The 56,521-nt window shown below is 72.9% G+C and carries 49 protein-coding genes and 1 pseudogene (1 of these 50 cut by a window edge); 26 read left to right on the top strand and 24 right to left on the bottom strand.

Annotated elements, in window-relative coordinates; translation table 11 throughout:
• Positions 1-1,476 carry the 3' portion of a glycerol kinase GlpK gene (gene glpK / locus OO62_RS30060; RefSeq protein WP_033270892.1) on the top strand. The gene continues 36 nt to the left of window position 1, outside the view, so only the last 1,476 of its 1,512 coding nucleotides appear in the window; its start codon lies beyond the left edge, outside the window; its stop codon occupies positions 1,474-1,476.
• 76 nt (positions 1,477-1,552) lie between these two features.
• On the opposite strand, the gene OO62_RS30055 is transcribed toward glpK, so the two are convergent.
• The gene (locus OO62_RS30055) at positions 1,553-1,954 is read right to left on the bottom strand and encodes a carboxymuconolactone decarboxylase family protein (RefSeq protein WP_033270793.1); all 402 of its coding nucleotides are present in this window, start codon (positions 1,952-1,954) and stop codon (positions 1,553-1,555) included.
• Between the two features lie 134 nt (positions 1,955-2,088).
• Between OO62_RS30055 and OO62_RS30050 the strand changes: the two genes are divergently transcribed.
• The gene (locus tag OO62_RS30050; protein ID WP_051733729.1) at positions 2,089-2,976 is read left to right on the top strand and encodes a LysR family transcriptional regulator; all 888 of its coding nucleotides are present in this window, start codon (positions 2,089-2,091) and stop codon (positions 2,974-2,976) included.
• Positions 2,977-2,997: 21 nt separating this feature from the next.
• Here OO62_RS30050 and OO62_RS30045 read toward each other — a convergent pair whose 3' ends face one another.
• The 3 genes from OO62_RS30045 to OO62_RS30035 all read right to left on the bottom strand — a co-directional run bounded on the left by OO62_RS30045 (position 2,998) and on the right by OO62_RS30035 (position 6,465).
• Complete coding sequence (locus OO62_RS30045) at positions 2,998-3,519, bottom strand: MarR family winged helix-turn-helix transcriptional regulator (protein WP_033270792.1); 522 nt, start codon at positions 3,517-3,519, stop codon at positions 2,998-3,000.
• A 38-nt stretch (positions 3,520-3,557) separates the two neighbouring features.
• Positions 3,558-5,420, bottom strand: coding sequence for a choline/carnitine O-acyltransferase (locus OO62_RS30040; protein ID WP_078617429.1), 1,863 nt, complete (start codon positions 5,418-5,420; stop codon positions 3,558-3,560).
• 175 nt (positions 5,421-5,595) lie between these two features.
• The gene (locus OO62_RS30035; RefSeq protein WP_033270791.1) at positions 5,596-6,465 is read right to left on the bottom strand and encodes a HalD/BesD family halogenase; all 870 of its coding nucleotides are present in this window, start codon (positions 6,463-6,465) and stop codon (positions 5,596-5,598) included.
• Between the two features lie 312 nt (positions 6,466-6,777).
• On the opposite strand from OO62_RS30035, the gene OO62_RS30030 reads away from it, so the two are divergent.
• Entirely contained in the window at positions 6,778-8,793 is a 2,016-nt protein-coding gene (locus OO62_RS30030) for an NADPH-dependent 2,4-dienoyl-CoA reductase (RefSeq protein ID WP_033270889.1), read from the top strand.
• Between the two features lie 47 nt (positions 8,794-8,840).
• Positions 8,841-9,254, top strand: a pseudogene (locus OO62_RS38395) (PadR family transcriptional regulator); the annotation flags it as partial.
• A 139-nt stretch (positions 9,255-9,393) separates the two neighbouring features.
• Here OO62_RS38395 and OO62_RS30020 read toward each other — a convergent pair.
• The 3 genes from OO62_RS30020 to OO62_RS30010 form a co-directional block, all read right to left on the bottom strand.
• Complete coding sequence (locus OO62_RS30020; RefSeq protein WP_033270789.1) at positions 9,394-9,666, bottom strand: hypothetical protein; 273 nt, start codon at positions 9,664-9,666, stop codon at positions 9,394-9,396.
• 185 nt (positions 9,667-9,851) lie between these two features.
• Complete coding sequence (locus OO62_RS30015; RefSeq protein WP_033270788.1) at positions 9,852-11,444, bottom strand: AMP-binding protein; 1,593 nt, start codon at positions 11,442-11,444, stop codon at positions 9,852-9,854.
• 107 nt (positions 11,445-11,551) lie between these two features.
• Positions 11,552-12,460 carry a Gfo/Idh/MocA family protein gene (locus OO62_RS30010; RefSeq protein WP_033270787.1) on the bottom strand — a complete coding sequence of 303 codons (909 nt, stop codon included), beginning with the start codon at positions 12,458-12,460 and terminating at the stop codon, positions 11,552-11,554.
• Between the two features lie 213 nt (positions 12,461-12,673).
• Here OO62_RS30010 and OO62_RS30005 point away from each other — a divergent pair, with 213 nt between their 5' ends.
• The 5 genes from OO62_RS30005 (at position 12,674) to OO62_RS29985 (ending at position 18,278) form a co-directional block, all read left to right on the top strand.
• A complete protein-coding gene (locus OO62_RS30005) occupies positions 12,674-14,155 on the top strand; it encodes a hypothetical protein (protein WP_033270786.1) in 1,482 nt (493 codons plus the stop codon).
• A complete protein-coding gene (locus OO62_RS30000) occupies positions 14,152-15,294 on the top strand; it encodes an ARPP-2 domain-containing protein (RefSeq protein ID WP_033270785.1) in 1,143 nt (380 codons plus the stop codon). Before OO62_RS30005 ends, OO62_RS30000 begins: the two co-directional genes overlap by 4 nt.
• Positions 15,295-15,511: 217 nt before the next feature.
• A complete protein-coding gene (gene glnII / locus OO62_RS29995; RefSeq protein WP_033270784.1) occupies positions 15,512-16,534 on the top strand; it encodes a glutamine synthetase in 1,023 nt (340 codons plus the stop codon).
• Between the two features lie 111 nt (positions 16,535-16,645).
• Positions 16,646-17,254 (top strand): rhomboid-like protein, encoded by a 609-nt coding sequence (locus OO62_RS29990; RefSeq protein WP_206738492.1) that lies wholly within the window; start codon positions 16,646-16,648, stop codon positions 17,252-17,254.
• A 403-nt stretch (positions 17,255-17,657) separates the two neighbouring features.
• Positions 17,658-18,278 (top strand): winged helix-turn-helix domain-containing protein, encoded by a 621-nt coding sequence (locus OO62_RS29985; protein WP_033270783.1) that lies wholly within the window; start codon positions 17,658-17,660, stop codon positions 18,276-18,278.
• A 12-nt stretch (positions 18,279-18,290) separates the two neighbouring features.
• Here OO62_RS29985 and OO62_RS29980 read toward each other — a convergent pair whose 3' ends face one another.
• The 3 genes from OO62_RS29980 to OO62_RS29970 are packed head-to-tail and all read right to left on the bottom strand — an operon-like array spanning position 18,291 to position 20,552.
• Complete coding sequence (locus tag OO62_RS29980) at positions 18,291-18,926, bottom strand: DedA family protein (protein ID WP_078617428.1); 636 nt, start codon at positions 18,924-18,926, stop codon at positions 18,291-18,293.
• Positions 18,919-19,785 (bottom strand): lysophospholipid acyltransferase family protein, encoded by an 867-nt coding sequence (locus tag OO62_RS29975; protein ID WP_063739071.1) that lies wholly within the window; start codon positions 19,783-19,785, stop codon positions 18,919-18,921. The genes OO62_RS29980 and OO62_RS29975 overlap by 8 nt, the downstream gene beginning before the upstream one ends.
• A complete protein-coding gene (locus OO62_RS29970; protein ID WP_033270782.1) occupies positions 19,782-20,552 on the bottom strand; it encodes a GNAT family N-acetyltransferase in 771 nt (256 codons plus the stop codon). Before OO62_RS29970 ends, OO62_RS29975 begins: the two co-directional genes overlap by 4 nt.
• A 471-nt stretch (positions 20,553-21,023) precedes the next feature.
• On the opposite strand from OO62_RS29970, the gene OO62_RS29965 reads away from it, so the two are divergent.
• The 6 genes from OO62_RS29965 (at position 21,024) to OO62_RS29940 (ending at position 29,418) form a co-directional block, all read left to right on the top strand.
• A complete protein-coding gene (locus tag OO62_RS29965; RefSeq protein WP_033270781.1) occupies positions 21,024-24,143 on the top strand; it encodes an alpha-N-acetylglucosaminidase in 3,120 nt (1,039 codons plus the stop codon).
• A gap of 64 nt (positions 24,144-24,207) precedes the next feature.
• A complete protein-coding gene (locus OO62_RS29960) occupies positions 24,208-24,438 on the top strand; it encodes a DUF397 domain-containing protein (protein ID WP_033270780.1) in 231 nt (76 codons plus the stop codon).
• Between the two features lie 143 nt (positions 24,439-24,581).
• Positions 24,582-26,549 carry a hypothetical protein gene (locus OO62_RS29955; protein ID WP_033270779.1) on the top strand — a complete coding sequence of 656 codons (1,968 nt, stop codon included), beginning with the start codon at positions 24,582-24,584 and terminating at the stop codon, positions 26,547-26,549.
• Positions 26,550-26,673: 124 nt separating this feature from the next.
• Entirely contained in the window at positions 26,674-27,588 is a 915-nt protein-coding gene (locus OO62_RS29950) for a metal-dependent hydrolase (protein ID WP_033270778.1), read from the top strand.
• Between the two features lies 1 nt (position 27,589).
• Positions 27,590-28,687: a PDR/VanB family oxidoreductase gene (locus OO62_RS29945; protein ID WP_033270777.1), complete on the top strand. Its 1,098-nt coding sequence runs from the start codon at positions 27,590-27,592 to the stop codon at positions 28,685-28,687.
• Between the two features lie 35 nt (positions 28,688-28,722).
• Positions 28,723-29,418 carry a TetR/AcrR family transcriptional regulator gene (locus OO62_RS29940; protein ID WP_078617427.1) on the top strand — a complete coding sequence of 232 codons (696 nt, stop codon included), beginning with the start codon at positions 28,723-28,725 and terminating at the stop codon, positions 29,416-29,418.
• Positions 29,419-29,449: 31 nt separating this feature from the next.
• On the opposite strand, the gene OO62_RS29935 is transcribed toward OO62_RS29940, so the two are convergent.
• A complete protein-coding gene (locus OO62_RS29935) occupies positions 29,450-30,127 on the bottom strand; it encodes a class F sortase (protein ID WP_051733728.1) in 678 nt (225 codons plus the stop codon).
• Entirely contained in the window at positions 30,124-30,957 is an 834-nt protein-coding gene (locus tag OO62_RS29930; protein ID WP_033270775.1) for a hypothetical protein, read from the bottom strand. Before OO62_RS29930 ends, OO62_RS29935 begins: the two co-directional genes overlap by 4 nt.
• 152 nt (positions 30,958-31,109) lie before the next feature.
• Here OO62_RS29930 and OO62_RS29925 point away from each other — a divergent pair, with 152 nt between their 5' ends.
• Positions 31,110-31,631, top strand: coding sequence for a GNAT family N-acetyltransferase (locus OO62_RS29925; protein WP_033270774.1), 522 nt, complete (start codon positions 31,110-31,112; stop codon positions 31,629-31,631).
• A 75-nt stretch (positions 31,632-31,706) separates the two neighbouring features.
• Here OO62_RS29925 and pulA read toward each other — a convergent pair whose 3' ends face one another.
• Positions 31,707-34,406 (bottom strand): pullulanase-type alpha-1,6-glucosidase, encoded by a 2,700-nt coding sequence (pulA, locus tag OO62_RS36640; protein WP_106974912.1) that lies wholly within the window; start codon positions 34,404-34,406, stop codon positions 31,707-31,709.
• Between the two features lie 495 nt (positions 34,407-34,901).
• Between pulA and OO62_RS29915 the strand changes: the two genes are divergently transcribed.
• Positions 34,902-35,702: a hypothetical protein gene (locus tag OO62_RS29915; RefSeq protein ID WP_129322968.1), complete on the top strand. Its 801-nt coding sequence runs from the start codon at positions 34,902-34,904 to the stop codon at positions 35,700-35,702.
• A 404-nt stretch (positions 35,703-36,106) separates the two neighbouring features.
• Here the strand turns inward: OO62_RS29915 and OO62_RS29910 are convergent, their stop codons facing one another.
• Positions 36,107-36,319, bottom strand: coding sequence for a DUF4287 domain-containing protein (locus OO62_RS29910; RefSeq protein ID WP_033270772.1), 213 nt, complete (start codon positions 36,317-36,319; stop codon positions 36,107-36,109).
• 75 nt (positions 36,320-36,394) lie between these two features.
• The gene (locus tag OO62_RS29905; protein WP_051733727.1) at positions 36,395-37,072 is read right to left on the bottom strand and encodes a DUF998 domain-containing protein; all 678 of its coding nucleotides are present in this window, start codon (positions 37,070-37,072) and stop codon (positions 36,395-36,397) included.
• A gap of 104 nt (positions 37,073-37,176) precedes the next feature.
• Here OO62_RS29905 and OO62_RS29900 point away from each other — a divergent pair, with 104 nt between their 5' ends.
• Entirely contained in the window at positions 37,177-37,797 is a 621-nt protein-coding gene (locus tag OO62_RS29900) for a TetR/AcrR family transcriptional regulator (RefSeq protein WP_033270771.1), read from the top strand.
• Between the two features lie 54 nt (positions 37,798-37,851).
• Here OO62_RS29900 and OO62_RS29895 read toward each other — a convergent pair whose 3' ends face one another.
• Positions 37,852-38,295: an ATP-binding protein gene (locus tag OO62_RS29895; protein ID WP_033270770.1), complete on the bottom strand. Its 444-nt coding sequence runs from the start codon at positions 38,293-38,295 to the stop codon at positions 37,852-37,854.
• A gap of 150 nt (positions 38,296-38,445) precedes the next feature.
• On the opposite strand from OO62_RS29895, the gene OO62_RS29890 reads away from it, so the two are divergent.
• Together OO62_RS29890 and OO62_RS29885 are read left to right on the top strand one after the other, a co-directional pair.
• The gene (locus OO62_RS29890; protein ID WP_033270769.1) at positions 38,446-39,288 is read left to right on the top strand and encodes a helix-turn-helix domain-containing protein; all 843 of its coding nucleotides are present in this window, start codon (positions 38,446-38,448) and stop codon (positions 39,286-39,288) included.
• Entirely contained in the window at positions 39,285-39,533 is a 249-nt protein-coding gene (locus tag OO62_RS29885; RefSeq protein ID WP_033270768.1) for a DUF397 domain-containing protein, read from the top strand. The genes OO62_RS29890 and OO62_RS29885 overlap by 4 nt, the downstream gene beginning before the upstream one ends.
• 10 nt (positions 39,534-39,543) lie before the next feature.
• Here OO62_RS29885 and OO62_RS29880 read toward each other — a convergent pair whose 3' ends face one another.
• The 6 genes from OO62_RS29880 to OO62_RS29855 form a co-directional block, all read right to left on the bottom strand.
• Positions 39,544-39,987: a DUF6224 family protein gene (locus OO62_RS29880; protein WP_033270767.1), complete on the bottom strand. Its 444-nt coding sequence runs from the start codon at positions 39,985-39,987 to the stop codon at positions 39,544-39,546.
• Between the two features lie 71 nt (positions 39,988-40,058).
• On the bottom strand, positions 40,059-41,114 hold the full coding sequence (locus tag OO62_RS29875; protein ID WP_033270766.1) for a LacI family DNA-binding transcriptional regulator: 1,056 nt from the start codon (positions 41,112-41,114) through the stop codon (positions 40,059-40,061).
• On the bottom strand, positions 41,111-42,559 hold the full coding sequence (locus tag OO62_RS29870) for a glycoside hydrolase family 13 protein (RefSeq protein WP_033270765.1): 1,449 nt from the start codon (positions 42,557-42,559) through the stop codon (positions 41,111-41,113). Before OO62_RS29870 ends, OO62_RS29875 begins: the two co-directional genes overlap by 4 nt.
• Position 42,560: 1 nt before the next feature.
• Positions 42,561-43,439 (bottom strand): sugar ABC transporter permease, encoded by an 879-nt coding sequence (locus OO62_RS29865; protein WP_051733726.1) that lies wholly within the window; start codon positions 43,437-43,439, stop codon positions 42,561-42,563.
• A gap of 2 nt (positions 43,440-43,441) precedes the next feature.
• Entirely contained in the window at positions 43,442-44,377 is a 936-nt protein-coding gene (locus OO62_RS29860; protein WP_033270764.1) for a carbohydrate ABC transporter permease, read from the bottom strand.
• Positions 44,374-45,651, bottom strand: a complete 1,278-nt coding sequence (locus OO62_RS29855) for an extracellular solute-binding protein (protein WP_033270763.1) — start codon at positions 45,649-45,651, stop codon at positions 44,374-44,376. Before OO62_RS29855 ends, OO62_RS29860 begins: the two co-directional genes overlap by 4 nt.
• A gap of 250 nt (positions 45,652-45,901) precedes the next feature.
• On the opposite strand from OO62_RS29855, the gene OO62_RS29850 reads away from it, so the two are divergent.
• From OO62_RS29850 to OO62_RS29840, 3 genes are all read left to right on the top strand, one after another.
• Positions 45,902-47,371 carry an alpha-amylase family glycosyl hydrolase gene (locus tag OO62_RS29850; RefSeq protein ID WP_033270762.1) on the top strand — a complete coding sequence of 490 codons (1,470 nt, stop codon included), beginning with the start codon at positions 45,902-45,904 and terminating at the stop codon, positions 47,369-47,371.
• A 10-nt stretch (positions 47,372-47,381) separates the two neighbouring features.
• A complete protein-coding gene (locus OO62_RS29845) occupies positions 47,382-48,431 on the top strand; it encodes a LacI family DNA-binding transcriptional regulator (protein ID WP_033270761.1) in 1,050 nt (349 codons plus the stop codon).
• A gap of 118 nt (positions 48,432-48,549) precedes the next feature.
• Entirely contained in the window at positions 48,550-49,389 is an 840-nt protein-coding gene (locus OO62_RS29840; protein WP_228332419.1) for a phosphatase PAP2 family protein, read from the top strand.
• Positions 49,390-49,646: 257 nt separating this feature from the next.
• On the opposite strand, the gene OO62_RS29835 is transcribed toward OO62_RS29840, so the two are convergent.
• Entirely contained in the window at positions 49,647-52,670 is a 3,024-nt protein-coding gene (locus tag OO62_RS29835) for a bifunctional [glutamine synthetase] adenylyltransferase/[glutamine synthetase]-adenylyl-L-tyrosine phosphorylase (protein ID WP_033270760.1), read from the bottom strand.
• Positions 52,671-52,697: 27 nt separating this feature from the next.
• Positions 52,698-54,059 carry a type I glutamate--ammonia ligase gene (gene glnA, locus OO62_RS29830; protein WP_033270759.1) on the bottom strand — a complete coding sequence of 454 codons (1,362 nt, stop codon included), beginning with the start codon at positions 54,057-54,059 and terminating at the stop codon, positions 52,698-52,700.
• A 327-nt stretch (positions 54,060-54,386) separates the two neighbouring features.
• Between glnA and OO62_RS29825 the strand changes: the two genes are divergently transcribed.
• The 3 genes from OO62_RS29825 to OO62_RS29815 are packed head-to-tail and all read left to right on the top strand — an operon-like array spanning position 54,387 to position 56,319.
• Positions 54,387-54,713: a hypothetical protein gene (locus OO62_RS29825; protein WP_033270758.1), complete on the top strand. Its 327-nt coding sequence runs from the start codon at positions 54,387-54,389 to the stop codon at positions 54,711-54,713.
• Complete coding sequence (locus tag OO62_RS29820; RefSeq protein ID WP_033270757.1) at positions 54,710-55,648, top strand: WXG100 family type VII secretion target; 939 nt, start codon at positions 54,710-54,712, stop codon at positions 55,646-55,648. Before OO62_RS29825 ends, OO62_RS29820 begins: the two co-directional genes overlap by 4 nt.
• Before the next feature lie 29 nt (positions 55,649-55,677).
• Positions 55,678-56,319, top strand: coding sequence for a hypothetical protein (locus OO62_RS29815; protein ID WP_033270756.1), 642 nt, complete (start codon positions 55,678-55,680; stop codon positions 56,317-56,319).
• The last annotated feature ends 202 nt before the right edge of the window (positions 56,320-56,521 follow it).

Raw genomic sequence — 56,521 nt, 5'->3', positions numbered from 1 at the left:
ACCACCTCCACCCGGTGCATCCTGTTCGACCACCAGGGGCGGCTGGTGTCGGTCGCCCAGCGGGAGCACCAGCAGCACTTCCCCCGGCCCGGGTGGGTCGAGCACGACGCCGTCGAGATCTGGCACACCCTCCAGCGCGTGGTGCCGCACGCACTCTCCGACGCCGATGTCCGCCCCGAGGAGATCGCCGCCATCGGGATCGCCAACCAGCGGGAGACGACCGTGCTGTGGGACCGGCGTACGGGCACCCCGCTGGGCAGGGCGATCGTCTGGCAGGACACCCGTACCGCCCCGCTGGTCGAGGAGCTCAGCAGCCGGCCCGGGGCCGAGTTCTTCGTCCGGCGCTGCGGCCTGTCCCCCTCCACGTACTTCTCCGCCCCCCGGATCCGCTGGCTGTTCGACCACGTCGACGGGGTGCGGCAGCGCGCCGAGGACGGCGAGGTGCTGTTCGGCACGATGGAGAGCTGGCTGATCTGGAACCTCACCGGCGGGCCGGCCGGCGGCATGCACCTCACCGACGTCACCAACGCCAGCCGCACCATGCTCATGAACATCAGCACCCTCGACTGGGACGAGGAGCTGCTGGAGTTCTTCGGGGTCCCCCGCCCGATGCTCCCGGAGATCCGCTCGTCGGCCGAGATCTACGGAACCGCCCGTACCGTCCTCCCGGGCGTCCGGATCGCCGCGGCACTCGGTGACCAGCAGGCGGCGCTGTTCGGGCAGACCTGCTTCGCCCCCGGGGAGGCGAAGTGCACCTACGGAACCGGCAGCTTCCTGCTGCTCAACACCGGCACCGACCTCGTACGGTCCCGGCACGGACTGCTCACCACGGTCGCCTACAAGATCGAGGACCAGCCCGCGGTCTACGCACTCGAAGGCCCGATCGCCGTCACCGGCTCGCTGGTCCAGTGGTTCCGCGACCGGCTGGGGCTGATCAGCACCGCCCCGGAGATCGAGACACTCGCGCGCACCGTCGAGGACAACGGCGGCTGCTACATCGTCCCGGCTTTCTCCGGCCTGTACGCGCCGCACTGGCGCAGCGACGCCCGCGGGGTCATCGTCGGCCTCACCTCGTACATCACCAAGGGGCATCTGGCCCGGGCCGGGCTGGAGGCCACCGGCTGGCAGACCCGGGAGGTGGTCGACGCCATGAACGCCGACTCCTCGCTCGCCCTGAAGGTGCTCAAGGTGGACGGCGGCATGACGTCCGACAACCTGCTCATGCAGTTCCTTGCCGACGTGCTCGACGTGCCCGTGGTGCGCCCCATGGCCGTCGAGACGGTCTCCCTGGGCGCCGCCTACGCCGCCGGACTCGCCGCCGGCTACTGGCCCGACCTGGAGGTCCTGCGCCGCAACTGGCACCGGGCCGCCGAGTGGTTGCCGGACATGGACCCCCAGCGGCGGCAGTCGGAGTACGAGAACTGGAAGCGGGCGGTCGAGCGCTCGCTCTGCTGGGTCCGGCCGCCGGGTGGCTGAGGTGAGGGCGGGAAACCACGCGAGGGCCGCTACCCGTGACGGGTGGCGGCCCTTGGCGGGTTCGGGGGCGGGCGGGTCAGCCGATGTTGGTGAGGGGGAGGAGGCCGCGGTCGGCGAAGACCTTCTTGGCTATCAGGGTGGCGTTGATGGAGCGGGGCATGCCGCAGTAGACGGCCGCGTGCAGCAGGGCCTCGGTGATCTCGGTGGGGGTCAGGCCGACGTTGAGGGCGGCGTTGATGTGCACGTCGAGTTCGATCTCGCAGCCGCCGAGGGCCGTCAGTACGCCGAGGGTGACCAACTGGCGGTCGCGCGGCGGGAGTTCGGGGCGGGCGTACATGTCGCCGAAGGCCCAGGCGACCACCTGGTGGCCCAGCTCCGGTGAGGTGTCGGCGAGGGAGTCGACGATGCGCTGCCCCGCTTCGCCGTCGACCTGCTCCAGGACCTTCATGCCGTACGCGTAGCGGTCTTCGCGGTTCATGGTGTTCTCCTCGGGAGGGGGAAGCGGGGGCTCCGGGTTGGCCCGGTGCGTTGTGCTTCAAGCCTGGTGGACGGGGCGGCCGGGGCTGCCTTGCAGGCATCGGTGGGTATGGTTGCCATGCCTGGGAGGTATGGATGGAGCTACGGCTACTCGGTTACGCGGTCGCGATCGCGGAGGAGGGCAGCATCAGCGGCGCGGCGCGGCGACTGCATCTGACGCAGCCCACGTTGAGCCGTCAACTGCGGGAGATGGAACGGCAGTTGGGGACGAAGCTGTTCGTCAGGGAGGGCCGGGGGCTGACGCCGACGGCGGCCGGTCAGGTGCTGGTCCGGCGGGCGGTCGGGGTGCTGGCCGAGGCGGAGGCCGCGCTGAGGGACGTCCGGCTGGCCGCGCAGGGCATGACCGGGCGGCTGACGGTGACGTTCGCCGGTTCGGGCATCAACGGGCCGCTCGGTGGCGCGCTGAGCCGGGTGCGGCGGGAGCTCCCCCGGGTGGACCTCCAGCTGGTGGAGAGTTTCAACGACGCCGAGATGTCGAGCGGCGTGCTGGAGGGCCGCTTCGACCTGGCGGTGCAGCGCCTGCCGATGCGCGACGCCCGGCTGGCCACCCGGGTCTGGTGGCAGGAGCCGCTGACGCTGTTCCTGCCCGCCGGGCATCCGCTGGCCTACTCCCCCGAACCCGCGCCGCTGACGGCCCTGGGGCAGATCCCCCTGGTCATCTGGCCGCGGGAGGTCTCCCCGCGGTCGTACGACGAGATCATCGCGCTCTGCCACCGTGCCGGCGTCGTGCCGAAGGTCAGCGCCGAGGGCCGCAGTGTGCAGACGCTCCTGGCGCTGGTCGCGGCCAAGTTCGGGGCGGCGGTGCTGGCCGACTCGCACCGCGCGCTGCGCCGCATCGGCGTGACGCCCCGGCCGCTGGCCGACACCTCGACCACGCTGCACCTGGTGTGGCGTGCCGAGGAGACCGACCCGCTCGTCGAGCGGCTGCGCGCGGTGCTGACCGATGTGGTGGGGAGTGGGTGACGGGCCCGGGGGCGGCGGCCGTCAGCGGGGTGGGTGGTCCGGCCAGCCCAGCGGGTAGGCGTGGTGGCCGGCCGGGGGGACGGCGGGCTCGCCCGCCGCTTCGGTGAAGGCGGTGAGGGCCTCGATGAGGGCCGCGCGGTGGGCGGGGTCCATGCGGCTGACGACGGCGGCGATCTCGGCGCGGCGGCGGGCGGTGACCTCGTCGACGACGCGGCGGCCGGCGTCCGTCAGCTGGATCAGCGTCTCGCGCCGGTTGTCCGGGCTGGCCTGCCGGCCCGCGAAGCCGACGCCGGTCAGCCGGTCGATCATGCGCATCGCGGTGGAGGGGTTGACCCCGAGGAGTTCGGCGACCGTGGACAGGTTGGCCGCGCCGTGCACGGAGAGGACCACCAGCAGCCGGAACTGGGGCAGCGTGATCTTGTCCTCGACCGCGGTCAGTGAGCGGGCGGAGACCCCGACCAGGACCCGCGAGGCGGTCAGTACCGCGCGGGTCACCGCGTCGACGTCGCCGGCGTCCGGCGACCTTCCCTTGCTCTCGGTCATGCTCCTTTCTACCGCGGGAGGGAGGTCGCCGGGCGGGCTCACCCCGTGGTCAGCAGTTCCCGCAGGTCGCGGACCGCGGTACGGAGGTGGTCGGCGAAGGCGTGCATCCGGTCGGCCACCGGGGCCGGGGTGCTCAGGTAGAGGTGGAAGCGGTCGGGGAGGAGGACGTAGGCGACGCCGATGCAGCGGCTGCTGGTGGAGCCGAAGCCGAAGTACTGGATGTGGGTGGAGGGGGCGGAGCTGGTGCTCAGGTAGTCGTCGCGCAGGGTGAGCCAGCCGGGGCTGCGGTAGAGGGCGGGCTGTTCGGTGAGGCCGAGTTCCGGGCCGCGGCGGCGCTGGATGAGTTCGAGTTCCCACAGGTGCTGTTCGGGGGCGTCGCCGGCCTGGCACTGCTGGGCGCGGGTGACGTGGGCCGCGGCGGCGGTACGGAGGGCGGCACGGCGGGTTTCGGGGTCGGTCGCCGGGTCCTCCATGGCGGCCACGAACGCCACGATCTCCGGGGTGACGACGCGCATCGCCTCGGTGCGGCCGCGCCGCCACTGCCGGGTGGCGATCGACTCGTAGGTGGCGCCCAGGTGTCCCTTGGCGCGCTGGTGGGCCAGCTGGTAGGCGAGCTGGACGAAGGCGTCCGGGGAGACGCCGAGGGACTTGGCGGTGGTGGCCCCGAAGTCGTCGAAGGCGACGGTGCGGGTGGCGGTGTCGGCGCCGTACTGCGCGAAGGCCGCGGCGGCGGAGTGCACCTGGTCGCGCAACGCGTCGTCGAGGTGGAAGGTGAGCGGGCTCAGGGCGGGCGGCCCCTGGGGGCGGGCGCCGGAGAGGCGGGAGTGTTCCTCGGCGGGGGTGGTGAGCAGGGCGTCGACGAAGCTGAGGATGGTGGTGCCGTCCAGCTCGCAGTGTTCGACGTTGATGCCGGCCCGGCCGTCGGCGAAGACGACGAAGGAGACGGCCTTGTCGAACCAGCGGTTGCCGCGGTCGCCGTAGAGCAGTTCGTCGCAGGTCTGCTGGGTGTCGACGGGGGCGAAGTCCTCCAGGCAGACGCAGAACAGGGCGGTCTCGACGTCGTCGAGGGCGGCGGCGTTGGCGGGGTGGTGGGCGAGCAGCGCGTCCCGGGCGGCCGCCCATTCGGCGCGGGCCATGGTCGTGAGGTGGCCGACCGGGGCGTCCGCGCCGGGCGGCGGCGCGCCGGTGCCGGCCTCGACGACGGCACGCAGCCCGGCCTCCAGCTCGTCCAGGCTGTGCGGTACGCCGTCCGGGCCCAGGACGTCCAGCTTGACCATCCCGCCGCGGAAGAAGACCACGATGTGCCGGGCGTCGGACGGGCCCGGCCAGTCCTCGGTGTACGGGGCGCGGACGGTGTCCTGTTGCGCGCCGGGGATCCGGGTGGTGGAGAAGAGGAACTTGTTCTGTTCCATGCTCTGGGGGCGGCCGCGCTGGACCACGGGAGGGATGAGTTCGCGGTCCAGTTGGTGCTTGTGGTTCAGGGCGGCGGCGATGAGGCCGGCCGCGCGTTCCAGCTGGGGCCGGCCGGTGTCCTGGAAGAGGAAGAAGAAGTTGGCGTTGAGGGCGATGCGGTCCCGGCGGCCGAGGTAGCGGTAGGGCCAGAAGGTGTCGAGCCAGCTGTGCACGCCCTTGGTGGCGTTGTACTCCTCCAGGGCCGACTGGAGCACCCGGCCGGGGCCGTCGGGCCGGAGGAAGGCGGCCACCTCCGCCTCCGTCGCGGCCAGTTCGCCGGCGGTCAGCAGCGGCCCGCACCAGGCGAGGAACCGCGCACAGCTCTCCTCCAGGGAGGGCAGCGGGACCCGCGGGAGGCTGTCCTCCAGCGCGAAGGTCGTGGTGGGCGCGGGAGGCGCGGGGGCGGTGGGGGTCGTCGGGGTGGCCGGTGCGCCCTGACTGTGGTTCACGTCCGGTCTCGATTCAAGTCGTCGGTGCGTGCGGGTGCCTTGGGACTACCAGAGCCTGCTCCCACGGGGTGGCGAACCGCCGCCGTTTGAACACCTTTTGGGTCGGGAGGGGTCTGGCGTACGGGTGGGGGCGGTGCGCCGCCGCGTCAGCCGGCCCGGGAGCCGGTCGCCGCGTTCAGTCCAGGAGCCGGTCGCCGCGTACGGCCCGCCCCTCGGCCGCCAGGTGTTCGGGCCGTACCCGGCCGAAGAGCTGACGGGTGCGGGCCACGCTCCCGATGACACCGGGGCGCTCGCTGTAGGCGAAGATCGCCGAGTGCCGTGCGGTGTCGCCCTCGACGGGGCTCACCCGGTGCAGCGAATAGCGGCCCTTGAACAGCTGGAGGTCGCCCGGGCGGAGGGTGAGGCGGCGGGTCAGCCGTTCGCCGCGGCCCTCCAGGACGTCCCGGACGTCGGGGAAGTGCTCGTCGTGCGCGGAGCGGATGTTCGGGCAGTACTCGAAGATCCCGCCGGAGTCCGCCGCCTGGGTGAGCATGCTCACCGTGAACTCGTTGGTGTCGAAGTGCCAGGGGTGTTCCTTGCCGGGCTCGACGACGTTGAGGACGAGCCCGGAGAGCGGGTCGGCCAGTTCGTGCAGCCGGGGCAGCCGGAAGCAGCGGGCGAGGAAGCGCTGGAAGGCAGCGTGCGTGTACAGCCGGCTGATGAGGGAGCCCTCGGGGATGCGGTCCCGGGCGACGAAGGCGTTGCCGCGCTCGAAGGACGTGCGCCCCGGGTGCCCGGCCGGCAGGGAGCGGTCGACGGCGATGTTGTACACGTTGACGGTCTCGACGTCGGCGTGCGCCCGGGGGGCGAGGGCGGCGCACTCGCGCCGCAGGACCTCTCGCTGCGCGGGGTGGATGAAGTCCGGCAGAACGGTGCAGCCGACGGTGTCCAGCTCGTGCCGGGCCCGGTCCACCACCGCCTGCGCGGCGGCGCTCTCCGGCTCCGACAGGGGGTAGCGGGCGGTGTCGACCACCCGATCCAGCGTCATGGCTTCCAGCGTGCTCATACGTTCCTCTCCACGTGCGTGAACACCTGCGTCAACTCCCCCGTGCAGAAGCGCACTTGAAGCTGCCACAGGGGCCGGGGCGTTGTCTGTGACCCGACACACGATGGCGGCGTGCGGCGGTTCAGGGGTAGACCACCGCCGCCACCTGGTAGGGGGCCCGTCACCTTCGCGTCCGGGATCGGCGGGCCCCGGGTCCGTACGAGCCGGTCGCGCGTCGGCTCGCTCACAGTTTTTGCAACTTGTTGCATAAGGGGCCGGGGCTGGTCTACAACGGTGCGTACGTCCACCGCGCAAGGAGGCCCGATGAGCCCCGTGACCCCGTACCCGCACCTGATGAGCCCGCTCGACCTCGGTTTCACCACGCTCCCCAACCGGGTGCTGATGGGGTCGATGCACATCGGCCTGGAGGAGGCGGAGAACGGGTTCGCGCGGATGGCCGCCTTCTACGCCGCCCGGGCGCGCGGCGGCGTCGGCCTGATGGTGACCGGCGGCATCGCGCCGAACGACGCGGGGCGGCCGTACGAGGGCGGGGCGAAGCTCACCACCGAGGCGGAGGCCGCGCAGCACCGGACGGTGACCGACGCGGTGCACGCCGAGGGTGGCCGGATCGCGATGCAGATCCTGCACTTCGGGCGGTACGCGTACCACGCCGACCTGGTTGCGCCGAGCGCGCTGCAGGCGCCGATCAGCCCGTTCGTCCCGCACGCGCTCACCGACGACGAGGTCGAGCAGACCGTCGAGGACTATGTGCGGGCGGCCGAGCTGGCCCGGTCCGCCGGGTACGACGGCGTCGAGATCATGGGCTCCGAGGGCTACTTGATCAACGAGTTCATCGCCGGGGCGACCAACCACCGCACGGACCGGTGGGGCGGCTCGTACGAGAACCGGGTGCGCTTCCCGCTGGAGATCGTCCGGCGGATCCGTGAGCGGGTGGGTGCGGACTTCATCCTGATCTACCGGCTGTCGATGCTGGATCTCGTACCGGGCGGCTCGACGCTGGAGGAGGTCGTCGCGCTCGCCAAGGAGATCGAGGCGGCCGGGGCGACGATCATCAACACCGGGATCGGCTGGCACGAGGCCCGCATCCCGACCATCGTGACGTCGGTGCCGCGCGGGGCGTACACCTGGGTGACCAAGCGGCTGATGGGCGCGGTGACCGTCCCGCTGGTGACCAGCAACCGCATCAACACCCCCGAGGTGGCCGAGGAGCTGCTCGCCGACGGGCGGGCGGACATGGTGTCGCTGGCCCGGCCGTTCCTCGCCGACCCGGACTTCGTGGTGAAGGCGGAGGAGGGGCGGGCCGCGGAGATCAACACCTGCATCGGGTGCAACCAGGCGTGCCTCGACCACACCTTCAGCGGGAAGCTCACCTCGTGCCTGGTCAACCCGCGGGCCTGCCACGAGACCGAGCTGGTGCTCGCGCCGACCCGGCTGCGCAAGCGGCTCGCGGTGGTCGGCGCCGGCCCGGCCGGGCTCGCCTGTGCCGTCTCGGCGGCCGAACGCGGCCATGACGTCACGCTGTTCGACGCCGCGGCGGAGATCGGTGGGCAGCTGAACCTCGCCCGGCGGGTGCCGGGCAAGGAGGAGTTCGACGAGACGCTGCGCTACTTCCGTACCCAGCTCGCCCTGCGCGGCGTGACGGTCCGGCTGAACACCCCGGTCGCGGCCGGGGACCTCGACGGGTACGACGAGATCGTGGTCGCCACGGGCGTCACTCCGCGGGTCCCGGAGATCGAGGGGGTCGACCACCCGAGCGTCGTCAGCTACCTCGACGTGCTGCGCGACGGCGCGGCGGTCGGCGAGCGGGTGGCGGTCCTCGGGGCGGGCGGGATCGGCTTCGACATCGCGGAGTTCCTCACCGACGCCGGGGACGCGGCGAGCCAGGACCCCGAGGCGTACTTCCGCGCCTGGGGCGTGGACACCACCTACGGCGAGCGCGGGGGGCTGCGCGCGCCCGAGCGGCCGAAGCCGCCGCGCCAGGTGCACCTGCTCCAGCGCAAGACGTCCAAGGTGGGCGCCGGGCTCGGCAAGACGACGGGGTGGATCCACCGCACCGAGCTGCGGCACCGCGGTGTGACCATGGTCGCCGGGGCGACGTACGAGCGGATCGACGATGCGGGGCTGCACCTGACGGTGGACGGTACGACCACCGTGCTGCCGGTCGACACCGTGGTGCTGTGCACCGGCCAGGAGCCGCGCCGCGACCTCTACGAGGAGCTGCGGGCCGCCGGGCGCGCGGTGCACCTGATCGGCGGGGCGGACGTCGCCGCCGAGCTGGACGCCAAGCGCGCGATCAAGCAGGGCACGGAGCTCGCGGCGGCCCTGTGAGCCGCGGACGCCGGGTGGCCCGCGGTCGCGGTGCCTAGGATTCCTCCATGTCACTCCCGCACGCGATCCTCACCGCCCTGCTGGAAAAGCCGTCGTCGGGGCTGGAGCTGACCCGCCGTTTCGACCGGTCGATCGGCTACTTCTGGTCGGCGACGCATCAGCAGATCTACCGGGAGCTGGGGAAGCTGGAGCGGGCCGGGTTCATCCGGGCACTGCCGTCCGAGCAGCCGGCCCGCGGGCAGAAGAAGGAGTTCGAGGTGCTGCCCGCGGGCCGCGCGGAGCTGACCGGCTGGGCGTCGGGCGAGCAGGAGCCCAAGCCCATCCGGGACGCGCTGCTGCTGCGGCTGCGGGCGGCCGCGGTGGTGGGGCAGGCCGGTCTCGACGAGGAGCTGCGGCGCCATCTCGGCCTGCACCGGCGGCAGTTGGCGGAGTACGAGGAGATCGAGGGACGCGACTTCGGGGCCGCGGGGGCCGGGGGGGGGGGGGCGCCGGGGGACGGGGGGGGGGGGGGGGGGGGCCGGGGGGAGTGCCCCCCGGCCCCCCCGCCCGCGCGCGCCGTGCGGGACCGGCGCCGGTCGCCCGGCGCCGGCCGTCGGGCCGTCAGCAGTTGTCGTAGAGGAGCGTGCGCACGAGTCGGCAGGTCGTGTCGGAGGGGGCGTGGACGCCTATCTGGGCGGCGGTGTGCCGGATCTTGCGGTTGTGGGCCTGCTCGGGGCGGTAGACGCCGGTGTCCATCAGGGCTATGGCGAGCCGCATGGCCTTCAGGCGGCGGTTGTGGGATTCGTACCGCTCGCGCGGCCAGCCCGCGGGCAGCGGCCTCTTGGGCAGCGGGTGGGCCGGGAGAGGCTTCGTCATGAGTGTGGCAGCGGCCATCAGCGACCTCCTGGAGCGTGGGAAAACCCTCACTGACTGGTTCCCATTCTACCGGCCACCACTGACAAAAGCCCCTGGCCAGAGGGGATTTGAGGCCCCCTGGCCCGACCTCCCGCCGCACCCCGGGCGCCCCCCTGACGGCCCCTTCCCGGCCCCCTTTCCCGGCCCCGGCGGGCGGACCTGTTTCAGGCCGTCGCGGCACCCGCCCGCAGCCGGTTCTTGTCGGGCTTGCCGGCGGGGGTCAGCGGGATCTCGTCGACGACGTGCACGGCGGCCGGGGTGTAGAGGGAACCCTTGTGCTCGGTGACGAAGGCGCGCAGCGCGTCGGCGTCGGCCCGCTGCCCCGGGGCGGGCACCACCGCGGCGTGCACCTCCTCGCTGTCGTCGGCCCGGCGGACGCCGAAGACCGCGCAGTGGGCGACCGCGGGGTGGGTGTGCAGCAGGTCCTCGACCTCCGCCGGGTGGACGTGGCCGCCGACCACGATGATCAGGTCCTTGACCCGGTCGACGAGGTAGAGCCGGCCCTCCTCGTCCAGGCATCCGGCGTCGCCGGTGCGCAGCCAGCCGTCGTCGGCCAGCACCCGCGCGGTCAGCTCGGGCTGCTTCCAGTAGCCGGTCATCACGCCGGCGGAGCGCACGCAGACCTCGCCCTGCTCCCCCGGCGGCAGGTCCCGCCCGTCCGCGTCGCGGACGGCGAGTTCGACGCCGGGCAGCGGGCGACCGACGGTGATCCGCCCGCCGGGGCCGGTCGGTACGTGGTCCTCCGGGAGGGCGATGGTGATCGACATCGCCTCCGACATGCCGTAGACGCCGTACAGCACCGGGCCGAAGACCTTGGCGGCCTCGGTCAGCCGCGACGGGGAGGCCACGCAGCCGCCGTAGGTGATGCTGGTCAGCGAGGTGAGGTCGGTGCCGGGCAGGGACGGGTCATCCAGGAGGCGGTAGAGGAGCGGGGGCAGCAGCCAGAGGTGGCTGACGCGGTCGCGGGCGACGGCGGCGAGCACGGCGGCGGGGTCGAAGGCCCGGTGCAGGACGACGGAGCCGCCGGACACGAGCGTCAGGTCGGTCAGCACCCCCGCCAGGTGGGCGAGCGAGGTGCAGGCGAGGAAGCGGGGCGGCTCCGCGTCGGCGAACGGCTGCTGGGCGAGCATCGCGGCGTACGCGGCGTGGCTCATCCGGACTCCCTTGGGGATGCCGGTCGTTCCTCCGGTGTGCCGGATGCACCAGTCGTCGTCGGGTCGGGCGGCGCTCGGCACGACGGGGGTGGCCGGCAGGGCCGCCGACTCGGCCAGCAGGTCGGGGCCGAGGGCGGGCGCGGGCGACGGGCCGAGGGTCATCACCTCGGGAGCCGGGCCGGGGGTGTGCCGGAGCAGCTCCCGTGCGGTGGCGTGCAGTTCGGGGTCGACGAGCAGCAGCGCGGTGTCGGCGCTCTCGGTGACCCGGGCCAGGGGCTCGGCGGCCATGCCGTCGTAGAGGAGCACGACGCGGGCGCCGACGAGGTTGGCGGCGTAGCGGGCGGCGATCACCTCGTGGCGGTTGCCGCTGAGGAGGGAGACGGTGCGGCCGCGGCCGATGCCGTGCGCGGCGAGCACCGCCGCCATGCGGTGGACGGTGGCGTGTAAGGCGCCGGCGGTGACCTCGGGGCGGACGCCGGGGTCCGTCGCGCCGCCGGCGCCGGGGTGCGCGGCCGGGCCGGTCAGCACCGTCCGGTCCGGGTCGTGGGCGAGGACGGCGAGGACGGAGTCGACGTAGCTGGTGAATCCGGTGGCGGACGTCATGGCGCGGGGGCTCCCTCGGTGCGTTGGCGGGCCGGCCGGCGGCCCGTTGACGACCTCGACGCTACGTCCCCCCGCTCATGGCCTCCATGACCAATTCCGCCATACGCTCATGACCCGAGAGGCATGAGGGAGTCCAGGGACGCCTCCGCGGCGGCGAGGATTTCGGTGACCCGCAGGCCGAAGTGGACGTCGCAGGCGTTCGGCAGGCCGGTGCCGGCCGCGGCGAGCAGGGCGTCGACCGCGCGGTGGTAGGCCGCCTCGGCGCCCTGCTGCCGGCGGGGCAGGGCGGTGACGCCGGCGGTGCCGCGCAGGGTGACCTCGACGCCGGCCGCGGCGGGCGGCGCGGTCAGGCCGACCGTCGCCGAGCTGGCCGCGCCGCTGCTGTGCCGCATCGTCAGCAGCACCGTGTCGGCCGGCCCGCGGGTGGCGGTCACCGCCTCGGCGTCGCCGAGCACCGCGAGGAGGACGGACAGCGCGTGCGGGCCGATGTCCCACAGGCCGCCCTTCTCCCGGCGCCAGGGCGAGTGGGCGTACGGGCTGCTGGTGCCCTCGACGAAGACCGGGGCGAGCCAGTCGGCGTGTGCGGTGAACCAGCCGCCGGCGGCGGCCTGCGCGGCGATCCACTCGCCCTCCTCCTTGCCGAAGCGGGCGGTGAAGAACACCACCGAGGCGACGCCGGCGCGGTCCGCGGCGTCGGCGACCGCGCGGGCCTCGGGCACGGAGGTGGCGACCGGCTTGTCCAGGAGGAGGTGGCAGCCGGCCGCGGCGGCCCGGACCGCCAACGGGCCCTGGACGGACGGCGGGAGGGCGAGCGCGACGGCGTCGCAGTCGGCGAACAGTTCCTCGGGGTCCGCGTACGGGCGGCTGTCGTGGGCCTGGGCGAGCGCGGCCGCGGCCTCCGCCCTGCGCCCCCAGACGCCGGTGAGGTCGACACCGGGGTGGGCGGCGAGGGCGGGGGCGTGGACGCTGCGCGCCCAGGGGCCGGTACCGAGGAGTCCGATGCGCATGGTCGTCATGCGGTCAGTGTCTCGCGGGGCGCGCCGCGCGCGGGGCAGCCGCCCGCCGCGGGCCGGGCGGGTAATCCGTATGCCCCGTCCGCCCGGCCGGTGTTACGTTTCCCCCGCCGGCCGCGGGACTCCGGCGCGACTTCCGGACCTGCTCTGCAAAGCAACGATTCGCTGTTCGCGCCCCCATTCCCCGGCCGGCACCGCGGCTACGGGGAGGACGGGGTGACGAGGCAGGATCTGGTGGCGGCCGAGGACGTGCTGCTGTTCGTCCATGCCGCGATCACCGCCACCGGGCAGCGCGAATTCCACTCCGACGCGGACGGGCAGCGGCTCTCGCTGGACTTCCTGCACGCGTACGTACGGGTCAACTACCGCCCCCTGTACGCCGCCGCGCTCGCACTGGACATCAACGACCACAACGCGGCGCTGATCGTGCGGCGGCTGCTGGAGACCGCGGGCGAGGCGACGGACGAGGAGCGGCGCACCGAGGGGCAGCTGATCGCGGCCCGGCTGGCGCGGCTGCCCGCACCCCGGGTCTACCGCCTGTTCCGCGCGCTGCGCGCGGCGAAGGTCAACAACCGCCGGACCCGCGCGATCATGCGTGACTGGTGCGCGGCGCGGCCGGACCCGGCGCTGGACGCGGTGAAGTACCGCGCCGGCCTCAAGTGCGCGGCGCGCCACGCCCATCTGCGGCTGGACGGGGAGCCGCAGCGCGCCGGCGAGCTGGGCGACTTCCTGTTCGCGCCGGGCCGCCGCAAGCACTTCACCACGCCGCTGCTGGACGCCTGGCGCCGGGCGCACTACGAGCAGAAGGCGGTCTACGAGCTGTCGTTCACCGTCGCCGAGGGCTTCGCGGCGGCGCACGGCATCGGCCGGCGGGCCTTCCTGGAGCGCATCGCCCCGCGGATGACGCGGCTGGAGCGGCTGCGGGTGCAGGAGTCGGCGCGTACGACACGGGCCGAGGTGGACCTCGATCCGGCGCGCCTGCCGCTGACCCGGCTCGCCGCGTACGTGCTGGGGCTGCCGCTCGACGACCGGGTGGCGCGGCGCGCGGAGCTGACCGGTGCGCTGCGGGCGGCGGCGCGGCGTACGGCGGGGGCGCGGGCCGGGACCTGGGGCCGGGTGGCGGCCGTGCTGGACGACAGCTTCTCCACCACCGGTTCCCGGCAGAAGCGGCGCCGTCCGCTGGCGACCGCGCTGGCCTGCCACTTCCTGCTGGCGGAGCTGGCCGGCTCGTACCGTCCGCTCTGGACGTCGGGGCGGCGGGATCCGCTGCTGGCCTACCCGTACGGGCCGACCCCGCTGGGCATGCGGCTGCTGGACGCGCTGGAGTACGCGCCCGAGCGGCTGGTGATCGTCTCGGACGGCTGGGACAACGCGCCGCCCGGCCTGGCCGGTGAGGTGCTCAGGGTGTGGCGGACCCGGCTCGACCGGGAGGGCCGCACCTCGGTGGTGCATCTGAACCCGGTGTACGACGCGGAGAACTTCGCGGTGCGCCGGCTGTCCGCCGAGGTGCCGACGGCCGGGGTGCGCGATGCGGAGGACCTGCCGGCGCTGGTGCAGCTGGCGCGGTTCGCGGAGGGGCGGACGGGGCTCGCGGAGCTGCGGGCCCATCTGGACGACCGGGTGCGGCAGTTCGTGCGCGGCGACCACGGGGCGTCCGGGGAGCACGGGGCGACGGTCCGGGAGGGGGGCGCGGGATGAGCGGGCTGGATCTGAGCGGGCTGCGGGCCTGCCCGGGGCAGGTGTGGGGCGCGGTCCGGCTGGTCCCCCTGGTGCGCGCGGAGCCGGTGACCGATCTGCGGCTGCACCGCGAGGTGTACCGGGACGAGCCGGCCGGGCCGGTGACGGTGCGGTCCGGCAAGGGCACGTACTGCAGCACGTACGTGCCCCACGGCTTCGTGGCGGACTGGACGGGTGACGGGTCGCCCGCCGCCGCGTACGGCTCGCAGCTCGGCGACGGGCGCGGCCCGGTGGTTTGTGCACCGCTGCACTTCCCCCGCAAGCCGGCCCAGCGGGCGCGCGACAAGGGACGGCCGTCCGGCGGCGCTTCGGGCACGCTGCGCTTCCTGCCGCTCCACCTCGCGCTCGACGGCTATCTGGCGCTGCACTTCGGCGGCCCGTCGACGGTGTGGGAGGAGTGGACCCGGCGTGCGGTGCGCGAGGGGCTCTCGCCGCGCGCGGAGCGGGCGTACCGGGGCGAGGCGGTGCCCGGACTCGACGACGCGCTGCGGGTCTTCGAGATCCATCCGGGGCAGTGCGGGGTGCTGGTGTACGTCGCCGACGCGCCGGCCGCCGCGTTCGTGGTGCCGCATCCGGACGACTACCGGGCGCTGCACCCCTCCCTGCTGCAGGACCTGTACGGGGAGCTGATGTACCAGTACGCCCTCTACGGCGGGCCGGTGCGCGAGGACCCGGTGCGGCTGCCCGACGCGTACATCGGCTCGCTCGCGGAGCTGCGGTCGGCCGCCGAGCGGCGGGCGGCGGAGTGGGCGGCGCAGCACGCCGGACTGATGGCGGACTCCTGGCTGGACGCGTCCTACGACGTGCGGCAGGTGTACCGGATGGGGCGGTTCCGGCTGTCGCGCTTCCTGCCGCCGTTCGCGCTGCACCGCCCGCAGCACATCGGGGAGATGATCACGGACGGCAAGGGGAGGGTGGTCTACCTCAAGACGTTCCGGCTGACCGACAAACAGGTCCGGCGCGGCCATGTGCTGCACCGGCTGGCCGCGCACGACTGGCAGGTGGGGCACGCGGCGGAGGCGATGGGAATCGGCCACCGGGAGCTGATGCGGCGGGTGGAGCACCTGGGGTTCGAGGGGCTGCTGAAGCTGCACGGGTGAGTCGTCCGCCACACAGCAAGGGGCGAAGCGGGGCATACCGCCCCGCACGCGAGGGGGCAATCCCGGGTAAACAGGACTGTTGACCTTCGAAATGGCGGGATGTCCGGCTGAGTAACCTGCGGTTCACAAAAGAGCAACGGACGGGAAATGGCCCCTTGCCAGAGTGCGAACGTACGCCCGCACGCGTACCCGCACCTACCCGTATAAGAGGACCCCCGTGAGCATCAAGGCCGAGTACATCTGGATCGACGGCACGCAGCCGACCGCCAAGCTCCGTTCCAAGACCAAGATCCTGACGGACGGCAGCAAGCTCCCCCGGTGGGGCTTCGACGGGTCCAGCACCAACCAGGCCGAAGGCCACTCCTCGGACCTCGTCCTCGAACCGGTCTTCAGCTGCCCCGACCCGATCCGCGGCGGCGACCACCTGCTGGTGCTGTGCGAGGTGCTCAACACCGACCTGACGCCGCACGCCTCCAACACCCGCGCGCTGCTGCGCCCGGTGGAGGAGAAGTTCGCCGGCCAGGAGCCGATCTTCGGCATCGAGCAGGAGTACACCTTCCTCAAGGGCGACCGCCCGCTCGGCTTCCCCGAGGGCGGCGGCTTCCCGGCACCGCAGGCCGACTACTACTGCGGCGTGGGCGCGGACGCGATCTTCGGCCGCGAGATCGTCGAGAAGCACCTCGACCTGTGCCTGGCCGCCGGCCTCGGCCTGTCCGGCATCAACGCCGAGGTCATGCCCGGCCAGTGGGAGTTCCAGGTGGGCGCGCTGCCGCCGCTGGAGGTCTCCGACCACATGTGGGTGGCGCGCTGGCTGCTGCACCGCACGGCCGAGGAGTACGGCGTCACCGCGTCGCTGGACGCCAAGCCGGCCAAGGGCGACTGGAACGGCGCGGGCGCGCACACCAACTTCTCCACCCGCGCGATGCGTGAGGGCTACGACGCGATCATCACCGCCTGCGAGGCGCTGGGCGCGGACGGCAAGCCGCTGGAGCACGTCCGCCAGTACGGCACCGGCATCGAGGACCGGCTGACCGGCGCGCACGAGACCGCGCCCTGGGACGCGTACAGCTACGGCGCCTCCGACCGCGGTGCCTCGGTGCGCATCCCCTGGCAGGTCGAGGTCGAGAAGAAGGGCTACATCGAGGACCGCCGGCCCAACGCCAACGTCGACCCGTACGTGGTCACCCGGCTGATCGTGGACACCTGCTGCACGGAGCTGGCGCGGCGCGAGCAGATCTGAGGCGGGCAGCAGCACGCCTGAGGGGCCGGACCGGCGGGTCCGGCCCCTTTCGCGTGCCCTGCGCGGGCCGGACCGGCGGCGGTTGCCCGTGCCGACCGGCACACTGGCGGCATGCCCCCGCACCGCCACCCGAGGAAACCCCGGCTGCCCTGGGTCGCGCCGCTGTACGTCGGCGCGGTGCAGCTCGGCGCGTACGCCACCGCGCGGCTGCCGGCCGGGCGCCGCACGGAACTGCTGCGCGCGCACTCCACCAACGTCGCCAATCTGCGGGCCGGCCGGTGGGCGACGCTCCTCACCAGCGCGGCGTTCGTCGAGCGCCCGCTGACGGTGCCGTACGGCGCCGCGCTGCTCGCCGCGCTCGGCTCGGCCGAGGCACGCTGGGGCGCGCCCCGCGCGGCCGGGGTGTTCGCGGCCGGCCACACCGGCGCCAGCCTGCTGGTGTACGCGGGCCTGCGCGGCCGGGTGCGCACGGCCCCGCCGGACGCCACCGCCCGGGCCGTCGATGTCGGGGCCAGCTACGGCCTCCACGCCACACTCGGCGCCCTCGCCGTGACGCTGCCCCGCCGCGGCGCGCGGGCCACCGCGACCGCCGGGCTGCTGGCCCTGAGCACGTATCCGGTGCTGCGCCGCGCACGGACCTTCACCGACGCCGGGCATCTGGCGGCGCTCGCGCTCGGGATGGCCATGGGCCGCGGGATGCCGGCGACAGGAGCGGGCTGACCACCGCACGATTCCGGCCACCGTCCACCCCTTGGACGGCCGGCCCCGCACCTCAACTCCGGTGCGCGCAAGCCGAGTCGGAGGCGGATCAGCCCTTGTCCCGCCGCCCGTCCGGGCATGGGAGGGCCGAATCGCGTCACACCGCCACCCGCACGAGGGACAGATCACCGACTGTCTGGTTCAATAGTGGCCATGGCCAGCCTTACCGACACCGCGACAGGTCGCAGCGACCTCGAGCCTTTCTGGCCGTCCCGGCAGGCGCACGCTTTCGACCGTCTGTGTTGCCGCGCGCACTGAGCGCGGGCCCGCACATGCCTCTCCGACGCCGCTGACCGGCGTCTCCAGCCCAGCCCGCGCGCACGACGTCCCCGACGCCCCTTCTGCGCGAAAGAGCTGACTCCCGATGACGAACGTCCGTACCCTCGCTGCCGGTTCCGCGACGGCTCCCGTTTCCCCCCTCACCACCCCGCCCCCGCACCGTCACCGGCTGCGTGCCGTGGCGCCCGACGAGGCCCCGCACTCCCCCGGCGCCGCGCCGGGTGGCGGCGCCGCACGCCACGGGGCCCCACCGGTCGCCGAACTGCTGGACTCCGGCGCGACATGGATCCCGGCGCCGCAGCACAGCCTGCCCGCGCTGCCCGGCCAGCCGCCGATGGTCGGCTACCTCGTGCTGGTGCCGGCCGAGCAGGCCGCCGTCCAGCCGGCCGCCGAGCCGGCGGTGCCCGCACCGACCGGCGACGCGATCGTCCGGATCGACCCCGAGCAGCGCACCGCACGGGTCCAGGACCGACCGCTCGACCTGACGTACCTGGAGTTCGAGCTGCTGGCCCATCTGGTCGCGCATCCGCACCGGGTGCACACCCGCGACCAGCTCGTGACCACGGTGTGGGGCTACGGGCACGTCGGCGACGGCCGCACCGTCGACGTCCATGTCGCCCGGCTGCGCCGCAAGTTGGGCGTGGAGCACCGCGGGTCGATCGTGACGGTGCGCCGGGTCGGCTACAAGTACGTGCCGAGCACCTGAGACCGGACGCCCTCAGGCGCCCTCCCGTTCCTCCCGGAGCGGGAGGGCGCCCGGCGCCCGCCGGTACAGCCAGCCCACCCCGCAGGCCACCAGCAGCCCCGTGCCGGAGGCCAGCAGCATCCCCGCGGCCGGGGAGTCGGTGAGCGCCGCGCCGCCCAGGCCGCCGAGGGCCGTGCTGCACAGCGCCCACAGCCCCGCGCCCACCGCGTCCAGCAGGACGAAGCGGCGCAGCGGAAAACGGACGCTCCCGGTGGACAGGGCGGAGACCACCCGGCCACCGGGCACGAAGCGGCCGGCGATGACGAGCAGCGCGGCGTGCCGCTCGACCGCGGCGCGGGCCCTGAGGTGCCGGGCCCGGCCCCGTTCACCGCGCAGCAGCCGGGCGGTCGCCCGCGGGCCCGCGTACCGGCCCACGGCGTAGCCCAGGCAGTCGCCGGCCAGTGCCCCGGCCGCGGCGACGCCCGCCAGCAGGGCGAGCAGCGGCAGGTCGGGGCCGATGAGCACGGCGACCAGCAGCACGGTGGTCTCGCTCGGCATGAACGGCAGCAGCGCGTCGAGGCCGGACACCAGCAGCACCACGAGCCACAACCAGGGCGAGCCGAGCAGTCCTTGCAGCGGGCCGGCGAGCTGGTCCAGCTCGTCAAACATGGGCCGGGGCATCCCGTACGGGTGCCGCCACCGGCCCCGCCGGCACGCCTCCCGCCGGCCGGCCGCCCAGCACCGCCCGAGCCGCCCGCGCCGCCAGCTCCCGCCGGTCCAGGCCCGGGTCCCGCCCCGCGGTGGTCAGCGCCGGATGCGCGGTGACGCGCACGCTCAGCGCGCGGGCGGCCAGCACCCGGCGCAGCGAGGCGAGGAAGGTGTCCTCGCCGCAGAAGGCCGCCACCGTGCTCGGCAGGCCCTGCTGGCTGTACGCGACGGTCACCGGCCGCACCGGCGCGCCCGCGTCGAGGGCGGCCTGGAAGGTGGCCCGACGGAAGGCGCCCCGGTCGGCGGTGCACCAGGTGGTGGCCTGCGGGAAGACCGCCACCGAACGCCCGGACCCCAGAAGCTCGGCCAACTCCCGGACGATACAAGGAAGTTGTCTCGGGTTCGTACGGTCGATGAAGTGCGTACCGGCTCTGCGGGCCAGCCCGCCGACGACCGGCCAGCCACCCACCTCACGCTTGGCGAGCAGGGTGACCGGTTCCACCGCGAGCAGGGCCGGGATGTCGAGCCAGGAGATGTGGTTGACGACGAGCAGGGTGCCGGGCCCGCCGGCCGGGCAGGTGAGCGCACCGGCCCCGGGCGCGGGACCGTCGAGGCGGATGCCCAACGCGTCGAGCAGCGCGCCCGCACGGTCCCGCAGCCGCGGCGGTTCGGCCAGCCGCGCGCCGTCCGTGAGCGCGCGGCGCACCCGGTACGCGAAGACGGCGGAGCGCCGGACGGCACCGGCCGCCGGCAGCGGCGGCAGCGCGTGCGCGGCGCAGCCCGGGGTGCAGTCGGACCGGACGTCCCAGGGGCCGTTCACCGCTCCCCCAGGAAATAGCGCCGGTAGCGGTCGCCGAGCCGTTCCATGTCCAGGACGACGAAGAAGTCGGCGACGTCGAACTCGGGGTCGTGGGCGGGCGCGCCGCAGATGACCGCGCCGATCCGCAGGTAGCCGCGCAGCAGCGGCGGCAGCTGGGCGGCGCTGGGCCGCTCGGGCACGGGGACGGTGCACTGCCAGGGGCGGTGCGGGGTGACCTTGAGCTCGGGCGGGGCGGCGTAACGGGTGCGGCCCAGTGCCCAGGCATGGGCGGCGGCGGTGCCCCCGTCGGCGAGCGGAACGGAGGCGCAGCCGGCCAGATAGCGGTGGCCGGAGAGCAGCGTGTAACGGGCCAGCGCGGCCCACATCTGCGTCATCACCGCGCCGCCGCGGTGGTCGGGGTGGACACACGACCGGCCGGCCTCGATGAGCGAGGGCCGCAGCGGCGCCAGCGCGCCGAGGTCGAACTCGCCGTCGGAGTAGAGCCGGGGACTGCGGCCGGGCGGCAGCAGCCGGTAGGTACCGACGACCTCGCCGGTCGCGGTACGGGTGACGACGAGGTGGTCGGCGAGCGCGTCGACGGCGTCGATGTCGTGGCCGGCCAGCGGGGTGTGCAGGGTCGCGCCCATCTCACCGGCGAAGACCTGGTGGCGCAGCCGCTGGGCGGCCCGGATCTGCTCGACGGTGTCGGCGATCCGCGCGGTGTAGCCGGAGTCGGCTGCGGCGGTGGGAGCGGGGACGGTGGCGGACGCGGTCGTTGCCATGCTCATGGGAGCGCTCCATGGGGAGTGGGGAGGGACTGCCGGGGGCTGACCTGGCCCTTCTCTACGCGCCAGACTGTTCCCGGGCGCCCCGGCCGACCGCGTGAAGCGGAGGGATCGATTGGATGAGCCTCGGCGGAATTCTGGGCTTCCCACGTTTTTGTCTGTCCCGCCGTGGGTGTTGCTCGCCGTTGCGCTTTGCGGCGCCCCGCACGTTGTCGGCTTTCCCGCCGTGTGTCGTCTCTCCGTTGCGCCTGCGGCGGGCTGGGTTGTTGTTGGGTGCGGTGCCGCTCCTCCGGACTTCGTCCTGCGGCGCGGCCCCTCCCGCGGGGGAGAAAGTTGAAGGCCGGTGGGGGCTAGCGTCAGTAAGACGCCCGCCCCCACCGGCCTTTTCCACCACCCGGCCCGCCGCAGGCGCAACGGCGAGAAACACCCACGGCGCCGCAGACAACAACGTGGGAGGCCGCAATACTGGCCCGCATGGGCCATCCGTCGCGACGGGCGTTGTTGGGCACAGCCGGGGCGATCGCGGGAGCAGCGTTCGGCGGGAACGCGTTCGCCGCGGGCCGGGCGGAGCGCGGGGCGTGGGACACCGCGCCCGCGCGAGCGGCCCTGGAGCGGCTGCTCCCGGGGCACGCCGAGCAGTTCGCGCTGGTGCCGCTGGCCGGGGAGGGCGGTACCGACCGCTTCCGGGTCTCGGGGGCGGAGGGGCGGATCACCGTGGCCGGCACCACCCCGGCGGTGCTGCTGACCGGCGTCAACTGGTACCTCAAATACACCTGCCGGGCGCATCTGTCCTGGGCCGGGGAGCAGCTCCGGCTGCCGGCGCGGCTACCCGCGCCGGACTCGCCCGTCGAGCGCGCCACCGCGCTGCCGCACCGCTTCGCCCTCAACGACACCCACGACGGGTACACCGCCCCGTACGCGAACTGGCCGCGCTGGGAGCGGCTGATCGACGTGCTGGCGCTGCACGGGGTGAACGAGGTGCTGGTCACCCCGGGTGCCGAGGCCGTCTACCACCGGCTGCTGACCGGTTTCGGGTACTCCGACGCCGAGGCCCGCGGCTGGCTCCCGGCGCCCTCGCACCAGCCGTGGTGGCTGCTCCAGAACATGAGCGGCTACGGCGGGCCGGTGAGCGCCGAACTGCTCGGCAAGCGCGCCGAGTTGGGGCGGAGGATCTGTGACCGGCTGCGGGCGCTGGGGATGCGGCCGGTGCTGCCCGGCTACTTCGGTACCGTCCCGGACGGGTTCGCCGCCCGGAATCCCGGGGCCAGGACCGTTCCGCAGGGCACCTGGTCGGGGCTGAAGCGGCCGGACTGGCTCGATCCGCGGACGGAGGCGTTCGGCCGGGTCGCCGCCGCCTTCTACCGCCATCAGGAGCAACTCCTGGGCACCGCACAGCACTTCAAGATGGATCTGCTGCACGAGGGCGGCGACCCGGGGGACGTTCCGGTGCCGGCGGCCGCGCGGGCGGTGGAACGGGCGCTGCGCACCGCCCGGCCGGGCGCCACCTGGGTGATCCTGGGCTGGCAGAACAATCCGCGGCGCGATCTGCTGGACGCCGTCGACCACGACCGGATGCTGATCGTGGACGGGCTCAGCGACCTGGACGCGGTCACCGACCGGGAGCGGGACTGGGGCGGGGTGCCGTACGCCTTCGGGTCGATCCCCAACTTCGGCGGGCGCACCACGATCGGCGCGAAGACGCACATCTGGGCCGAGCGCTTCACGGCCTGGCGTGACAAGCCGGGCAGCCGGCTCGTCGGCACCGCGTACATGCCGGAGGCCGCCGAACGCGACCCGGCGGCCTTCGAGCTGTTCAGCGAACTGGCCTGGCGGGAGCGCCCGGTGGACCGCGTGGCGTGGTTCGACGGGTACGCCGAGCTGCGGTACGGCGGCCGCGACGGGCGGGCCCGGGACGCGTTCGCCGCGCTCCGCACGAGTGCGTACGAGATCGCCAGCAAGGACGGCCGGCCGCACGACTCGGTGTTCGCCGCCCGGCCCGACCTGGCCGCCCGGTCGGGCACCGTCTACGCCACCCACACCCCGGCGTTCGACCCGGCGGCCTTCGACACCGCGTTCGCCGCGCTGCTCGCCGTCCGCCCGGCGCTGCGCGGCAGCGACGCCTACCGGCACGATCTGACCGACGCCGCGCGGCAGGCGCTGGCGAACCGTTCCTGGCAGCTGATCGGGCAGCTGCAGGACGCCTACCGGCGCAAGGACCGGGCCGCCTTCGGTGCGCTGTCCTCGCTGTGGCTGCGGCTGATGCGGCTGAGCGAGGAGGTCACCGGCGCGCACCGGCAGTTCCTGCTCGGGCCGTGGCTGGCCGACGCCAGGGCCATGGCGTCCGGGCCCGGGGAGGCGGCTCAGCTGGAGCACAGCGCCCGGGCGCTGGTCACCACCTGGGCCGACCGTCCCACCGCCGACGGTGGTGCGCTCGCCAACTACGCCAACCGCGACTGGCACGGCCTGATCGGCGACGTCCACCTCCCGCAGTGGCGGGCGTATCTGGACGAGCTGGCGGACGCGCTGGCGGCGGACCGGCCGCCCGGGGCCTTCGACTGGTACGCCAGGGAGGAGCCCTGGACCCGTGCGCGCAACGACTATCCGCTGCGGCCCACCGCCGAGGCGCACCGCACGGCGCAGCGGGTGCACGACGCCCTCGCCACCGCTCCCTACCAGGGCACGGTGACGGTCACCGCGTCCCCGGCCGGGCTGCCGCCGGGCGGCCGGGCCACCGTCGCCGCGGCGCTGCGCAACGTCAACGGGCTGCGCGCGACGGGCCGGGTCGACTTCGCGCTGCGCGGCGTGGACGCCACCGCCGCCGGCCCGGTGTCCCTGCCGTCCGTCCCGCCCGGCGGCACCGGCGAGGCCCGTTGGCGGGTCACCGCGCCGCCCGGCCCCCTCGACGCGCCGCTGCGCCCGCTGCCGTACGACCTCACCGTGGACTACGGGCCGAAGGGTGAGCCGCGGGTGCGGGCCGCGCGGTCCGGCACGCTCTTCGTGGCCGGGCCGCTGGCCCCGGGCCTGGCGACGGTGACGACGAACGCGGCGGTGTTCGGGCAGCTGGACGACCGGTTCGCGATCAACGGCGCGGGCGCCGACCTGTGGAAGGCCACCGCGGAGTTCGGGGCGGTCTACCGGCCGGGCGCGCTGGCCGCCGGCGGCTCGGTGACGGTCGAGGTGACCCGGCAGGACGCCACCGGCCCCTGGGCCCGGGCCGGCATCGTCGTCCGCAACCGCCTCGCCGGCGGGGGCGCGCCGGACCCCCTGGGCTTCGTCAACCTCTCGGTGACGCCCGCCAACGGCATCGTGCTGTCGTACGACGCCAACGGCGACGGCACGCTGGACACCTACCGGCGGATCACCGGCGGCACCGCGCCCGTACTGCTGCGTCTGACGCGCGGCCGGGACGGCACGAACGGCGGCACGTACACGGGATCCTGCTCCACCGACGGCGGTGACAGCTGGCGGGAGGTCGGCACCGTGAGCGTCCCGGGAGCCGCCGTCCGGCAGGACGCCGGGCTGCACCAGTCGGCCGCCAACTCGGGTACCGGGGACCGCGGTACGGCCGAGTTCGGCCGCTGGAAGCTCACCTGACCACCGCGTACGCTGACCGGCACGGCCCACGGCCGGAACGGACCACGAGCGAGGGGATCACGGTATGAGTGCCGCAGCTGAGAAGGAGTGGCTCTACGCCCTCGACATCTCCGACGCCACCTGGCAGCGCGCCCCCGGCGACACCGAGGAGGCCGTGGAGATCGCTTTCCTGGAGCGCGGCGCGGTGGCGATGCGCAACTCCACCGAACCCGATGTGGTACTGCGCTACACCGAGGCGGAGTGGCGCGCCTTCGTGCTCGGCGCGCGGGACGGCGAGTTCGACCTCAAGCAGTAGACGGGGCACCGAAGTTGGTCGTGCGGCCACCGCGGCAGGCGTACCGCGGTGGCCGCGGCCGTGTCCGGACGCCGTGCCGCCACCCGTCAGGGCACGCGGGTGAGGGCCGGTGACCATCACAGGATTCACTCGTTTCACCGAACGTGAAACAGCAGCAGGCGACCTCCACGCGTCCGGACCGCCCCTCCCCCGGCGGCCTCGACGACTTCGGTGATGTCATCGACGTCGAGCAGGCCGAGGCGGCGCTGGTCGAGCACTACCCCCGGCTGGTCCGGCTGGCCTACCTCGTCCTGCCGGCCGGGCGGAGCCGCAGCCGCCGGGTGCTGGCCGCACACGGCGTGGTGCAGCGCACCCTGCCGCGCCAGCGCGCCGCCGCCCACGGGCTCGGCCTGCCCTCGCAGCGGGCCGGCGCCGAGGCGGTCATCGACCCGGGCTACGCCTTCGTACGGCTGCGGGTCCTGCGCGCCGCGCTCGCCGCCGGCCGCGCCCGCCGGCTGCCCGCCCCGCCGCCGCTGCTGCCGCAGGTGTGGGGGCTGCGGCTGTTCCCGCGCGCCGGTGGCGCCGATGAACTCGCCCTGGACCAGGCGCTGTCGGCGCTGACCGCACCGGCCAGGGCGGCGTTCGTGCTACGCGATCTGGAGCGGCTGAGCGCGCCGGAGGCCCGGCGGGTGCTGGAGGCCGCGGGGGTGGCGCACCCCCGGGAGGCGCTGGAGGAGGCGGAGCAGGCCGAGACGCCGGCCGGCAGCCGGGACCGTTCGCTGCTGGAGTCGCCGGAGTTCGACCCGTGCGCGCTGCAGGCCCGGCCGACGGATCTGATCCGGCGGCGGCAGCACGGCCGGGCGGTGCTGGCGGCGGGCGTCGCGGTGCTGGTGTGCGGGGCGCTGCTGGGGCTGCCGGGCGACGGCTGGGGCCCGGACGGCGCCGCCGCCCCGCCCTACGCCCGGAACCCGGCGGCCGAAGCGGCCCTGGATCCGGGCAAATTGACGGTGACCTCGGCGACCGCCTGGAAGACCACCGCCCGGCAGGACTTCGCCGCCTGGCCGGCCCGCGGCGACCGGGTCCACGACCGGGCGCTGCTGCGCCGCGCGCTGGCCGTGTGGGCCAGGCCGGGCGCCGGTGTCCAGGTCTCGGCGACGCCCGGCACCCCGGCCGGCCCGGCCGCCGGGCCGGCCCAGCTGCTGTTCGCGGGCGTGGTGGACCACGCGGTCGTGGTGATCTTCCATGACGGCCTGCGGGTGGTGCGCTACGCGGAGGCGGCGGACGGCGAGGGCCAGGCCGACGGGACGGGCGCGGCGCTGGACTTCGCCCGGACCGACGGTGCGGCGGCGGACTCGGCGAGCGCCCTGGTGGCGGGCCGTACGCAGGGCAACGTCCGCTATCTGGCCGCGCCCTGGGTGACGTCGGCGCGCCAGGTCGACCTGTTGAAGCCGGACGCCGCGGGGCAGCCGGTGCCGATCGACGCGAGCGGGCTGACCGGGCCGGTGCCCATGCCGCAGGCCGCCGACACCTGCACCGGCTGGCCGGCGCTGCGCATGGGCGGCCGCCTCCTGACGGATCTGGGTGAGCTGACCCCGGCCCGGCTGACGTACGGCTCCCCGCGCAGGCCGGGTGAGGTGCGCTCCCGGCAGGCCAGGACGGCCTGGGCGCGTACCGCCTGCCAGCTCGCGACGGTCCGCGGGCAGGGCGTGCGGACGGTGAACTCCTGGAAGTTCGCCGAGCAGCCGCTGCCGGGGGCGGCGGGCAGCGCGGCGTGGCTGTGTACCCGCGCGGAGACCTGGCGCGGTGCGGGCAGCCGGACGACGGCGCAGATCCAGGCGCCGGCGCCGAGCGGGCAGCCGTACGCGACCGGGTCGGTGGTGGCCCGCGCCGACGGCGGTACGGCCTGCGGGCCGCGGTCGCCGAAGGCGCTGGCCGGCGTGTTGTGGAAGTCGCCGGCCGGCTCGTGGTGGCTGCTGGCGGCGGGCAGCGAGCAGGTCACGTCGATCACCGCGACGGGCGGGGTGCGGGGGCAGGCGCCCGGCCGGCTGCTGTCGCTCCCGGCGAAGGCGGGCGACCGCGCGGAGCTGGCGGGGCGGCTGGCGAACGGCCGGACGGTCGAGGCGCTGCGATAGCGGGGCGCCGTCAGGGGTGTCGTGCGGCCAGGCCCCTGACGGCGGGTCCGGCGGCGGGCCGGCGGCGGCAACTTTCGGCGCCCGAGGGGTACCGGCATTCCTTACCCGCCAGTACATTGACGCCATGTCTAATACGGCCTCGTTGCGGCCCCAGCCGGCCGCGTCCGAGCACACCCCGCTGAAGGCCCGCAACGTCGCCTTCGACTGGGCGGACACCCCGCTGCACTGGATTCCCGGCGACCCCGCCAGCACCCACACGATCAATGTGCTGCACCTGCTGCTGCCGGCCGGCGAGCGCTGGTTCGTGCACGTCTACAAGCAGGTGCTGCCCGCCATCCGCGATCCGCAACTGCGCGCGGACGTCCTCGGGTTCATCGGGCAGGAGGCGATGCACTCGCAGGCGCACGACGACGTGCTGCCGCACCTGGCGGCGCAGGGCCTCGACCCGACGCCGTACACCGCGCAGGTGGACTGGTTCTTCGAGAAGCTGCTCGGCGACCGCACCCTGCCGCCGGGCCGGGCGCGGGAGTGGTGGCTGCTGGAGCGGGTGGCGCTGATCGCCGCGATCGAGCACTACACCGCGTTCCTGGGCGACTGGGTGCTCAACGCCGAGGCGCTGGACGCCCGGGGCGCCGATCCGACGATGCTCGACCTGCTGCGCTGGCACGGCGCCGAGGAGGTCGAGCACCGCTCGGTCGCCTTCGACCTGTTCGTGCACCTCGACGGCGGCTACCGGCGACGGGTGCGGACCTGGGCCACCGCGTTCAGCGCGCTGGTGTTCCTGTGGCAGCGCGGCGTCCGCTTCTTCATGGAGCACGACCCCACGCTGCTCGACGGCCGGGCGCGGTTCCGGGAGTTCCTGCGCGGCGGACGGGAGGGCGTGCTGCCCACCGCGGGGGCCATGGCACGCTCCATCCCGCAGTACCTGAGCCAGGCGTACCACCCCTCGCGGCACGGCAGCACCGCGCAGGCCGCTGCCTACCTCGCCGGATCCCCCGCCGCGACCGCGGCCGAGGCCCGTACGACCGGAGGAGCCTGAGATGCCCCGGATTCGCACCGTGCTGGTGGTCGGCGCGGCGGCGCTGGTCGTCCGGAGGGCGCTGCGCCGCCGGGTGCAGGCGTCGCCGCTGTGGCCGATGCCGGCGCTGGCCGAACCCGTCTCCGGCCGGGGCCGGCGCGGCGCGGGCGGCACGGGAACCCGGCGGCTGACGGTCGTGGAGCGCACGGAGGAGGCCGAGGGCGTGGTGCGGCTGCGCCTGGAGGGGGCGGGGCTGCCGGGGTGGGAGCCCGGCGCGCACCTCGACCTGGTGCTGCCGTCGGGGACCGTGCGCCAGTACTCGCTGTGCGGTGACCCCGCGACGCCCGGAGCGTACACCGTCGCCGCCCGGCTGATCGAGGACGGCCGGGGCGGTTCGCGGGAGGTGCACGAGCAGCTGCACGAGGGCACCGAGGTGGAGGTCCGCGGGCCGCGCAACCGCTTCCCGCTCCGCGACAGCCCTGCGTACGTCTTCGTCGCGGGCGGCATCGGCATCACCCCGATCCTGCCGATGGTGCGGCAGGCCGAGCGGGAGGGGGTGCCGTGGCGGCTGCTGTACGGGGGGCGTTCGCGGGCCTCGATGCCGTTCCTGGCGGAGATCGAGAAGCTGGCGGGGGCCGGCGCGGACCGGGTGACGGTGGTCGCCGAGGACGAGGACGGCCGTCCTGACCTGGCCGCACTGCTCGCCGGGGCGCCGCCGCACGCGGCGGTGTACTGCTGCGGCCCGGAACCGCTGATGGACGCGGTGGCGGCCCTGCTGCCGGAGGGGCCCGAGGGCCTGACGCTGCACACCGAGCGCTTCGCGCCGGCCGCCCCCGCGGCCGCCGGTGAGGACGTGCCGTTCGAGGTGGAGTTGCGCCGCACCGGCCGGACGGTCGAGGTGGCCGCGGACACCAGCGTGCTGCGGGCGATCCGCGAGCAGGCGCTGCCGGATCTGCCGTACTCCTGTGAGCGGGGGTTCTGCGGCACCTGCCAGCAGCGGGTGCTGGCCGGCGAGGTGGAGCACCGCGACGAGCTGCTGACCGACGCCGAGCGCGCCGACTCCCTGCTGATCTGCGTCTCCCGGGCGCGGGGCGGCACCGGGCTCGTGCTGGACCTGTGATTCCGCGCCGCGCCCCGGGTGGTTATGGTGGCCGCATGACGACCGGGGCGCGCCGCAGGATGGGCGTCGAGGAACGACGCGATCAGCTGATCGCGGTCGCCCTCGACCTGTTCAGCCACCGCTCCCCCGAGGACGTGTCGATCGACGAGATCGCCGAGGCGGCCGGTATCTCGCGGCCGTTGGTCTACCACTACTTCCCGGGCAAGCAGCAGCTCTACGAGGCCGCGCTGCGGCGGGCCGCCGAGGAGCTGACCGCCCGGTTCGTCGAGCCGCACGAAGGCCCGCTCGGCGCCCGGCTGTTGCGGGTGATGGAACGGTTCTTCGACTTCGTCGACGAGCACGGCCCCGGCTTCTTCGCGCTGATGCGCGGCGGCCCGGCCATCGGCTCGACGCGGACCGGCGCGATGATCGACGGTGTCCGCCAGGCCGCGTACGAGCAGATCGTCGCCCACCTCGGCGTCCCCGCGCCCGCGCCGCGGCTGGAGATGGTGGTGCGCTCGTGGATCTCCCTGGCCGAGACCACCGCGCTGCTGTGGCTGGACGGGCGCCGCATTCCCCGAGGGGAGCTGGAGCGCCAGCTCGTGCACGACTTCGCGGCGCTGGCGGCGGTGAGCGCCGCGTACGACGACGAGATGGCCGCGGTGGTCCGGCGGATGCTGGCCGACGAGCCGGCGGACGGGATGTTCGCGGACCTGGTGGGCCGGCTGCTGACGCTGCCGCAGCCGGCCTGAGCCGCCCCCGCCGCTGTCTCGCGGCGACGGGCTAGGCACCGCCCGTGAGGCTGGCGAACACCACCACGTTGTCGGGGTAGTAGTGCTTGCCCTGGTCGTAGTCCCCGCCGCAGGTGATCAGGCGCAGCCCGGCGTGGTCGAGGTTCTTGTACACCTCCAGCGTGGGGAACTTGTTCTTCGGGTACGTGGCGATGCGGTCGACGGTGAACTTCGCGGTCCGGCCGTCCTGCCGGGCGACCTCGACGGTGTCCCCGCGCTTCATCGACGACAGCCGGCGGAACACCGACGGGGTGCCGTTCCAGGTGACGTGGCCCGCGATGACGGCCGGGCCCTTGGCCCCCGGTGTCGGCCCCGGCCCGTACCAGCCCGCCTTGGCCGGGTCGCGCGGGGTCTCCATGCTGCCGTCCTTGTGCTGGCCCAGCGTCTCCAGCGTGGAGGACACGTGCAGCGAGGGGATGGTGAGCCGCATCGGGACGGACGCCGGCATGCTCGCGGCGGCCGCACCGCCGGAGCCGTCCGCTGCGGACGCCTCGTCGTGGGCCGGGTGACCGCCCTGGCCCTGCTGCCCGCCGGGGAGCGACTGCGGCGCCGCCGGGGCCTGTTCCCCGCACCCGGCGAGGAGCACGGCCGCCGCGGCGACGCACACCCAGCCGGTGGCCCGGCGGGCCCGGCGGCGGGTGGTGACGCGGCCGGTGCCGCGGGCGCTCACGCGGCGGCCCCGCTGTTCCCGCCGCGTCCGGCGGCGGGCCGCTCCCGGCGGCGGCGCAGGACGACCAGCGCGCCGGTCGCGGCCGCGGCGAGACCGCCGGCGGCGAGCGCCGCGCCCGGCACTCCCGTGCTCCCGGCGGCACCGTCCACCGGCCCCGTCCCGGTCTCGACCCCGCCGACCGGGATGGACCCGACCGCGGCGCCCTGGACCTCGCCGCAGTTGGTCGGGGCGGTGGCCTCCTGGGGGAGGGTGGGGTCGAGTTCGCTCTTGCCGGCGCCGTCGAAGTCGTACTTGTTGTTGCCGTTGCGGTCGATGCCGTGCTGCACGATGTGCAGGTCCTTGATGTGGTCGACGACGGCCTGGGAGACGGTCAGGGTGCGCTCGTAGGAGACCTTGCCCTGTGCGTCCGCCACCGGCATCCGGTCCACCGCGAGACCGCTCTTGGCGTCGGTGGAGCCGCTGGTGGTCAGGGAGATGTTGATGTTGCCGTAGTGGACGGTGGCTTCGGTGTTGTCGATGACCCCGTCACCGTTGGTGTCGGCGCTGGCGTCCGGGCAGTGGAAGTCGTGCCCGTCCGTGGAGCCGTGCAGGTGCTGGGCGGAGGGCTGCCCCGGTACGTGCCCCTCGGACTCGATCTTCACCGTCAGCTGGTTGCCCTTCAGGCTGAGCATCGCGACGCCCTTCGAACCGGAGTTGTTCAGCGGCGCCAGGTTGATCTGGTAGGCGCCGTTTCCGTCGGCGGCGGCCGGGGACGCGAGGGCCACGGTGAGGGCGAGGGCGGCCGGGAGAGCGGCGAGTGCGGCGCGGCGGCTGGTGTGCTCGGGTATCACGTGCGGTCCTTTCCGGCGGCCTCGTGACGGGAGGGCCGCAGGTCATCCGGGTGCGAAGCGACACCTCGGCGAGATGTCGCCCCGTATTCGGAGCACCGGTGCCGCAGGGATGGGTGGTGCGGGAAATTTGTCACCACGGCACAATTCCGGGCATGAACACGATCACTTTCCGGCTCGCCGAGGACGGTCCCGACGTGGCGGTGCTGGTGGAGTTGTACGACGCCGCGGCGCGCTGGATGCAGGCGTCGGGTATCGCGCAATGGCGGCCCGGCGGGAAGAGCGAGGAGCACTTCCGGTTGCGGATGAAGGAGGGGGAGGTGTGGCTGGCCGAGGCGGGCGGGCGGACGGCGGGGGCCTGCGAGCTGTGGTGGAGCGATGAGCCGGCCTGGGGGCCGCAACCGCCGGTGGCGGGGTATGTGCACCGGCTGATGGTGGACCGGGGGCGGGCGCCGGCGGGCACCGGGCGGGCGATACTGGCGCACGCCGAGCGACGGATCGCCGAGGCGGACCGGGAGTGGGCGCGGCTGGATTGCCTCGCGAGCAACCCGCGGCTGCGCACGTACTACGAGGGCGCCGGGTACACGGTCGTCGGGGAGCAGCCCGGCAAGACGGACGAGGACAACGGCGGCAGCCCGTACGCCGTCACCCTCCTCGAAAAGCGACTGGACCGTTAGCCGGCGGGCACGGGACACACCGCCCCGCCGGCCTTCGGCGCGCACCCCCTCGGCGGGGCCGCCGAGGGGGCGGGCTCAGCCCCGGCGGAAGACCGCCACCGTGCGGGCCGGGACGGTGAAGGTGCCGGACGCGGCGGTGTACGACGCGGTGGCGGTGGTGCGGTCCGCGCCCCGGGCCTGGACGGGGTGCAGGGCGTAGGGCCGGCCGGCGAGGTCGCCGAGGGTCTGGTCCTGCCGGTGCGGGGTCGCGTTGAAGACGATCACCAGGTCGGCGAGGCGCATGGTGAGCACGCCGGGGGTCTCGTCCTTGCCGGACAGCGGGAAGGACAGCTGCGACTGGACCGCGGCGGCGGTGGGCAGGGCGAACGCCGGTTCGGTGGCGTGGATCCGCAGCAGGTCCCGGTAGGCGGCGGAGGCGTCCTGGATCGCGGCGCAGCCGGGGCGGAGCGCGGGGTCGGCCAGGAGGGGCTTGGCGTAGGGCCACTTGTCCTTGTTGTCGGCGGCCGGGGGCAGCCCGCGGCCGAAGCCGTTGCCGTCGGCGCAGTTCCAGTGCAGGGCGTTGAACCAGTCGCCGCTGTTGAAGGAGTTGCGGTCCAGGGACTTGGAGCGCAGCAGGTCGGTGCCGGCCTGGGAGAGCGCAGGTCCTTGCGACAGCGTTGCGGTGGCCAGTGCAAGGACTTGCATGCGGGCGCGGTCGGCGGCGCTGGTTCCTTGCGGCAGTTTGTAGGCCAGGGCGTCGTAGAGGGTTTCGTTGTCGTGGGCGTCGACGTAGGCGAGCGCGTCACCGGGGGCTGCGGCGTAGCCCGCGGGGGCGCCGTTGTAGTCGACCTGGGAACCCGTCACCCGGCGGCCGGCGGTGTCGGTGAAGGCGTAGTCGGCGAGGTTGCCGGTGAGGCCGACCTTGATGAGGTCCTGGTCGTGCAGGAGCCGGGCGCGCTGTTCGGCGGACGAGCCGTTCCCGGGCGCGGAGTTGGGGTCGGTGTACAGGCCCGAGGCGAAGCCCTGGAGGCGGCGGTCGGCGTCGAAGGGGCCGCCGCCGCGCACCGCGTCGCGGGCCCGGTCGCTGAAGGTGGCGATGCCGGTGCCGGCCATGTTCCGCTGGGTGGCCTGCACGAAGCGGGCGTCGTTCGCCGCCTCTCCGAAGTTCCAGCCCTCCCCGTAGAGAATGATCTTCTTGCCGTCGACGCCGTCCTTGCGCGGCGTCAGGGCGTCCAGTGCCTTGCGGACGGCGAGGATGTTGGCCTTGGGGTGGTGGCCCATGAGGTCGAAGCGGAAGCCGTCGACCTTGTACTCCTTGGCCCAGGTGACGACGGAGTCGACGACGAGCTTGCCCATCATGGTGTGTTCGGGCGCCGTCCCGGAGCAGCAGGTGGAGGTGGCCAGGCTGCCGTCGTCGAGCAGCCGCTGGTAGTAGCCGGGGACGATCCGGTCCAGGACGGAATGCGGGTCCTGGCCGCTCGCGGCGGTGTGGTTGTAGACGACGTCCATGACGGTGCGCAGGCCGGCACCGTTGAGACCCTGCACCATGCGGCGGAACTCCACGGTGCGCGCGGCACCCTCCGGATCGGAGGCGTACGAGCCCTCCGGGACGGTGTAGTGCAGGGGGTCGTAGCCCCAGTTGTAGGCGTCCCGGGCGGCGGCCTCGGTGACGCACTCCTGCTGGCTCTCGGAGTCGGGGGCGTAGGAGGCGAGGTCGCAGCGGGGGCGGCCCTGGTCGGCGCGGCGCTCGGGGACGGTGGCGCCGTCAAAGACCGGCAGCAAGTGAACGTAAGAAGTTCCGGCCGCTGCAAGGGATTTCAGATGCCGCATGCCGTCGGACCGGCTGTCGGTGAAGGCGAGGTACTGGCCGGGGTGGCGGGAGGTGCGGTCCTCGACCGAGAAGTCACGCAGGTGCAGCTCCTGGATACGGGCCCGGCGCAGTGGTACCGCGGCGGGCTTGCGCAGCGCCGCCCAGCCCTTGGGGGCGAGCCGCGGGTCGTCGAGGTCGACGACGAGGCTGCGGGCCGAATCGGCGGTCAGGGCCGTGGAGTACGGGTCGGTGACCTTGTTGGTGACCATCCGGCCGGCCGCGGGCGCCCAGACGGTGACGAGGTAGCGGTAGGGCTTCCCGACCCAGTCCCGCTGCCCCTGGACCCGCCAGACGCCGCTGCGGTCGTCGCGCCGCATCGGGACCGTACGGCCGCCGAGTTCCAGCGCGACGGTGCGGGCGGTGGGCGCCCAGACGGAGAGGGTGGGGCGGCCGTGGTCGAAGACCGGGCCGAGCGCGGCGTGCCGGGCCCGCGTGCCGTAGAGGTCGTCGAGTACGCCGGGTATCTGCACGCCGGTGGTGGTGCGCCGGCCGTCCGCGGTGCGCTGCGCGGCGACCAGGTGGCCGCGCAGCGCCGTACCGGCCAGGGCCCGGTCCCGGGGGTCGACGGTGAAGGCCGGGTAGCCCGTCAGGTGCGGGAAGGCGGCTCGTTCGGCGGGGGTGAGGGTGCCGGGCGTGAGCCGGAGCCGCTTGACGGCCCCGCCGGAGGCGGGCGCACCGGAGGCCGCGTCGGTGACGGCGGCCCTGCCGGCCGGCGCGTCGAACTCCAGCTGCGCGGCGCCGCGTTCGGCCCCCTTCCAGACCACGGTGTCGCGGTCGATCCACTGGGCCAGGGCCTGTTCCGGGCCGGGTGGCGGGGCGGCGTGTGCCGGCTGCTGCGGGGAGGAGACGAGCAGGGCGGCCGCGCCGACGGCCAGGGCGAGGGCGGCGGCCGGGCGCCGGGCGGGACGGCGAGGGGTGGAGGACATGGGTCATGGTTCTATCCGCGACGATTCGGCGTTGCAAGACCTTACGCAAGACATTGCAAGGGTGTTACGTTCCCTCCGCGGTAGGCGGTCCGGCCGGCCGGAGGCCCGTCAACGGGCCCCAGGCGCCCGGCCGTCCGGACCGATCCGCACCCCCGACCGGCAACGGACGCCCCCACCCCGGCGCCCCACCTCCACTCCCCCGCCCCAGACACCGACCGATACGGGCGTATACGACCCACCGCCCGAAACGCTGGAAGCACCCAAAGCAAAACGATTGCGCGAAGGGGGGCGCTGCGGTCGGCTCCTCGGGGCGCGCGCCCACAACAGGGGGAGCATTCATGAAGATACGCATCGGCGGAGCATCGGCCGTACTGGCCGTCCTCGTGGCGAAGACACAGACGCTGTACTACGGCGTCCAGCATCCGGCCGGGGCACGCGGACAATCCGGTCGAGTACAGAAAGGGCCATGGCGTGTACTACGAAACGCTCGTTGCCTTGCACGGGGTACTCGACCGGTACCCGTGGGCGGCGCACCTCGCGTGCGACGACACCGGAAGCCCGCTGTACGACCTCGCCATGCGCCGGTCCGAGGGCTACGGCTGGTATTCCACCGGCGGTTGGACCTACAAGTACAAGGGCTGGGGCGAGGCCCGCATCGTCCAGGACCCGGGGCGCTGGGCCGATTGCCTGGCCGGCGGGGACTGGACGCAGGACGGCGAGGTCCGGGAGCTGGCGTGGATGTCGGCGGACATCCCGGTCGACGTCCGCGAGCCGCGGCTCCCGGTCCTCCACATCACGCGCATCCTCTCGGACGCGCTGCACCGGATCGGACGCGTCCGGTTCACCGGTCTGCATGCCGTCCTCCCGCTGCACGAACTCGTCGGCGACGCCTCCGACGACCTGGAGGCGATGCGGAACTGGTTCGCCCTCGCCGACCCGTCCGCCTCGGTCCCGGTGACCGTCACGGTCGGAGCCGGCCCCACGGCGTGGGGCAAGGAGACGGCGGTGTGCAGCGCCGCCCGGGAGCGCCTCGGCGACATCGCGGAGCTCGACGTCGCCGCCGGACGACTCGACGTGTCCGGCATGGCCGACCTGCACGGCGAGCACGGCTACAACAAGACCCGCGAGCGCGGCGTGCTGCGCTTCACCTGCCGTACGCGGGAGTGGTCACCGGACGTCGCGGTATGGCTGGTCGAGGTCATGGGCGACGCCTTGCGCGCGACGGGCTGCGCGGAGCAGGTCGTGGTGACCGCCTCCGTGGCCGCCGCCCCGGACGCCCGGACGCCGACGGCTTAGTGGTCGGCTCCGGAAGTCCTTCGGGGGATCATGCTGCCAGTGCGATGGAGGATTCTTGCTGGTGATCGGTGGTGTGCCGGTCGAGTCTGACCAGCAGAACACCGGCGGGCGGCCGGAGCGTGCCCGGTCTGCGAGCCCGGCGAGCCCCTGCTTGGCGAACCGTCCGCGCGCGGCGTGCAGTACCACCTGTGCCCGCACTCGTTGCCGGTACTCGCTCTTGGGGCTCCAGGCCATCTTCTTGAGCCGCCTGCGGTCGGCGGCGGTGAGAGATGTCGGGCAGGCCATGGGCACGGCGGACGGACCAATCGGGAAGGAGGGGACGAGCGCCGGCTGTAAGCGACAGCACCCGGGCCGAGCGTCCGTACCGCGGGGCCCGAAGAGGTCCCGCGGTACGGACGCTCGGGCTACTTGCCGCTGCCTTCGGCGAGGGTGTGGGCGACGAGCGCGTTGGCGTGGCCGTGGCCGAGTCCATGCTCGGTCTTGAGCCAGGTGACGAGTTCCATGTGCTTGGTCAGGGGCGAGGTGCGGATGCGTTCCTTCCACTCCGCGATCGGGCGGCCGTACTTCTTCTCGATCGAGGGGAAGTAGCTGGCGGGACCCTTTACCGGTGCGCTCATGGGCGTTGTCCTACCTGTTCGCTTCGAAGAGTTCATGCTGGTCGTCTTTGTGCCCGGCGGGCCGGGCGGATACCGCTAGGTCTGCGTGGCCGGGAGCGTGGTGGCCAGCCGGGCGGTGATCGCGGTCAGCCACAGGAGGCCGAGGGCGGCTCCGGCGGTGAAGGCCAGCACGGTGGCGGAGGACGCGGCGAACCCCGCAAGGACACCGAGCGGCACCAGGCGGGAGCCCACCGCCCAGCCGCGCTGTCGCCGGGCGGCGAAGTGGCGGGCCAGCATCACAAAGGATGCGCACAGGGCGAGGAAGCCCACCATGGCGCTGAGCATGTGGAGGGCGCCGTGCCAGCTGAGGGAGGCAACCGGGGCCTCAGGGGCGCCGACGGGGAATCCGGCACCCGGGTCGGCGGTGCATACCGCGGCGAGGAGAAACGAGACACCGAACACGCGGATCAGCCGCGGCGCCCAGCGGCCCTCGGTTGTACCGGCCAGCGTGCGGCGGATTCCGGCGGCGCCGGCGATGGCCAGCGAGCCTGTCAGCAGGAAGCTCGCGACCTGGATCCATCCCAGGTCGCCCAGGCTGAGCTGACTGATCGCGTTGCGGGTGAAGTCGAAGCCGTCGCGGGCGAGTCCCTGGACTGCGCCGGCGCCCAGGAACAGCGGACCGGTCGCGATGCCACCGGCCAGCAGGGCCCGCGTCGTGGGCCGCGTCGTCGATACGGAGTCGGCAGTGGCTGAAGCGCCGATGGCCTGAGTCAAGGAATCCCCCGGATAGAACTAGACGGTCTGGTACTCCTGCGAAGTCCGGCGCTAGAGTAGCCACGAAAAAACTAGACTGTCTAGTACTGACGAGAGGGTGGGGCATGACGGCGAGTGAGGAAGGCCGGTCGGCACGCAAGCGCACGGCGATCATGGACGCGGCGACCAAGGCGTTCATGGCCAAGGGCTACGCCGGGACCAGCATGGACGACATCGCGAAGCTCGCCGCGGTCTCCAAGCAGACCGTCTACAAGCACTTCACCGACAAGGAGAAGCTGTTTGCCGAGATCGTCCTTGCCACCACCGACCGAGTCGACGCCATGGTCGACCTGGTAGCCGACATCCCGGCCGACGCCCAGGCCCTCGACGAGAACCTCACCCGCCTGGCCCGCCAGTTCCTGACCGCCCTCACCCAACCCGAAGTACTCCAGCTTCGGCGCCTGATCATCGCCAATGCCGACACGTTCCCCCAGCTCGGCGGCGCCTGGTATGAGCAGGGATTCGAACGCGTCCTGTCCACTCTCGCAACCACCTTCCACCACCTCGCCGACCAGGGACTTCTCCGCATCGCCGACCCCCACCTGGCAGCCAACCACTTTTCCGGCTTGCTGCTCTGGATCCCCGTGAACAAGGCCATGTTCCACGGAAGCCCGCAGCACACACAGGACGAACTCGACCGCTTCGCGGCCGCCGGCGTCAGCGCCTTCCTCGCCGCCTACCGCTGACCTCGGCGACACCCAATCGGGACGCCCCCCCGCAGGACTTCGGGAGCCGACTGCTCAGAGGTCCACTTCAGCGCGCACGATCTTGCCGACCGGGTCGCGGCCGAGCACCGTCCAGCGGGACGCGAGCGCCGCCACGACGAGCAGGCCACGGCCGCTCGTGGCGTCGGGCGGCGGCACCACGAGGCCGGCGGGGGCCGGCGGGAGCGCCTCCGTACGGGTGTCGGCGACCTCGACGCGGAGGATGCCCGGGCGGGCCGAGCCCGGCAGTTTCAGCAGCCGCAGCTCGAAGTCCCGGCCGGGCACGCGCCCGTGGGTCGCGGCGTTGGCGGCCAGTTCGCCGATGATCAGCGCCACGGTATCGGAGACCTCGCCGCCGTACGGGTGGCCCCACACATCGAGCTGCTGGACGGCGAGGTACCGGGCGAGGCGGGCCCCGCGAGGGGTGGCGCTGAAGCGCTGCGTGAACATCCGTACGGTGACGGCTGGTTGGGCTGACATACGGAAAACGGTGCTGGTCAGCAGCCTCGTACACCAGGTACTCGATACGTACTCCGGAAACTGTACGAGCCGGGTACGTGGACGGGCCGAGCCACGACTCGTCACCATGGGTGACGAGTGGGTCCGTACCAGTGATCGGGAGTACCGGGAATGGAAGACGCAAGCACCGACACCTACGACGGCGGCAAGCCCGAGCCCTCCGGCAGTCTGCGGACCTTCGGCGCCGTCTATCAAGGGTTCCGCGAGAACGCCGGCTTCACGCAGGAGGCCCTGGCGCCGGCTATCCGGTACTCGGCGCACTACATCGGCTCCGTCGAGCAGGGCCGACGCCTCCCTTCGAAGACGTTCATCGACCGCTCGGAAGAGACCCTCCACGCGAACGGCGTCCTGCGCAAGGCCGCCAAGCGGCTGTCGAAGCAGCCCGGACTGGCCCGCTGGTTCCGCGAGTGGGCGGAGCTGGAGAAGCAGGCGATCAGCCTCTACACGTACGAATGCCGCCTGGTGCCGGGGCTGTTACAGACGGAGGCGTACGCGCGGACACTGTTCACGGAGCAGATTCCGCATCTGGACGACGGCCAGATCGAAGCGCAATGGACCGCACGTTCCGAGCGACAGCGGCTGCTTCGGGAGCGCCCGAACACCGCGTACCGCTTCATCCTTGAAGAGCATCTTTTCCTTCGCCACACGGGCGGAGTGGAGGTCACGCGTGAACTCATCGGTCACATTCTCGAACTCGCCGAGCTGCGGAACACGCAGGTGCAAGTCATGCCTCTCGTACGGGAGAAGCACGCCGGGCTGGACGGCCCTATGCAGCTGCTGGAGACCCCGGACAACCAGTGGTTCGCCTACTGCGAAGGCCAGCGCGGTGGCCTCTTCATCTCCGACCCGAAAGAGCTGAGCGTCCTCCAAATGCGGTATGTCAAACTGCTTTCCCAGGCTCTCACTCCCGAAGACTCGCGGAGCCTGCTGGAGCAGATGCGAGGAGCGCTATGAGCATCCCCGAACTTGCGTGGTTCAAGAGCAGTTACAGCAGCGGCGGCGACGGCGACTGTGTGGAGGTCGCTCTCTCCTGGCACAAGTCCAGCTACAGCGGCGGCGACGGCGACGACTGCATAGAGATCGCCACCTGCCCCACCACCGTCCACGTCCGGGACTCCAAGGACAAGGACGGACCGCAACTCGCCGTCCCCGCCCCGGCCTGGGCGGCGTTCGTGGCGTACGCCGCCCGGCGGGGCTGACGGCCGGGCGCTACCCCTGCATCGAGAGCAGGACCCGTTCGCGCACCGTGTCGAGGAAGGCGGGCACGTCCTCCATCTTGGTGTCGGTGCACTGGACGATCAGGCCCATCACCTCGCCCGCCGACACCGCGATCACCATGGGCCAGGCACGGGCGATCTCCACCCGCTCCTCCATGTTCCGTACGACGTGGAGGGCCAGGTTGAGTTCGGGGACGTTGCGGGTGTCGCCGAAGCTGAAGCCCTTCTTGATGACCCACATCTCGGGGACGATCAGCCCGTGGACGATGATGTGGGCCATCGCGAACATCGCGCGGGCCGCCTCCACCGCGGAGTTCTCGTCCTCCTCGTCGTAGAGGGCGTCCACCGCGTCCTCGTCCTCCGCGAGGTGCGCCTGAATGAGCGCGACCCCGTGCAGCACTTCTTCCTTCGTGTACGGACGCGGCTCGTCGCTCATCACACACCAGCTTCCGGTCGTGGGCGTTCGTCAAGGCGCGCCCAGTGTGGCAGGTGGCGCGACCCCTGAGGTCATTCCCGGACCGGCCCCGTCGATCCCCGTACCACCAGCTCCGGCTGGAAGATGAACTCGGTGCGCTGCGGCGGGTTTTCACGGCCCTGCGCGCGGTCGTGGATCTCCTCTATCAGTGCGCCGACGGCGGCGGTCGCCATCGCCTGCACCGGCTGGCGCACCGTGGTCAGCGGTGGGTCGGTGAAGGCGATCAGCTGGGAGTCGTCGAACCCGACGACGGAGAGCTGCCCGGGCACGTCCAGGCCCCGGCGGCGGGCCGCGCGGACCGCGCCGAGCGCCATCAGGTCGCTGCCGCAGACGATGCCGGTGCAGCCGTCGTCGAGCAGGGCCGCGGCCGCCGCGTCGCCGCCCTCGACGCTGAACAGGGTGTGCTGGACGAGTCGTTCGGCCTGCCCCCTCGACAGGCCGAACGATTCGCCGAGCGCCGCCACGAAGCCCTCGGCCTTGCGGCGGGAGGGCACGTAGCGGGCCGGGCCGACGGCGAGCCCGATCCGCCGGTGACCCAGTTCGGCCAGGTGGCGCACCGCCATCCGCGCCGCCGCGCCGTCGTCGGGTGAGACGAACGGCGCGTCGATCTGCGGGTTGTAGCCGTTGATCAGGACGAACGGGACGCCACGGGACGACAGGCGGGCGTAGCGGGACGGGTCGGCGCGGGTGTCGGCGTGCAGCCCGGAGAGGAAGACGATGCCGGTGACACCGCGCTCCTCCAGTTGTTCGACGAGTTCGTCCTCGGTGGCGCCGCCCGGCATCTGGGTGCACAGCACCGGGGTGTAGCCGTGGCCGGCCAGCGACTGCTCGATGATCTGGGCGAAGGCCGGGAAGATCGGGTTGGTCAGCTCCGGGATGACCAGCCCGACCAGCCCCGCGCTGCGGCGCCGTAACCGTACGGGACGCTCGTAGCCGAGGACGTCGAGCGCGGCGAGCACCCGCTGCCGGGTGCCCGCCGCCACGCCCGCCTTGCCGTTGAGGACCCGGCTCGCGGTCGCCTCGCTGACCTGCGCCTGGGCGGCGATGTCGGCCAGGCGGGGCGTCGGGTGAGGTTCGGGCAGGGTCACTCCTCCCACCAGGCGGTGGTGTCGGCGGGGAGGGTGAACTCGCCTGCTGTCGCCTCCAGTCGGTCCGACGCAAGCAGCAGCCGGCCCGGGGTGGGGAGGCGGACCGGGGTGCCGGTGGTGTTGACGGTGCAGACGAGGCCGCCGGGGCGGCGGAAGACCAGTACGCCGTCGGGCGCGTCCAGCCACTCGACCGCGTCGCCGGCGCCGAGGCCCGGCTGGACGCGGCGCAGGCGGAGAGCCGTGCGGTAGAGCTCCAGGGTGGAGGCGGGGTCGCCGGTCTGGGCGTCGACGGTGAGCCCGGCCCAGTCGGCGGGCTGCGGCAGGGTGACCTCGGGCAGGCCCAGTTCCTCGCCCTGGTAGAGGTACGCGGAGCCGGGCAGCGCCAGCATCAGCAGGGTGGCGGCGCGGGCCCGGGCGAGACCACCGCCGAGGCGGGTGGTGTGCCGGACGACGTCGTGGTTGGACAGCACCCAGGTCGTGGGGGCGCCGACCGGTCGCATGGCGTCCAGCGAGGAGTCGATCGCCTCCCTCAGGTCCGCCGCGTCCCAGCCGGTGTTCAGGTAGTGGAAGTTGAACGCCTGGTGGAGCTCGTCGGGGCGGACGTAGAGGGCGGTGCGTTCGGCGGTGGGGGTCCAGGCTTCGGCGACCGCGATCCGCTCCCCGTCGAACTCGTCGAGGACGGCGCGCCAGGAACGGTAGATGGCGTGCACCCCGTCCTGGTCGAAGAACGGCAGGGACTGGGTGCCGAGGAGCTTGAGCTGCTCGGCCCGGCCCATGTCGGGCAGGCCCGGGGCCTTGACCAGGCCGTGGGCGACGTCCACCCGGAAGCCGTCCACGCCCAGGTCCAGCCAGAAGCGCAGGATGGAGCGGAACTCGTCCTGGACGGCGGGGTGGTCCCAGTTGAAGTCGGGCTGCTCGGGGGCGAAGAGGTGGAGGTACCACTCGCCGTCGGGAAGCCGGGTCCAGGCGGGGCCGCCGAAGAGGGACTCCCAGTCGTTGGGCGGCTCCTCGCCGTTCTCGCCGCGCCCCTTGCGGAAGTGGAAGCGCTCGCGGGCGGTGGAGCCGGGCCCCTCGGCCCGTGCGCGCAGGAACCATTCGTGCTGGTCGGAGCAGTGGTTGGGGACGAGGTCGACGATGATGCGCAGGCCGAGGCGGTGGGCGTCGGCGATGACGGCCCCGGCGTCGGCGAGGGTGCCGAACATCGGGTCGATGGTGCGGTAGTCGGCGACGTCGTACCCGGCGTCGGCCTGCGGCGAGGCGTAGAAGGGGCTGAGCCAGACGGCGTCCACGCCCAGGTCGCGCAGGTAGGGCAGCCGGCTGCGGATGCCCGCCAGGTCGCCCATGCCGTCGCCGTTGCCGTCGGCGAAGCTGCGCGGGTAGACCTGGTAGATCACCGCATCGCGCCACCAGTCGGTGGCAGGAGTGACGTTGTGCTGTGGAGTCATGTCATCCCTTGGTGGTGCCGGCGGTGAGTCCGGCGACGAGGTGGCGCTGGGCGAAGGCGAAGACGAGCGCGGCCGGTACGGCGATGATCACGGCGGCGGCGGTCATCGAGCCCCAGTCGTTGGTGTACTGGTTGACGAACGTCTGCAGCCCGCCGGCGAGGGTGAGGTTCTCCTCGCCCGTCATGAAGGCGGAGGCGTAGGCGACCTCGGCCCAGGCGGTGACGAAGGTGTAGAAGCCGGTGACGGCGAGGCCGGGGCGGGCCAGCGGGAGGACGAGTCGCCAGAAGGTGCCGAACGGGTTGAGGCCGTCGACCCGGCCGGACTCGTCGATCTCCACCGGGATGGTGTCGAAGTAGCCCTTCATCATCCAGGCGCAGAACGGAACGGCGATCGTCAGGTAGGTGATGACCAGTCCCGCGGGCTGGTTGAGCAGGCCGAGGCTCGCCAGCAGGTTGTAGAGCGGCACGATCAGCACCGCGACCGGGAACATCTGGGTGATCAGCAGCAGCCACATCAGCGGACGCATGCCGGGGAAGCGGAAGCGGCTGACGGCGTAGCCGGTGGTCGCGGCGATGAAGACGCCGAGGACGGTGGTCAGGCCGACGACGACGACGGAGTTCTTGAACCAGGTGAGGAACTCGGTGTCGGCCAGGACGTGGGTGTAGTTGGCGAAGGTGAAGTGGGTGACGACGCCGGTCGAGAAGGCGTCGTTCCTGGGCTTGAACGACGTGATCAGCAGCCAGAGGGGCGGGAACACGGCCACCACGGCGGCGATGATCAGCGCCACGTGCAGGCCCACCGAGGCCGGGCGGGAACGCTGGTTGCGCTTCCGGGTCCCGGCGGGGGCCGGCCGCACGCGGCCGTTGTGCTTGCGGGTCATGGTCACCACACCTCTCCCTGCTTGCGCAGCGCCCGGCGGTAGACGACCGCGACGACCGAGAGCAGGACCAGGATCAGTACGCCCCAGGCCGCGGACTCGGAGAAGTTGCGGGGGCTGTCGACGAAGGAGAGCCGGTAGGCGTAGGTCACGAGGATCTCGGTGGCGTCGCCGGGGCCGCCCCGGGTCAGCAGGAAGATCACCGGGAACATGTTGAAGGTCCAGATGGTGGAGAGCAGGATGACGGTGCTGCTGACGGCCCGCAGCCCCGGCATGGTGATGTTGCGGAAGCGCTGCCAGGGGCCGGCGCCGTCCATCTCGGCGGCCTCGTACAGCTCGCCCGGTATGGAGGTCAGGCCGCCGAGCAGGGCGACGAGCATGAAGGGCACGCCCAGCCAGACGTTGACGGCGATGACCGAGAGCTTGGCCCAGGTCGGGTCGTTGAGCCAGGGGACGGCGTCGATGCCGCCGCCCGCGAGCAGCTTGTTGAGGATGCCGTTCTTCTCGTTGTAGAGCATCCGCCAGGTGAAGACGGAGATGAACGCGGGGATCGCCCAGGGCAGGATCAGCGCGAGCCGGTAGAAGGTGCGGCCGCGCAGCGTGCGGTTGAGCATGTTCGCGAGCGTGAGGCCGATCAGGAAGGTGAGGCCGACGCAGCCCACGGTCCAGACGACGGTCCAGCCGAGGCGGTCCCAGAAGACGCCGTCGGTGAGCACCGCCTTGTAGTTGTCGAGGCCGGTGAACTTGTAGGTGGCGGGGAGGTGGTTGACGCCGATGTTCCGCTCGACGTTGGCCTCGTTGGCGTCGGTGAGGGAGAGGAAGACGCCGCGCACCAGCGGGTAGCCGATGATCACCCCGATGACGAGTACCACCGGGGCGACCATCGTCCACGCGTACCAGTGGGTGCCGAGCGCCCGGCGTACCCGTACAGCGAGGGTCACTTGTAGTCCTTGAGCAGCTTCCGGTAGGCGTCGCCGGTCGCCTTGGCGGCCTGCTCGGGCGTGGCGGAGCCGGTGAGCACCTTGTTCATCTGGACCTTGATGGGCTCGAAGAGGGAGTTGCCCTCGGCGATCCAGGGACGCTGCACGGCGCCGTCGACGGCGGGCTTGAAGAACTTGACCATTTCGTTCTTCTTGACGGCCGGTACGTCGTATACGGACTTGCGGGTGGGCAGCAGGCTGAGCTTCTCGGTGGTCTGCTGCTGGACAGAGGCCGAGCTCATGTACTTCACGAAGGCGTAAGCGGCCTGCAAGTTCTTGCTGCCGGCGTAGACGGAGAGGTTCCAGCCGCCCTGCGGGGAGCCCTGGGCGCTGCTGCCGCCGGGGACCGGGGCGACGCCGAGGTTCTCCTTGTCCTTGAATGCCTTGCCGGCGCGGGCGCCCTCGATGTCCCAGGGGCCGTCGATCGCCATCGCGACGGTGCCGTCCTTGAGGGCCTTGAGCTGGTTCTCCTGGCCGTCGGTGGCGTCGGTGACCGCGGCCTTGGAGTCCACCAGGTCCTTGATGGTCTTGAACGCCTTGACGCCGGCGCCGTCGTCGATCTCGATGACCTTGTCGCGGGCGTTGACCATGTCGCCGCCCTCGCCGTAGAGGTAGGGGAGGAACCAGTAGGGGTCGTCACCGCGGAGGTAGAGGGCGGTGGCGCCGGTCTTGGCCTTGATCTTCTTGGCGGCGGTGGCCAGCTCGGTGAAGGTCTTGGGCACCTCCACCCCGGCGTCCTTGAGGATCTTCTTGTTGTAGAAGAGGCCGAGGGTGTCGATGACCTGGGGTGCGGCGTAGGTCTTGCCCTTGAACTGGGTGGAGCCGACGGCCTGCGGGAGGTAGTCGTCGGGCTTGTCGAGGGCAGGGGTGCCGTCGAGCGGGGCGAGGTAGCCGAGGTTGGCGAAGTCGGCGGTCCAGGCGACCTCGGTGCGCATCACGTCGGGAGCGCCGGAGTTGCCGCCGGCCGCGTTCTTGAACTTGGCGTTGGCGTCGCCGAACGGGACGTTCACGTACTGGACGTGGACCTTCGGGTGCTCCTTCTGGAAACCCTCGGCAAGCTTGCGGTAGGTGGCCTTCTCGGCGTCGTTGGAGGTGTCCCAGAAGGTAACGGTTCCGGCCAGTTCTCCCCCGGCGTTGCCGTTGCCGTCGTCACCCCCGCTGCCGCACGCCGATGCCGTGAGTGCCAGGCCCGCTACCAGCGCGGTGACCGTTACGCCCCGTATGCCACGCCGCATGTGAACTCCTTAGGGAAATGCCTCAGATGGCGGTCAGGAACGTAACAGCGCTGCAAACAAACCGAAAGACCTTGCGGCAATTTGCTGCAAGATTGCTGGAAGGTATTGCAGCGAAATGGCCGGAACGGGACCCTGGACACGCTTGCGGCGGCGTCACCCCGCGCTCGCCCGGACGTTGAGTCCGTGAAGGCGCACCCCATGCCTTGTGGCCCGCCTCTTACGGCTTCTTGACCTCAGACAGGGACGGCAGATGACCCAGGAGCTCACTTCCCCCAGCCCCGCCCCCCAGGCCCCCGGACCGGGCCGAGGTCCGGGGTGGTGGCGCGACGCCGTCATCTACCAGGTGTACGTCCGCTCCTTCGCGGACAGCGACGGCGACGGCGTCGGCGATCTGCGCGGTGCCCGCGAGCGGCTGCCGTACCTCAGGGACCTGGGCGTGGACGCCGTCTGGCTCACCCCGTTCTACGCCTCGCCGCAGGCCGACGGCGGCTACGACGTCGCCGACTACCGCGCCGTCGACCCGCTCTTCGGCAACCTCCAGGACGCCGACGACCTCATCCGCACCGCCCATGACCTGGACCTGCGGGTGATCGTCGACATCGTGCCCAACCACACCTCCGACCGGCACCCGTGGTTCCGGGACCCCGAACTCGCCCGGCAGCGCTACGTCTTCCGCCCCGGCAAGGGCGAGGACGGCGAGCTGCCGCCCAACGACTGGGAGTCGGTCTTCGGCGGCCCCGCCTGGACGCGCACCGACCGCGGCGACTGGTACCTCCACCTCTTCGCACCCGAGCAGCCCGACCTGGACTGGGACAACCCGGACGTGCACGCCGAATTCGAGGCCGTCATGCGCTTCTGGCTCGACCTGGGCGTGGACGGCTTCCGGGTGGACGTCGCCCACGGCATGGTCAAGGCGTCCGGCCTGCCGGACATCGGCCACGGCCAGCAGGCCAAACTGATCGGCAACCAGGTGCTGCCGTTCTTCGACCAGGACGGGGTGCACGCCATCCACCGCACCTGGCGCCGGCTGCTGGACGGCTACGGCGACACCCACGGCCGGCAGGTGATCGGCGTCGCCGAGGCATGGGCCCCCACCGCCGAGCGCCTGGCCCTCTACGTACGCCCCGACGAACTCCACCAGGCGTTCAACTTCCGCGCCGCCACCCTGCTGATGCTGGCGCTGCCCGGCTCCGCGTACCTCTACCAGGGCGAGGAACTGGGCCTGCCCGAGGTCACCGACCTGCCCGACGACGTCCGCCAGGACCCGGCGTTCTTCCGCGGCAGCCGGGCCGGCGGCCAGGACGGCTTCCGGGACGGCTGCCGGGTGCCGCTCCCCTGGACCGGCGAGGCACCGCCGTACGGCTTCGGCGCCGGCGGCAGCTGGCTGCCGCAGCCCGCCGACTGGGCCCCGCTCACCGTCGACGCCCAGACCGACGACCCCGACTCCACCCTGGAGCTCTACCGCACCGCACTCGGCCTGCGGCGCCGGCTGCCGGGCCTGGGCGACGGCGGGATGAGCTGGCAGCCGGCCCCCGACGGCGTGCTGGCCTTCACCCGCCCCGGGCTGCTGTGCACCGTCAACACCCTCCCCCACGACGTCGAGCTCCCGTCGCCCGGAACGCCGCTGCTCTCCTCCGCCCCGGTGACCGTCAACGGCTCGGTGGCCGTGCTGCCGGGTGACAGTTGCATCTGGTGGGCAATCCCGACAGCCGGACGGTAAGGTCCCACCCATGACCGCCCGGCTGGCCGACATCGCAGCGCAGGCGGGTGTCAGCGAGGCCACCGTCAGCCGGGTTCTCAACGGGAAACCCGGCGTCTCCGCGACCACCCGCCAGTCCGTGCTGGCCGCCCTCGACGTGCTGGGCTACGAGCGGCCGGTGCGGCTGCGGCAGCGCAGCGCGGGCCTGGTCGGCCTGATCACCCCGGAGCTGGAGAACCCGATCTTCCCGGCGTTCGCCCAGGTCATCGGCCAGGCGCTGACCCGCCAGGGCTACACCCCGGTCCTCGCGACGCAGACCCCGGGCGGTTCCACCGAGGACGAGCTGACCGAGATGCTGGTCGACCGCGGGGTGGCCGGCATCATCTTCGTCTCCGGACTGCACGCCGACACCTCCGCCGACATGCAGCGCTACGAGCAGCTGCGCGGCCAGGGCGTGCCGTTCGTGCTCATCAACGGCTTCTCCGACAAGGTGCAGGCGCCGTTCGTCTCGCCCGACGACCGGGCCGCGGTGGACCTGGCCGTCACCCACCTCAGCGCCCTCGGCCACCGGAAGATCGGCCTGGCGCTCGGGCCCAAGCGGTTCGTGCCCGTCCAGCGCAAGATCGAGGGCTTCGTACGCGCCATGCAGGAGCGGCTGGACATCGGCCCGGCCGAGGCGGAGCCGTACATCCAGCACTCCCTGTACACCCTGGAGGGCGGGCAGGCGGCGGCGGGCGCGCTCATCGAGCGGGGCGCCACCGCCGTCGTGTGCGCCAGCGACATGATGGCGCTCGGCGCGATCCGGGCGGCCCGGCAGCGGGGGCTGGAGGTGCCGCGCGACATCTCCGTCGTCGGCTTCGACGACTCCCCGCTCATCGCCTTCACCGACCCGCCGCTGACCACGATCCGGCAGCCGGTCACGGCCATGGGGCAGGCGGCGGTGCGCGCGCTGCTGGAGGAGGTCGGCGGTACGCCGGCGCCGCACAGCGAGTTCGTCTTCCACCCCGAGCTGGTGGTGCGCGGCTCGACCGCCTCGGTGCCGAAGACGGCCCGGATCCCCCGGCCGCTGCGGGCCACCTGAGGGTTACGACCCGGAGAACGGCGGGGGTCCGGCGTCCGTCTCAGGACCGAGACAAAGGATCGAATATTCGACCGGAGGATGATCGGCAACTCGCCCCTTTCTGGCAGACTGTCTGCCTATGGGTGATGCGAATACGAGGATTCTGGACGGCCTTCCGACCACCCCGCCACCCAAGGGGGAGCACGCGGAACGCCCGACGGAAGAGGGTCGGCTGATCCGTCTGCGTTCTCCTCGCACGCCCCGGCTCTGGTTCGAGATCCTGCTGATCGCGGTCAGCTACTGGACGTACTCGATGATCCGCAACGCGGTGCCGGAGCAGAAGATGAAGGCGCTGCGGAACGCCGACTGGATCTGGCAGGCGGAACACTCGCTGGGCATCGCCGTCGAGCACACCGTCAACCACGCGGTGAACTCCGTGACGTGGCTGATCGTGTCGATGAACTACTACTACGCGACGCTGCACTTCATCGTCACCATCGGGGTGCTGGTCTGGCTCTACCGCTGGCACCCGGGCCGCTACGCCGCGGCGCGGCTGGCCCTGTTCGCCACCACCGGCGTCGCCCTGATCGGCTATTACTTCTACCCGCTGGCACCGCCCCGGCTGATGCCGGACGGCGGCTTCATCGACACTCTCGTCGACCACGGCACCTGGGGGTCGATGGCGTCCGGCAACCTCGCCTCGATGTCCAACCAGTACGCGGCGATGCCGTCGATGCACATCGGCTGGTCGCTGTGGTGCGGCATCACCATCGCCCTGCTGGCCCGCCCGTTGTGGTGCCGCGTCCTCGGCCTGCTCTACCCGACGACGACCCTGCTGGTCATCGTCTCCACCGCGAACCACTTCTGGCTGGACGCGGTGGGCGGAGTCCTCTGCCTCGGCTTCGGATTCAGCCTCGCCTGCGTCTGGTACGGGTCCTTGCCTCATCGCTTGGCCCGCGTTGCCCCTGCCGTGGCTTGAGCTTCCCACGTTTTTGTCTGCGGCGCCGTGGTGGTTGCTCGCCGTTGTGCTTTGCGGCGCCGCCGCACGTTGTCGGCTTTCCCGCCGTGGGTCTTGCTCGCCGTGGCGCCTGCGGCGGGCCGGGTTGTTGTTGGGTGCGGTGCCGGCCCTCCAGACTTCGTCCTCCGGTCCAGCCCCTCCCGTTGGGGAGAAGTTGAAGGCCGGTGGGGGCGAGCGCCCGCCCCCACCGGCCTTTACGGACCACGACGTGGGAAGCCCTACGCTCCGTAAAACCGTTCCTCCACGACCCCGCGAGCCCGGCGGGTGATGCGGCGGTAGTCGTCGATCATGTCGCCGACGTGGCCCTCCTCGTAGCCGAGGTAGCGGCCCACCGCGGCCAGTTCGCGGCCGTCGGTGGGGAACGTGTCGCCGGGGCGGCCGCGCACGATCATCACCGCGTTGCGGACGCGCGCCGCCAGCACCCACGCCTCGTCCAGTATCTGCGCCTCTTCCGTGCCGATCAGCTCGGCGGCGTGGGCCGCGGCCAGCGCCTCGCGGGTGCGGGTGGTGCGCAGTCCGGGGATCTCCCAGCCGTGCTGCATCTGGAGCAGCTGCACCGTCCACTCGACGTCGCTCAGGCCCCCGCGGCCGAGCTTGGCGTGAGTGGTGGGGTCGGCGCCGCGGGGCAGCCGCTCGGACTCCATGCGGGCCTTGAGCCTGCGGATCTCGCGGACCGCTTCGTCGCCCAGCCCCTCGGCCGGGTAACGCAGCGGGTCGACCAGCTCGATGAACCGGCGGCCCAGCTCCTCGTCGCCGGCGACCGGTTCGGCGCGCAGCAGGGCCTGCGCCTCCCAGACCAGCGACCAGCGCCGGTAGTAGGCGGCGTACGAGGCGAGGGTGCGCACCAGCGGTCCTGACCTGCCCTCCGGGCGCAGATCCGCGTCGATGATCAGCGGCGGGTCGGAGGAGGGGAGTTCGAGCAGCCGGCGCATCTCGTTGGCGACGGCGTGGGCGGCCTTGGCGGCCTCCTGCTCGTCGGCGCCCTCGCGCGGTTCGTGGACGAAGAGGACGTCGGCGTCCGAGCCGTAGCCGAGTTCGTCGCCGCCGAAGCGGCCCACGCCGATCACCGCGAAGCGGGTGGGCAGGGTGTCGCCCCACTGCTCGCGGACCGCGGCACGCAGCGCGCCGGCCAGGGTCGCGGCGTTGAGGTCGGAGAGCGCGGAGCCCACCTGGTCGACGGAGCGGCCGTGGTCGGTTTCGGCGGGGCTGAACTCCGTGCCGTACGCGCCGATCACGTCCGCCGCGGCGGTCCGGAACAGCTCCCGGCGGCGCACCCCGCGGGCCGCCGTCACCGCGGCCTCGGCGCCGTCCGCCCGGCCGACCGCGGCCAGCACCTCCTGCTCCAGGGCGGCCCGGGAGCGCGGTTGGAGGCCGTCGGGCGCGCCGAGCAGGGCGACCGCCTCGGGGGCGCGCAGCAGCAGGTCGGGGGCGAGGCGGCCGGCCGACAGCACGCGTGCGAGGTTCTCGGCGGCCGCGCCCTCGTCACGCAGCAGCCGCAGGTACCAGGGGGTCTTGCCGAGGGCGTCGGAGACCTTGCGGAAGTTGAGCAGTCCGGCGTCCGGGTCGGCGGAGTCGGCGAACCAGGCGAGCAGCACCGGCAGCAGGGTCCGCTGGATGGCGGCCTTGCGGGTCACGCCGGAGGCCAGCGCCTCCAGGTGGCGCAGCGCGGCGACCGGGTCGGCGTAGCCGAGCGCTTCGAGGCGGTGCCCCGCGGCCTTGGCGGAGAGCCGGGCCTCGCCGGGTTCCAGGTGGGCGACGGCGTCGAGCAGGGGGCGGTAGAAGAGCTTCTCGTGCAGGCGGCGCACTTCTCTGGCGTGCCACTTCCACTCCTTGCGGAGGGTGTCGACCGGTTCGGTGCGCAGCCCCAACGACCGTGCCAGGCGCCGGAGTTCGGACTCCTCCTCGGGCATCAGGTGGGTGCGGCGGAGGCGGATGAGCTGGATGCGGTGTTCCAGCGTCCGCAGGAAGCGGTAGGCGGCGTCCAGGGCGGCGGCGTCCTGGCGTCCGACGTAGCCGCCGGCCGCCAGCGCGGCGAGGGCGTCCAGGGTGGTGGCGCTGCGCAGCGTGGCGTCGCTGCGACCGTGCACCAACTGCAGCAGCTGGACGGCGAATTCGACGTCGCGCAGTCCGCCGGGGCCGAGCTTGAGCTCCCGCTCGACCTGGGCGGCGGGGATGTTCTCGACGACGCGGCGGCGCATCTGGCGCACGTCGGCGACGAAGTTCTCCCGTTCGGCGGCCTCCCACACCATGGGCGCCAGCGCGTCGACGTACTCCTGGCCCAGGCCCAGGTCGCCGGCCATCGGGCGGGCCTTGAGCAGTGCTTGGAACTCCCAGGTCTTGGCCCAGCGCTGGTAGTAGGCGAGGTGGCTGCTGAGGGTGCGCACCAGGGGGCCGTTGCGGCCCTCGGGGCGCAGGTTGGCGTCCACCGGCCAGATGGTGCCCTCGGGGGTGTTGTCCGAGCACAGCCGCATCATGCGGGCGGCGATCCGGGTCGCGGCCTGCAGCGCCTTGGCCTCGTCGACGCCTTCCTTGGCCTCGGCGACGAAGATGACGTCGACGTCGGAGACGTAGTTGAGTTCCCGGCCGCCGCACTTGCCCATGCCGATGACGGCCAGCCGGGACACCGCGGCGTCGCCGGGCGCTTCCTCGTAGGAGATCTCCAGGGCGGCGCGGACGGTGGCGGTGGCGAGGTCGGCGAGTTCGGCGGCCACCTCGGCGACATCGGTCGTGCCGCACACGTCGCGGGCCGCGATGCCCAGCAGGGCGCGGCGGTAGGCGGCGCGCAGGGCGTCCGCCCGCGGTCTGGTGGCGCCCTCCTCGCCCCAGATGCCCTCGGCGAGCGCCTGCTCGAACTCGGGGGTGGTGGGGTGCAGGTCCACCGACTCGTAGGTGACCAGCGACTGCCAGTCCTCCGGGTGGCGGGCGAGGTGGTCGGCGAGCGCCTCGGACGCGCCGAGCACCCCCAGCAGCCGGTCCCGCAGCGGCTTGGCCGCGACGACGGTGGCGAGCAGCGTCTGCCGTCCGTCCGGCGGCAGCGCCTCCACCAGCCGGACCAGGCCCCGCAGTGCGAGGTCGGGATCCGCGGTCCCCCCGAGCGCTTCGAGCAGCGCCGAGTCGTCGCGTACGGGGGCGAGTTCGGGGGTGTCGAGCAGCTCCCCGGCCGCCGAGGGGTCGGTGAAACCGTGCCTCAGCAGCCGGGTGAAGGTGCTGCTCCGCCGTCCCTGCGGAGCGGGTAGTGCCATGGTCCAGCCTCTCGGTGGCGCGGTGGCTCAGAGCACGGGCAGCATCTTGCGCAGCTCGAAGGCGGTGACCTCGGAGCGGTACTCCTCCCACTCCTGCTTCTTGTTGCGCAGGAAGAAGTCGAAGACGTGCTCGCCGAGCGTCTCGGCGACCAGTTCGCTGCGCTCCATCAGCTCGATGGCCTCGCCGAGGTTCTGCGGCAGCGGCTCGATGCCCATCGCCCGGCGCTCGGAGTCGGACAGCGCCCAGACGTCGTCGTCGGCGCCGGCCGGGAGCTCGTAGCCCTCCTCGATGCCCTTGAGGCCGGCGGCGAGCAGGACGGCGTAGGTGAGGTAGGGGTTGGCACCGGAGTCGATCGAGCGGACCTCGACCCGGGTCGAGCCCATCTTGCCGGGCTTGTACATCGGGACGCGGATCAGCGCGGAGCGGTTGTTGTGGCCCCAGCAGATGTACGAGGGGGCTTCGCCGCCGGCGCCCGCGGTGCGGTTGGCGCCGCCCCAGATGCGCTTGTAGGAGTTGACCCACTGGTTGGTGACGGCGGAGATCTCGCCGGCGTGCTTGAGCAGGCCGGCGATGAACGAGCGCCCCACCTTGGAGAGTTGGTACTCCGAGCCGGACTCGTGGAAGGCGTTGCGGTCACCCTCGAAGAGGGACAGGTGGGTGTGCATGCCGGAGCCGGGGTACTCCGAGAACGGCTTGGGCATGAAGGTCGCCTGGACGCCCTGCTCCAGTGCCACCTGCTTCATGACCAGCCGGAACGTCATGATGTTGTCGGCGGTCGAGAGGGCGTCGGCGTAGCGCAGGTCGATCTCCTGCTGGCCGGGGGCGCCCTCGTGGTGGCTGAACTCCACCGAGATGCCCATCGACTCCAGCATCGTGATGGCCTGGCGGCGGAAGTCCATGCCGACGTTCTGCGGGGTGTGGTCGAAGTACCCGGAGGAGTCGCCGGGGGTCGGCCGCTGGCCGTCCACGGGCTTGTCCTTGAGCAGGAAGAACTCGATCTCGGGGTGGGTGTAGAAGGTGAACCCGAGGTCGGAGGTCTTGGCCAGGATCCGCTTGAGGACGTAGCGCGGGTCGGCGTAGGAGGGGGAGCCGTCCGGCATCAGGATGTCGCAGAACATCCGGGCGGTGCCGGGGGCCTCGGCGCGCCAGGGCAGGATCTGGAAGGTGCCGGGGTCCGGCTTGGCGATCATGTCGGATTCGTACACCCGGGCGAATCCTTCGATGGCCGAGCCGTCGAAGCCGATGCCCTCGTCGAATGCCTGCTCCAGCTCGGCGGGCGCCACCGCCACCGACTTCAGGAACCCGAGCACGTCGGTGAACCACAGCCGTACGAAGCGGATGTCGCGCTCCTCGAGCGTACGGAGCACAAACTCCTGCTGCTTGTCCATGGGTCACCAATCCTTGCAGGTCAATCGGCCTGTCCGACGCACGTGGATCGACGTGCGCGGCTCACCAGTATCACGTGAGGGGGTTACCGTCACATTACGCACCCTTGGCCTGAATCAGAACCGCTGTCCCGTAACCCTCACCCCTGATCCTTCCCACGTCCGCCCCGCTCAGCGCGGCGGGCGGCCGGAATCGGGGCCGCTTGGCCCACTCTTGATGCGGCCCTGAGGGCCCGTTGACCCGGTGTTGAAGGGTCCGTGCCTTGCCGTTCCTAGGGTGGTTCCGGTCGGTGTACGGCCGACGACGGCGGGGAGACGGGGAGAACGGGAATGGGAGCGGGATTCCAGACCAACCCGGACGCGATGTTCAGCTACGCGTCCGGTACGGAACGGCTGCGGGAAGAGGTGCCCCGCATCGCGCGGGCGCTGGAGCACGTGGAGATACCGTCGGGCGCCTTCGGCAAGCTGCCGGAGTCCGACGAGCTGCACTCCTCGTACAACGAGCACGCCACCGCGGCGCAGCAGAACATCCACGACATCGCCGAGCTGCTCCAGGGGGCGGCGGAGGCCCTGCGCGCCATGGCGGGCAGCTACGTCGCCAACGAGTACGCCACCCAGGAAGGGTTCGGCGGGGGCGGCGGGAGCATGTCCGTATGAGCGTCACGGATGCCTACGCGTGGGTGAACAAGGAGATCGAGAAGCTCCCCGACGTCGAGCAGATCCACAGCAACGAGGAGCACGGCATCGACGCCGGGCTCGACGACGCGATCCGGTGGTTCCTCGACAAGATCGGGCTGATGGACTCGCTCGAAAAGGTCACCGGCATGCCGACGCAGCTGACGCAGGCCGCCCAGGAGTGGAAGGCGCAGGGCGAGGCGCTGCACAAGGTGGCCGAGGGGCTGCGGGCGGCGGCGCGGGGCCTGCCGGAGCAGTGGGAGGGTGACGCCTCCGCGGGGTTCGGCCGCGGTATGGGCAAGATCGTCGACGCGATCGACGACACCGGCAAGGACATGGGCGAGACGGCCAAGATCCTCAGCCAGGCCGCCGCCGAGTGCAAGTTCGCCGAGGACGCCATCGTCGCGATCATCCGCGAGGCGATCGAGTGGGCGGCGATGACGCTGGCCGCGATGGTGATCACCGACATTCTCACCCTGGGCCTGGCCACCGTCGTGGACGGGCTGGTGGCGGAGGCCGAGGTCGCGGTCTTCATCGGCCGGGTGGAGAAGGTTTCCACGGGGCTGGCCAAGACGCTGCGGGACCTGATGAAGGCCGTCAAGGAGTTCAAGAGCGGCGCGAAGTCCTTCAACGAGGCGCGGAAGGTCGCGGGCGCGCTGCGCAAGCTGGGCGGTCCCACCGGCATGCGCGGCCAGAGCATGCGGGACTGGATGGCCCATCACGTCGTCACCGGCCAGATCGCCGGCCACGGCTCGAAGCCCCTGATCGGCGCGGCCACCGGCCTGACCGGCGACTTCAAGACCCCGGCCGAGGACGCGATCAAGCACTTCGGCAAGGAGGCACTGGACGACGAGGGCCCGAAGGAACCCGCGCCGTACCGCGTGCCCAAGGGCAGTATCGAGGACACCTTCGGCTGAGCGCCGAGCGGACAGGAGAGACGGAACCGATGCACCCCTCCCCCGTCGTCCCGGAACAGGACGCGTGGCTCGTCACCCACTCCGCGGGCTTGCTGCGCCCCGGGGAGGTGGTGCGCGGGGCGCTCTGCGTACGGCTCGACCCGCTGGCCCCGGACACGCCGCCCGAGCGGTACCGCAGGCCGAAGCCGGCGGCGGACGGGGACCGGTTCGAGGGGTGGGGCAAGCTCCTGCTTCCGGTGGCGGCGGTCATGTACGTCGTCTCCGCTCCCGCGCGCCTGCTGGAGCGGGGCGCGCACCACACCTGGCGCGGTATCCGCCGGCTCTTCCGGGGGCCCGTCTGGGACGGCGGCTGGGACAGTGCGGCGGGCTGGTTCGTCATCACCACCCGCGCGGGCGCCGGCGACGTCGCGGGCCACCGCAACGAACAGCTCGCGCTGGTCTTCACCGACCAGCGGCTGCTGCTGCTGAGCAGGCCCGGACAGCCGGAGCGGGAGGCGGCGCAGCTGCTGGGCGAGGTGCCGGCCGGCCGCTTCGCCCGGCGCCGGACCCCGCCCCCGGCCCGGCACCCCCGCCGGGCGGACATCGCCTTCCCCGACGGCTCCTGGCTCGCCCTGGAACCCGACGACCGCCGGCAGGGCCCCCTGCTCAGGGAGCTGCTGCCGCCGGCTTAGGGAGGGTCGCGCGGCAGGAGCGTCCTCCGCGTCGCCTGACCCCGCAGGTCGCGCGGCAGCGTGCGCGTCGGCAGGGAGCCGGGGGCGGCCGGTGGTGTGCGGTGGGCTAGGGGCTGTCGTTTGGATCAGGCCGGATCAGGGAGCGGGGTCTGGTGCCGTGCATCGCAAGGCGGAGGAGGGAGTCAGGGCGGAGCCCTGGCGA

This window comes from Streptomyces lydicus, assembly GCF_000717345.1.
Lineage (GTDB): Bacteria > Actinomycetota > Actinomycetes > Streptomycetales > Streptomycetaceae > Streptomyces > Streptomyces lydicus.
The sequence above is the reverse complement of the archived record's forward strand: the minus strand, read 5'-3'. Positions and strand labels throughout refer to the sequence as shown.

Bases quoted from the DNA above. Each gene is read 5' to 3' on its own strand.
- OO62_RS29960 (WP_033270780.1), top strand. From the start codon at position 24,208: ATGAGTGCCGCAGCTGAGAAGGAGTGGCTCTACGCCCTCGACATCTCC.
- OO62_RS29990 (WP_206738492.1), top strand. From the start codon at position 16,646: ATGCCCCCGCACCGCCACCCGAGGAAACCCCGGCTGCCCTGGGTCGCG.
- OO62_RS29950 (WP_033270778.1), top strand. From the start codon at position 26,674: ATGTCTAATACGGCCTCGTTGCGGCCCCAGCCGGCCGCGTCCGAGCAC.
- OO62_RS29855 (WP_033270763.1), bottom strand. From the start codon at position 45,651: ATGCGGCGTGGCATACGGGGCGTAACGGTCACCGCGCTGGTAGCGGGC.
- OO62_RS29885 (WP_033270768.1), top strand. From the start codon at position 39,285: ATGAGCATCCCCGAACTTGCGTGGTTCAAGAGCAGTTACAGCAGCGGC.
- OO62_RS29825 (WP_033270758.1), top strand. From the start codon at position 54,387: ATGGGAGCGGGATTCCAGACCAACCCGGACGCGATGTTCAGCTACGCG.
- OO62_RS29970 (WP_033270782.1), bottom strand. From the start codon at position 20,552: ATGAGCATGGCAACGACCGCGTCCGCCACCGTCCCCGCTCCCACCGCC.
- OO62_RS29895 (WP_033270770.1), bottom strand. From the start codon at position 38,295: ATGTCAGCCCAACCAGCCGTCACCGTACGGATGTTCACGCAGCGCTTC.
- OO62_RS29865 (WP_051733726.1), bottom strand. From the start codon at position 43,439: ATGACCCGCAAGCACAACGGCCGCGTGCGGCCGGCCCCCGCCGGGACC.
- OO62_RS30055 (WP_033270793.1), bottom strand. From the start codon at position 1,954: ATGAACCGCGAAGACCGCTACGCGTACGGCATGAAGGTCCTGGAGCAG.
- OO62_RS30020 (WP_033270789.1), bottom strand. From the start codon at position 9,666: ATGGCCGCTGCCACACTCATGACGAAGCCTCTCCCGGCCCACCCGCTG.
- OO62_RS30045 (WP_033270792.1), bottom strand. From the start codon at position 3,519: ATGACCGAGAGCAAGGGAAGGTCGCCGGACGCCGGCGACGTCGACGCG.
- OO62_RS29890 (WP_033270769.1), top strand. From the start codon at position 38,446: ATGGAAGACGCAAGCACCGACACCTACGACGGCGGCAAGCCCGAGCCC.
- pulA (WP_106974912.1), bottom strand. From the start codon at position 34,406: ATGTCCTCCACCCCTCGCCGTCCCGCCCGGCGCCCGGCCGCCGCCCTC.
- OO62_RS29835 (WP_033270760.1), bottom strand. From the start codon at position 52,670: ATGGCACTACCCGCTCCGCAGGGACGGCGGAGCAGCACCTTCACCCGG.
- OO62_RS29850 (WP_033270762.1), top strand. From the start codon at position 45,902: ATGACCCAGGAGCTCACTTCCCCCAGCCCCGCCCCCCAGGCCCCCGGA.
- OO62_RS30010 (WP_033270787.1), bottom strand. From the start codon at position 12,460: ATGACGACCATGCGCATCGGACTCCTCGGTACCGGCCCCTGGGCGCGC.
- OO62_RS29910 (WP_033270772.1), bottom strand. From the start codon at position 36,319: ATGAGCGCACCGGTAAAGGGTCCCGCCAGCTACTTCCCCTCGATCGAG.
- OO62_RS29820 (WP_033270757.1), top strand. From the start codon at position 54,710: ATGAGCGTCACGGATGCCTACGCGTGGGTGAACAAGGAGATCGAGAAG.
- OO62_RS30035 (WP_033270791.1), bottom strand. From the start codon at position 6,465: ATGAGCACGCTGGAAGCCATGACGCTGGATCGGGTGGTCGACACCGCC.
- OO62_RS29845 (WP_033270761.1), top strand. From the start codon at position 47,382: ATGACCGCCCGGCTGGCCGACATCGCAGCGCAGGCGGGTGTCAGCGAG.
- OO62_RS29900 (WP_033270771.1), top strand. From the start codon at position 37,177: ATGACGGCGAGTGAGGAAGGCCGGTCGGCACGCAAGCGCACGGCGATC.
- OO62_RS30015 (WP_033270788.1), bottom strand. From the start codon at position 11,444: ATGACGTCCGCCACCGGATTCACCAGCTACGTCGACTCCGTCCTCGCC.
- glnA (WP_033270759.1), bottom strand. From the start codon at position 54,059: ATGGACAAGCAGCAGGAGTTTGTGCTCCGTACGCTCGAGGAGCGCGAC.
- OO62_RS29815 (WP_033270756.1), top strand. From the start codon at position 55,678: ATGCACCCCTCCCCCGTCGTCCCGGAACAGGACGCGTGGCTCGTCACC.
- OO62_RS29965 (WP_033270781.1), top strand. From the start codon at position 21,024: ATGGGCCATCCGTCGCGACGGGCGTTGTTGGGCACAGCCGGGGCGATC.
- OO62_RS30000 (WP_033270785.1), top strand. From the start codon at position 14,152: ATGAGCGGGCTGGATCTGAGCGGGCTGCGGGCCTGCCCGGGGCAGGTG.
- OO62_RS29945 (WP_033270777.1), top strand. From the start codon at position 27,590: ATGCCCCGGATTCGCACCGTGCTGGTGGTCGGCGCGGCGGCGCTGGTC.
- OO62_RS29880 (WP_033270767.1), bottom strand. From the start codon at position 39,987: ATGAGCGACGAGCCGCGTCCGTACACGAAGGAAGAAGTGCTGCACGGG.
- OO62_RS29840 (WP_228332419.1), top strand. From the start codon at position 48,550: ATGGGTGATGCGAATACGAGGATTCTGGACGGCCTTCCGACCACCCCG.
- OO62_RS29925 (WP_033270774.1), top strand. From the start codon at position 31,110: ATGAACACGATCACTTTCCGGCTCGCCGAGGACGGTCCCGACGTGGCG.
- OO62_RS29985 (WP_033270783.1), top strand. From the start codon at position 17,658: ATGACGAACGTCCGTACCCTCGCTGCCGGTTCCGCGACGGCTCCCGTT.
- OO62_RS29940 (WP_078617427.1), top strand. From the start codon at position 28,723: ATGACGACCGGGGCGCGCCGCAGGATGGGCGTCGAGGAACGACGCGAT.
- OO62_RS29870 (WP_033270765.1), bottom strand. From the start codon at position 42,559: ATGACTCCACAGCACAACGTCACTCCTGCCACCGACTGGTGGCGCGAT.
- OO62_RS30050 (WP_051733729.1), top strand. From the start codon at position 2,089: ATGGAGCTACGGCTACTCGGTTACGCGGTCGCGATCGCGGAGGAGGGC.
- OO62_RS29980 (WP_078617428.1), bottom strand. From the start codon at position 18,926: ATGTTTGACGAGCTGGACCAGCTCGCCGGCCCGCTGCAAGGACTGCTC.